Origin of the sequence: Plantibacter sp. H53 (assembly GCF_001650455.1) — a bacterium.
In the GTDB taxonomy this organism is placed as follows: domain Bacteria; phylum Actinomycetota; class Actinomycetes; order Actinomycetales; family Microbacteriaceae; genus Plantibacter; species Plantibacter flavus_A.
The window spans coordinates 1-44,950 of sequence record NZ_LWCT01000018.1; the positions used below are offsets into that span (position 1 = coordinate 1).

General features: G+C 68.8%; 55 protein-coding genes. 23 read left to right on the forward strand and 32 right to left on the reverse strand.

What is annotated here, in order from left to right:
* Positions 1–37: 37 nt before the first annotated feature.
* The 4 genes from A4X17_RS10440 (at position 38) to A4X17_RS10455 (ending at position 5,075) form a co-directional block, all read left to right on the forward strand.
* Positions 38–1,504 (forward strand): APC family permease, encoded by a 1,467-nt coding sequence (locus tag A4X17_RS10440; RefSeq protein ID WP_064295613.1) that lies wholly within the window; start codon positions 38–40, stop codon positions 1,502–1,504.
* 41 nt (positions 1,505–1,545) lie between these two features.
* On the forward strand, positions 1,546–2,286 hold the full coding sequence (locus A4X17_RS10445) for a FadR/GntR family transcriptional regulator (RefSeq protein WP_064295614.1): 741 nt from the start codon (positions 1,546–1,548) through the stop codon (positions 2,284–2,286).
* Positions 2,287–2,374: 88 nt separating this feature from the next.
* Entirely contained in the window at positions 2,375–3,319 is a 945-nt protein-coding gene (locus tag A4X17_RS10450) for a hypothetical protein (RefSeq protein WP_064295615.1), read from the forward strand.
* 124 nt (positions 3,320–3,443) lie between these two features.
* A complete protein-coding gene (locus A4X17_RS10455; protein WP_064295616.1) occupies positions 3,444–5,075 on the forward strand; it encodes a hypothetical protein in 1,632 nt (543 codons plus the stop codon).
* 36 nt (positions 5,076–5,111) lie between these two features.
* Here A4X17_RS10455 and A4X17_RS10460 read toward each other — a convergent pair whose 3' ends face one another.
* The 3 genes from A4X17_RS10460 to A4X17_RS10470 form a co-directional block, all read right to left on the reverse strand.
* Positions 5,112–5,438: a transcriptional regulator gene (locus A4X17_RS10460; protein WP_064295617.1), complete on the reverse strand. Its 327-nt coding sequence runs from the start codon at positions 5,436–5,438 to the stop codon at positions 5,112–5,114.
* Complete coding sequence (locus tag A4X17_RS10465) at positions 5,431–5,874, reverse strand: hypothetical protein (protein ID WP_064295618.1); 444 nt, start codon at positions 5,872–5,874, stop codon at positions 5,431–5,433. The genes A4X17_RS10460 and A4X17_RS10465 overlap by 8 nt, the downstream gene beginning before the upstream one ends.
* Before the next feature lie 109 nt (positions 5,875–5,983).
* Positions 5,984–6,298 (reverse strand): helix-turn-helix transcriptional regulator, encoded by a 315-nt coding sequence (locus tag A4X17_RS10470; RefSeq protein WP_064295619.1) that lies wholly within the window; start codon positions 6,296–6,298, stop codon positions 5,984–5,986.
* 85 nt (positions 6,299–6,383) lie between these two features.
* Here A4X17_RS10470 and A4X17_RS10475 point away from each other — a divergent pair, with 85 nt between their 5' ends.
* A complete protein-coding gene (locus A4X17_RS10475) occupies positions 6,384–7,433 on the forward strand; it encodes an SDR family oxidoreductase (RefSeq protein ID WP_064295620.1) in 1,050 nt (349 codons plus the stop codon).
* A 111-nt stretch (positions 7,434–7,544) separates the two neighbouring features.
* Here the strand turns inward: A4X17_RS10475 and A4X17_RS10480 are convergent, their stop codons facing one another.
* Positions 7,545–7,796, reverse strand: coding sequence for a hypothetical protein (locus tag A4X17_RS10480; protein WP_064295621.1), 252 nt, complete (start codon positions 7,794–7,796; stop codon positions 7,545–7,547).
* Between the two features lie 76 nt (positions 7,797–7,872).
* Positions 7,873–8,268, reverse strand: coding sequence for an SRPBCC family protein (locus A4X17_RS10485; RefSeq protein ID WP_197479055.1), 396 nt, complete (start codon positions 8,266–8,268; stop codon positions 7,873–7,875).
* A 123-nt stretch (positions 8,269–8,391) separates the two neighbouring features.
* On the opposite strand from A4X17_RS10485, the gene A4X17_RS10490 reads away from it, so the two are divergent.
* On the forward strand, positions 8,392–9,462 hold the full coding sequence (locus A4X17_RS10490) for a S41 family peptidase (protein ID WP_082916090.1): 1,071 nt from the start codon (positions 8,392–8,394) through the stop codon (positions 9,460–9,462).
* A gap of 81 nt (positions 9,463–9,543) precedes the next feature.
* On the opposite strand, the gene yidC is transcribed toward A4X17_RS10490, so the two are convergent.
* The 8 genes from yidC to A4X17_RS10530 form a co-directional block, all read right to left on the reverse strand.
* Positions 9,544–10,314 (reverse strand): membrane protein insertase YidC, encoded by a 771-nt coding sequence (gene yidC / locus A4X17_RS10495; RefSeq protein WP_064295624.1) that lies wholly within the window; start codon positions 10,312–10,314, stop codon positions 9,544–9,546.
* A gap of 62 nt (positions 10,315–10,376) precedes the next feature.
* A complete protein-coding gene (locus A4X17_RS10500) occupies positions 10,377–10,691 on the reverse strand; it encodes a DUF6412 domain-containing protein (protein ID WP_064295625.1) in 315 nt (104 codons plus the stop codon).
* A gap of 32 nt (positions 10,692–10,723) precedes the next feature.
* Positions 10,724–11,182 carry a hypothetical protein gene (locus A4X17_RS10505; protein ID WP_064295660.1) on the reverse strand — a complete coding sequence of 153 codons (459 nt, stop codon included), beginning with the start codon at positions 11,180–11,182 and terminating at the stop codon, positions 10,724–10,726.
* A gap of 59 nt (positions 11,183–11,241) precedes the next feature.
* Positions 11,242–11,820: an NUDIX hydrolase gene (locus A4X17_RS10510; RefSeq protein ID WP_064295626.1), complete on the reverse strand. Its 579-nt coding sequence runs from the start codon at positions 11,818–11,820 to the stop codon at positions 11,242–11,244.
* A 41-nt stretch (positions 11,821–11,861) separates the two neighbouring features.
* On the reverse strand, positions 11,862–12,245 hold the full coding sequence (locus A4X17_RS10515) for a cupin domain-containing protein (protein ID WP_064295627.1): 384 nt from the start codon (positions 12,243–12,245) through the stop codon (positions 11,862–11,864).
* A gap of 84 nt (positions 12,246–12,329) precedes the next feature.
* On the reverse strand, positions 12,330–12,887 hold the full coding sequence (locus A4X17_RS10520; RefSeq protein ID WP_064295628.1) for a dihydrofolate reductase family protein: 558 nt from the start codon (positions 12,885–12,887) through the stop codon (positions 12,330–12,332).
* 85 nt (positions 12,888–12,972) lie between these two features.
* Positions 12,973–13,677 carry a MerR family transcriptional regulator gene (locus tag A4X17_RS10525; protein ID WP_082916092.1) on the reverse strand — a complete coding sequence of 235 codons (705 nt, stop codon included), beginning with the start codon at positions 13,675–13,677 and terminating at the stop codon, positions 12,973–12,975.
* Complete coding sequence (locus tag A4X17_RS10530) at positions 13,674–14,579, reverse strand: CPBP family intramembrane glutamic endopeptidase (RefSeq protein WP_064295630.1); 906 nt, start codon at positions 14,577–14,579, stop codon at positions 13,674–13,676. The genes A4X17_RS10525 and A4X17_RS10530 overlap by 4 nt, the downstream gene beginning before the upstream one ends.
* A 125-nt stretch (positions 14,580–14,704) precedes the next feature.
* Here A4X17_RS10530 and A4X17_RS10535 point away from each other — a divergent pair, with 125 nt between their 5' ends.
* From A4X17_RS10535 to A4X17_RS10545, 3 genes are all read left to right on the forward strand, one after another.
* A complete protein-coding gene (locus A4X17_RS10535) occupies positions 14,705–14,908 on the forward strand; it encodes a hypothetical protein (protein WP_064295631.1) in 204 nt (67 codons plus the stop codon).
* Between the two features lie 87 nt (positions 14,909–14,995).
* Positions 14,996–15,469: a GNAT family N-acetyltransferase gene (locus A4X17_RS10540; protein WP_064295632.1), complete on the forward strand. Its 474-nt coding sequence runs from the start codon at positions 14,996–14,998 to the stop codon at positions 15,467–15,469.
* A gap of 143 nt (positions 15,470–15,612) precedes the next feature.
* The gene (locus tag A4X17_RS10545; protein ID WP_064295633.1) at positions 15,613–16,122 is read left to right on the forward strand and encodes a hypothetical protein; all 510 of its coding nucleotides are present in this window, start codon (positions 15,613–15,615) and stop codon (positions 16,120–16,122) included.
* Here A4X17_RS10545 and A4X17_RS10550 read toward each other — a convergent pair.
* Positions 16,077–16,481 carry a VOC family protein gene (locus A4X17_RS10550; RefSeq protein WP_064295634.1) on the reverse strand — a complete coding sequence of 135 codons (405 nt, stop codon included), beginning with the start codon at positions 16,479–16,481 and terminating at the stop codon, positions 16,077–16,079. The genes A4X17_RS10545 and A4X17_RS10550 overlap by 46 nt on opposite strands.
* Positions 16,482–16,534: 53 nt before the next feature.
* Positions 16,535–17,023, reverse strand: coding sequence for a MarR family winged helix-turn-helix transcriptional regulator (locus A4X17_RS10555; RefSeq protein WP_064295635.1), 489 nt, complete (start codon positions 17,021–17,023; stop codon positions 16,535–16,537).
* A 96-nt stretch (positions 17,024–17,119) separates the two neighbouring features.
* Between A4X17_RS10555 and A4X17_RS10560 the strand changes: the two genes are divergently transcribed.
* Positions 17,120–17,911, forward strand: a complete 792-nt coding sequence (locus tag A4X17_RS10560) for an SDR family NAD(P)-dependent oxidoreductase (protein WP_064295636.1) — start codon at positions 17,120–17,122, stop codon at positions 17,909–17,911.
* Between the two features lie 30 nt (positions 17,912–17,941).
* Here A4X17_RS10560 and A4X17_RS10565 read toward each other — a convergent pair whose 3' ends face one another.
* On the reverse strand, positions 17,942–18,571 hold the full coding sequence (locus A4X17_RS10565; RefSeq protein WP_082916094.1) for a stage II sporulation protein M: 630 nt from the start codon (positions 18,569–18,571) through the stop codon (positions 17,942–17,944).
* A gap of 44 nt (positions 18,572–18,615) precedes the next feature.
* The gene (locus tag A4X17_RS10570) at positions 18,616–19,272 is read right to left on the reverse strand and encodes a hypothetical protein (protein ID WP_064295638.1); all 657 of its coding nucleotides are present in this window, start codon (positions 19,270–19,272) and stop codon (positions 18,616–18,618) included.
* Between the two features lie 128 nt (positions 19,273–19,400).
* Here A4X17_RS10570 and A4X17_RS10575 point away from each other — a divergent pair, with 128 nt between their 5' ends.
* Positions 19,401–20,006 (forward strand): TetR/AcrR family transcriptional regulator, encoded by a 606-nt coding sequence (locus A4X17_RS10575; RefSeq protein WP_064295639.1) that lies wholly within the window; start codon positions 19,401–19,403, stop codon positions 20,004–20,006.
* Positions 20,007–20,075: 69 nt separating this feature from the next.
* Here A4X17_RS10575 and A4X17_RS10580 read toward each other — a convergent pair whose 3' ends face one another.
* The gene (locus A4X17_RS10580) at positions 20,076–20,966 is read right to left on the reverse strand and encodes a MurR/RpiR family transcriptional regulator (protein WP_064295640.1); all 891 of its coding nucleotides are present in this window, start codon (positions 20,964–20,966) and stop codon (positions 20,076–20,078) included.
* A gap of 202 nt (positions 20,967–21,168) precedes the next feature.
* On the opposite strand from A4X17_RS10580, the gene A4X17_RS10585 reads away from it, so the two are divergent.
* The 5 genes from A4X17_RS10585 to A4X17_RS10605 all read left to right on the forward strand — a co-directional run bounded on the left by A4X17_RS10585 (position 21,169) and on the right by A4X17_RS10605 (position 28,390).
* Positions 21,169–22,491 (forward strand): MFS transporter, encoded by a 1,323-nt coding sequence (locus A4X17_RS10585; protein WP_064295641.1) that lies wholly within the window; start codon positions 21,169–21,171, stop codon positions 22,489–22,491.
* Complete coding sequence (locus tag A4X17_RS10590) at positions 22,488–23,651, forward strand: anhydro-N-acetylmuramic acid kinase (RefSeq protein WP_231884357.1); 1,164 nt, start codon at positions 22,488–22,490, stop codon at positions 23,649–23,651. The genes A4X17_RS10585 and A4X17_RS10590 overlap by 4 nt, the downstream gene beginning before the upstream one ends.
* Positions 23,652–23,717: 66 nt before the next feature.
* Positions 23,718–24,635: an N-acetylmuramic acid 6-phosphate etherase gene (gene murQ, locus A4X17_RS10595; protein WP_079003675.1), complete on the forward strand. Its 918-nt coding sequence runs from the start codon at positions 23,718–23,720 to the stop codon at positions 24,633–24,635.
* Positions 24,636–24,654: 19 nt separating this feature from the next.
* Positions 24,655–25,440 carry a glucosamine-6-phosphate deaminase gene (nagB, locus tag A4X17_RS10600; protein ID WP_064295644.1) on the forward strand — a complete coding sequence of 262 codons (786 nt, stop codon included), beginning with the start codon at positions 24,655–24,657 and terminating at the stop codon, positions 25,438–25,440.
* Positions 25,441–25,558: 118 nt separating this feature from the next.
* Positions 25,559–28,390, forward strand: a complete 2,832-nt coding sequence (locus tag A4X17_RS10605) for an FAD-binding and (Fe-S)-binding domain-containing protein (RefSeq protein WP_082916095.1) — start codon at positions 25,559–25,561, stop codon at positions 28,388–28,390.
* Positions 28,391–28,448: 58 nt separating this feature from the next.
* Here A4X17_RS10605 and A4X17_RS10610 read toward each other — a convergent pair whose 3' ends face one another.
* Together A4X17_RS10610 and A4X17_RS10615 are read right to left on the reverse strand one after the other, a co-directional pair.
* A complete protein-coding gene (locus A4X17_RS10610; RefSeq protein WP_064295645.1) occupies positions 28,449–29,084 on the reverse strand; it encodes a LysE family translocator in 636 nt (211 codons plus the stop codon).
* A 90-nt stretch (positions 29,085–29,174) separates the two neighbouring features.
* Positions 29,175–30,041, reverse strand: a complete 867-nt coding sequence (locus A4X17_RS10615) for an oxidoreductase (protein ID WP_064295646.1) — start codon at positions 30,039–30,041, stop codon at positions 29,175–29,177.
* A gap of 110 nt (positions 30,042–30,151) precedes the next feature.
* Here A4X17_RS10615 and A4X17_RS10620 point away from each other — a divergent pair, with 110 nt between their 5' ends.
* Positions 30,152–30,580, forward strand: coding sequence for a helix-turn-helix domain-containing protein (locus A4X17_RS10620; protein ID WP_064295647.1), 429 nt, complete (start codon positions 30,152–30,154; stop codon positions 30,578–30,580).
* A 141-nt stretch (positions 30,581–30,721) separates the two neighbouring features.
* Here the strand turns inward: A4X17_RS10620 and A4X17_RS10625 are convergent, their stop codons facing one another.
* The 3 genes from A4X17_RS10625 to A4X17_RS10635 form a co-directional block, all read right to left on the reverse strand.
* Positions 30,722–31,450, reverse strand: a complete 729-nt coding sequence (locus tag A4X17_RS10625) for a hypothetical protein (protein ID WP_064295648.1) — start codon at positions 31,448–31,450, stop codon at positions 30,722–30,724.
* A 264-nt stretch (positions 31,451–31,714) separates the two neighbouring features.
* Positions 31,715–32,113, reverse strand: a complete 399-nt coding sequence (locus A4X17_RS10630; RefSeq protein ID WP_064295649.1) for a hypothetical protein — start codon at positions 32,111–32,113, stop codon at positions 31,715–31,717.
* A gap of 247 nt (positions 32,114–32,360) precedes the next feature.
* Complete coding sequence (locus tag A4X17_RS10635; protein ID WP_064295650.1) at positions 32,361–33,248, reverse strand: MerR family transcriptional regulator; 888 nt, start codon at positions 33,246–33,248, stop codon at positions 32,361–32,363.
* Positions 33,249–33,566: 318 nt separating this feature from the next.
* Here A4X17_RS10635 and A4X17_RS10640 point away from each other — a divergent pair, with 318 nt between their 5' ends.
* On the forward strand, positions 33,567–34,436 hold the full coding sequence (locus A4X17_RS10640; protein ID WP_064295651.1) for a hypothetical protein: 870 nt from the start codon (positions 33,567–33,569) through the stop codon (positions 34,434–34,436).
* A 156-nt stretch (positions 34,437–34,592) separates the two neighbouring features.
* On the opposite strand, the gene A4X17_RS10645 is transcribed toward A4X17_RS10640, so the two are convergent.
* The gene (locus tag A4X17_RS10645) at positions 34,593–35,078 is read right to left on the reverse strand and encodes an RES family NAD+ phosphorylase (RefSeq protein WP_231884358.1); all 486 of its coding nucleotides are present in this window, start codon (positions 35,076–35,078) and stop codon (positions 34,593–34,595) included.
* A gap of 4 nt (positions 35,079–35,082) precedes the next feature.
* Positions 35,083–35,304 carry a hypothetical protein gene (locus A4X17_RS10650; RefSeq protein WP_064295663.1) on the reverse strand — a complete coding sequence of 74 codons (222 nt, stop codon included), beginning with the start codon at positions 35,302–35,304 and terminating at the stop codon, positions 35,083–35,085.
* A 232-nt stretch (positions 35,305–35,536) separates the two neighbouring features.
* On the opposite strand from A4X17_RS10650, the gene A4X17_RS10655 reads away from it, so the two are divergent.
* The gene (locus A4X17_RS10655) at positions 35,537–35,989 is read left to right on the forward strand and encodes a hypothetical protein (RefSeq protein WP_064295652.1); all 453 of its coding nucleotides are present in this window, start codon (positions 35,537–35,539) and stop codon (positions 35,987–35,989) included.
* A 111-nt stretch (positions 35,990–36,100) separates the two neighbouring features.
* Here the strand turns inward: A4X17_RS10655 and A4X17_RS10660 are convergent, their stop codons facing one another.
* A complete protein-coding gene (locus A4X17_RS10660) occupies positions 36,101–36,346 on the reverse strand; it encodes a hypothetical protein (protein WP_064295653.1) in 246 nt (81 codons plus the stop codon).
* Positions 36,347–36,452: 106 nt separating this feature from the next.
* Here A4X17_RS10660 and A4X17_RS10665 point away from each other — a divergent pair, with 106 nt between their 5' ends.
* Both A4X17_RS10665 and A4X17_RS10670 read left to right on the forward strand, forming a co-directional pair.
* Positions 36,453–37,190 (forward strand): MerR family transcriptional regulator, encoded by a 738-nt coding sequence (locus A4X17_RS10665; RefSeq protein WP_064295654.1) that lies wholly within the window; start codon positions 36,453–36,455, stop codon positions 37,188–37,190.
* Between the two features lie 254 nt (positions 37,191–37,444).
* Entirely contained in the window at positions 37,445–38,116 is a 672-nt protein-coding gene (locus A4X17_RS10670) for a CPBP family intramembrane glutamic endopeptidase (protein ID WP_064295664.1), read from the forward strand.
* Between the two features lie 172 nt (positions 38,117–38,288).
* On the opposite strand, the gene dnaB is transcribed toward A4X17_RS10670, so the two are convergent.
* From dnaB to rpsF, 5 genes are all read right to left on the reverse strand, one after another.
* The gene (gene dnaB, locus A4X17_RS10675) at positions 38,289–39,662 is read right to left on the reverse strand and encodes a replicative DNA helicase (RefSeq protein ID WP_369808454.1); all 1,374 of its coding nucleotides are present in this window, start codon (positions 39,660–39,662) and stop codon (positions 38,289–38,291) included.
* Positions 39,663–40,237: 575 nt separating this feature from the next.
* Positions 40,238–40,690: a 50S ribosomal protein L9 gene (gene rplI / locus A4X17_RS10680; RefSeq protein ID WP_056780635.1), complete on the reverse strand. Its 453-nt coding sequence runs from the start codon at positions 40,688–40,690 to the stop codon at positions 40,238–40,240.
* A 12-nt stretch (positions 40,691–40,702) separates the two neighbouring features.
* The gene (gene rpsR / locus A4X17_RS10685) at positions 40,703–40,966 is read right to left on the reverse strand and encodes a 30S ribosomal protein S18 (protein ID WP_056010351.1); all 264 of its coding nucleotides are present in this window, start codon (positions 40,964–40,966) and stop codon (positions 40,703–40,705) included.
* Between the two features lie 65 nt (positions 40,967–41,031).
* Positions 41,032–41,553 (reverse strand): single-stranded DNA-binding protein, encoded by a 522-nt coding sequence (locus A4X17_RS10690; RefSeq protein WP_064295656.1) that lies wholly within the window; start codon positions 41,551–41,553, stop codon positions 41,032–41,034.
* 5 nt (positions 41,554–41,558) lie between these two features.
* The gene (rpsF, locus tag A4X17_RS10695) at positions 41,559–41,966 is read right to left on the reverse strand and encodes a 30S ribosomal protein S6 (protein WP_217485263.1); all 408 of its coding nucleotides are present in this window, start codon (positions 41,964–41,966) and stop codon (positions 41,559–41,561) included.
* Positions 41,967–42,170: 204 nt separating this feature from the next.
* Here rpsF and A4X17_RS10700 point away from each other — a divergent pair, with 204 nt between their 5' ends.
* The gene (locus A4X17_RS10700) at positions 42,171–43,478 is read left to right on the forward strand and encodes a heparan-alpha-glucosaminide N-acetyltransferase domain-containing protein (protein ID WP_197479056.1); all 1,308 of its coding nucleotides are present in this window, start codon (positions 42,171–42,173) and stop codon (positions 43,476–43,478) included.
* The gene (locus tag A4X17_RS10705) at positions 43,475–44,578 is read left to right on the forward strand and encodes a hypothetical protein (protein WP_064295659.1); all 1,104 of its coding nucleotides are present in this window, start codon (positions 43,475–43,477) and stop codon (positions 44,576–44,578) included. Before A4X17_RS10700 ends, A4X17_RS10705 begins: the two co-directional genes overlap by 4 nt.
* 80 nt (positions 44,579–44,658) lie before the next feature.
* Here A4X17_RS10705 and A4X17_RS19250 read toward each other — a convergent pair whose 3' ends face one another.
* The gene (locus A4X17_RS19250) at positions 44,659–44,835 is read right to left on the reverse strand and encodes a hypothetical protein (RefSeq protein WP_157583451.1); all 177 of its coding nucleotides are present in this window, start codon (positions 44,833–44,835) and stop codon (positions 44,659–44,661) included.
* Positions 44,836–44,950 lie beyond the last annotated feature (115 nt).

The window sequence follows — 44,950 nt, forward strand, 5'->3', positions numbered from 1 at the left end:
CCCTCCGAGTCCCCCGACTCCCCTGGAAAGTGACCTCATGACCGTGAACCCCATCGCCGAGCCGCGCCAGCGCCTCGACGGCCAACTCGGTACCGGCTCCATCGTCTTCATGGTGATCGCCGCAGCAGCACCACTCACCGTGATCGGCGGCAACGTCCCCATCGCGATCGGGACCGGCAACGGCGCCGGAGCGCCGGTCGGCTTCGCCCTCGCCGCCGTGATCCTCCTCGTCTTCTCCGTCGGCTTCGTCACCATGACGCCGTTCGTCCGCGAAGCCGGCGCGTTCTTCTCCTACGTGACGGCGGGACTCGGCTCGCGTCTCGGCCTCGGTTCCGCCTTCACCGCGCTCGTCGCCTACACGGCGATCCAAGTCGGCGTGTACGGCTACATGGGGTGGGCGCTCGACGACCTCGTCACGTACTTCGGCGGCCCGAGCCTGCCCTGGTGGCTGTACTCCTTCGCGACGATGGCGATCGTGGCGGTGCTCGGCTACCGACACATCGACCTGAGCGCGAAGGTGCTGGGCATCGCACTGACGCTCGAGATCCTCGTGGTCGTCGTGCTCGACGTCGTCATCTTCTCGACCGGCGGTGCGGACGGCATCGCGGTCGAGACCTTCGACCCCGCCAACATCTTCACCGGTGGGATCGGCGTCGCCGTGCTCTTCGCCCTCACCGGCTTCATCGGCTTCGAGGCGACCGCGGTCTTCCGGGACGAGGCGCGCAACCCGGAACGCACCATCCCGCGAGCCACGTACCTGGCCGTCGTCATCATCGGCGTGTTCTACGCCATCTCCTGCTGGGCGCTCGTGACGGGCGTCGGCGCAGGGAACGCCGTCGCGATCGCCCAGCAGACGCTCGCCGGCGAGGGCAACCTCCTACTCGACACGACGACGACCTACCTCGGCCCGATCATGCGTGATGTCGTCCAGGTGCTGCTCATTACGAGCCTGTTCGCGTGCGTGCTGTCCTTCCACAACGTCATCGCGCGTTACCAGTTCACGCTGGCGCAGAAGTCGGTGCTGCCCGCCCGCCTCGGCAGGCGTCACCCCGCACACCACTCCCCGTCGACCTCCTCCATCGTGCAGACGGTGACGGCGGCCATCGTCCTCGCCGCGCTCGCCCTCGCCGGCCTCGACCCGCTCGTCGGGGTCTTCGGATCCATGGCCGGGGTGGCGACCGTCGGGATGGTCCTGCTCATGCTGACGACCTCGATCGCCGTCCTCGTGTTCTTCGCGCGCCGACCCGAGCTCGTCGCCGGCCGCACCTGGGGTGCGCGGGTGTTCCCGATCCTCGCGGTGGTGGGACTCGCTTTCGCGCTGTGGCTGGTGCTGTCGAACTTCACGCTCGTCACCGGCGGAAGCGTCACCGTGAGTGTCGTGCTCGCCCTCATCCCCGTGGTCGCCATGCTGATCGGTATCGTGGCGGGGAAGCGGTTCCCGCTGGACGCCGAGCCGGACGGCGCGGTGAGCGAGGCGACCGCCGACCAGCCGACGGCCGGCTGAGCCAGGGTCGCGGAGTCGATCAGCGACGAGACGGGGGTGCCATGGATCTGGGTTCGCCCTCGCTCGGAGCCATTCGACGCACGACGGCCGTCGACACCGTCCGCGCGCGCATCTCGCTGGCGCTGGAGCTCGGGATGCTGGTGCCCGGCCAACGGCTCCCGGCACCAGAGGAAGCGGCCCGTGCGTTCGGGGTCAGCGAGATGTCGGTGCGGCGTGCCTATCGGGCGCTGAGCGACGAGGGCGTCGTCGTGCGGCGGCAGGGCAACACGGGTGGCACGTTCATCTCGGATGCACCCGCGGTGGGCACCGTTCCCGAGATCGCCGCCTACCGCGAGGACGCCGTCCACGTGCACGCGCTCATCGACCAGCGCGCGACGCTCGAAGCCGGGCTGGCGGCGCGGGCTGCGGCTGCACCGGTGGCGTCCTCCCTGCGTCGACTCGACGACCTCGTGGCGACCATGCGGACCGAGCCGGACTGGAGCCGGTTCCGCGAGGCGGATGCGGCGTTCCACGCCGAGCTGGCGATGTCGGCGGGCGTGCCGGGCGCGGCCGACCTCCATGACCGCGTGTCCCGTGAGCTGTACTCCTACTTCATCCCCTATCGGATCGAGTACCTGCGCGCGTCGAACGAGGAGCACGCTCAGCTCGTCGAGGCGCTCCGCGTCGGCGATGCGGCAGCCGCGAGCCGCCTGGCCTTCGACCACGTCGCAGAGCTCCACCGCTCGATGTACGTCGGCCTCGCGGGCGTCGGCTCTGCCGAGAGTGCGCAAAACGCTCCCTGAATCGCAATGAGCCGACGGAATGCGCACTCTCGGTGGAGGGTGTGGACAATGGGAGCAGAGATCCCCACGGGATCGGGAGGATGGGTCGGTGCCCCGCCATCGCCCGCTCCCGCCACGGCTCCACGGCACGGCGTTCGCGGTCGGTGACCGAGCGCTGCACGGCCAGACCAGCGGGAGACTGCGTGGCGTCGATCTCGACGCTCCGTTCTGGGGCGTGCGCTCGGTCGACGTCGATCTGGGGGACGTCTTCGGACGCTGCGCAGCGTTCTCCCCTCGGCTCCGACCAGGGTGGGTGTTCAGCCATCTCACTGCGGCGGAACTCCTGGGTGCCTCGCTGCCGAACTCTTGCACGCACGACGCGGACCTCCACATCGGCGCGCTTCACGGCGTACAGCCTGCGCGTGGCCGAGGGGTCGTCGGTCACCGGCTCGCCGAGACGACCCGCACGACCCAGATCCGAGGCTTCACCCTCACCGCGCCGGCCGACACCTTCGCGCTTCTCGCGACGATGCTCGAGCTTCCGGACCTCGTCGCGGTCGGTGATTTCCTCGTGTCGGGGTCGCGATCACGAGGTGGCTCGCGTGTCGACGTGCGCACAACGATCGACGAACTCACGGCCGCCGTGGCCGCTTACGGCTCTCGACGCTCGGCTCGGGTTCTCCGCGACGCCCTTCCGCTGGTCCGCGTCGGCGTCGACTCCCGACCTGAGACACACCTGCGGCTCGCGCTCATCGACGCGGGCATCCCCGAGCCGAGCGTCAATCCACCCGTGCAGGTGGACGGAGGCACTGCGGTACTCCATCCGGATCTCGCCGAACCGCGCCTCCGCATCGCGTATGAATACGAAGGCGACCTGCACCGAACCGACCAGCAGCGATTTCGAACCGACATCGTTCGCAGGGAGCGGTTCGAGGCGGCCGGGTGGCGGGTCGTCCGCGTCACTGCGCACGACCTCTTCGTCGACCGCGCATCATTCATCGCTCGGGTCCAGCGGCTTCGGGGGCTCGTCGAAAGTGCTCATTCCGCTCGCTGAGGCCGCCTGAGAGCGCAGAACGAGCACCCTCGGCGAGGCGTCAAGGCCGGGCCCGGAAATCCGACATGCGCCGTACTAAGGCATAGTGGGGACGGGTTCACCCCCGCCGCGAAGGAGTGAGAGCATGATCGACAAGGCCTCGATACAGGACTTCCCGCCGATGACGGCATCGCTGCTGGCGGACAATTCCGGCGTGTTCCGCGTCGGCACCGCCGAGCAGTACCTGACCGCCACCGACGCGGGAACGGCCCGCCGCCAGCTCGTCGAACTGATGCAGGCGGAGGCCCGGAAGGCGGGTCGACCGATCCGTGTGACGGTGACCGACCCGACGAGCGTCACCGTGCTCCTCATCGGTGTCGACGGCGAACTGCAGGAGGAACCGCAGTCAGCAGCGCCCGCGCGCACCGCGCAGCGGGCCACGCCACCGCCCGCAGCCGCGCAACGAGTGCCGCTCATCCAGGCGCCACCGCCCACGCCCTCCCAGCCGACACCCGCACGCCCGACCCCTGTTCAACCGCAGACACCGCCCCGCGCCGCACCCGCCCAGCCGTCGACACCTGCGCCGGTTTCGGCGCAGCCCGCGCCGCCGGTCTCCGGCAACCCGCAGTCGACCACGACGCCGCAGCCCGTCCCGCCACAGCGCCCGACCGTGCAGCAACCCGCGTTCGACCCACCGCCGTTCCAGCCGATCTCGAACCAGCCGAACGCGCAGCAGGCGCCCGTACCCGCGCAGCGCGCGGTCCCGGCACAGCAGTCGGTGCAGGCGCCGCCGTCCGCGCCCGCGCAGCAGCAGCCCCCGGTTCCGCAGCAGCAGGCTCCCGGCCAGCCGGCCGCCCCGGCTCGCCGCGATCTGCGCGATGCACCCTCGTTCCTCGCGCCGCCCACGATCGGCCCGGCGCAGCACGGGCTCGCCGGCCTGCTCAACAAGCTCGGCTTCTCGGTGCCGCCGTCGGCGACCGAGCGGGCCGAGCGTGACGACGTCCACGCCGTGTCACGCCACTTCCCGAGGCGTCGCACCATCTCCGTCGCGAATCAGAAGGGCGGCGCCAACAAGACGCCGACCGTCGTCAACCTGTCTTCCGTCTTCGCCCGGTACGGCGGTGGCGGTGTCGCAGCCTGGGACAACAACGAGACCATGGGCACGCTCGGCTGGCGGACCGAGCAGGGCGGCCACGATTCGACCGTCCTCGACCTGCTCGCCGCGGCGGGCGACCTCCTCTCCCCCGGCGCCGAGCGAGCCGACCTGTCGCGGTTCGTCCACCACCAGCCCGGCGACAAGTACGAGGTCCTGCGATCCGCGGCCGACGGCGAGCACGTGGTGACCGCCGACGAGGTCGACCTCGTCCATCGCGTCCTCGCGAAGTACTACCGCCTGATCGTCATGGACTCCGGTAACTCGGCCGGAGCACCCAACTGGCGGCGCATGGTGGAGCTGACCGATCAGCTCGTCATCCCGACCACGACCGTCGAGGACAAGAAGGAGGGCGCGCGACTCACCCTCACCGCCGTCAGCCGGGTGAGCGAGCGCGGTGCCGAACTCGCTCGCAACGCCGTCGTCATCGTCTCCGAGGCCGAGGCCAAGGACACCTCGATCGCAAACGCCTACGCCGAGGACTTCCGCCCCTACGTGCGCGACGTCGTCGTCGTGCCCTTCGATCCCGCGTTGAAGAACGGCGTCATCCGACACGACGCCCTCAGGTCGAGCACGCAGCGGGCGTGGCTCGCAGCGGCTGCCGCGGTGTCGCGCGGACTCTGACCGGCACGGGCGCTGGTCGTCGACCGTCCAGGTCAATCACCCTCGGGCGTGCTGCACGATCGCGGTCAGGGCGTCGAGGTAGGCCTCGAAGGCAGCTCGCCCTTGCGCCGTGAGGGCGATGCGGCGGCCACGGCGGTCCGTGTCACTCTTCCCGATCTCGATCACCCCGGCGTCTGCGAGCGCCGAGAGGTGCTTCGAGAGGGCCGACTTGCTGACACCGGTGATGCGCAGGAGCGAGGCGAAGTCGGCGTACTCGGCGGGAGCGAGCGCGGACAGTAGCGCGAGGCGCGCGGGCTCGTGGAAGAGCGGGTTCAGCGCGGGACGGGTGACGGCGGCTTCGGTCGCCGCATCGTCATCACGCATCGCCGGTCCGCGGCCGCCCGCCGACGGATGGACCGCCGGACGCGAGGCGGATGAGCGCCGGCAAGCAGGCTGCGAAGACCAACACGGCTGCGGCGAGCGCCGAGACGGTGTTCGGGGCCACGAGGTCTGCGGACCGCGCGGCCCACTGGACGAGGACGTACACGGCCGCGACGGCGACACCACTCATCGTGAGGAGCAGTGTGCCGACGCGATCCGACCAGTCGAGGCGCAGCTTGAGCGGTCGACTGACGGACAACGCCACGAATCCCAGGGCGACCAGGCCGAGGAGCCACAGCATGTCGAGGTCGACGACCACCCCGAGAGCGATGACGAGCACCGCGGTGATGACCGCCGTGCCGAGGGCTCCCTGCCGGGCAGCGCTGCGGGAGGCGTCTCGTGCGGCGTTCAAACGATCCTGCGCGTCGTCGTGGTTCATGATGGACCTCCAGTCGTTGCGTCTGAAGAAACTATCAGATCGTTGCCTGAAGCGAAACTATTTGGTCGACGTCCCTCAGTTCCTCCGGCGTCCAGCTCGCCGCGCAGGTCTAGACGGCGAGCGACACCTGCCGACCGAGCGCTTCGATCGCGGCCTCGTCGCGCTGGTAGTGCGACCACTGGCCGATCCGGGTGCACGTCACGAGGCCGGCGCGCTGGAGCGTGGCCATGAACTGCGAGGCGGTCGACTGCGACACTTCGGCCCTCGCCTGGATGTGCTTGAGACACACGCCGACCTCGGCCGTCGGCTGATCCTGCGGCGGGAACGACTCCGGATCCTTCAACCACCCCAGGATCGCAAGGCGAGTCGGATGCCCGAGCGCCTTGAAGATCGCCACCAGGTCCAACTCGTCAGCGTTCGTCATCCGTCAATCATATCGCAATATCGCGATTCCACGATGTTGTGCAACACTGTGGATCGGTAAATCGCGATCTAACGATGGAGATGTCATGACGCAGCACACAGCACTGGTGGTCGGCGCCCGCGGGGTGATCGGCGGGAACCTGATCACCCACCTCGAGGGGCTCGGCTGGGACGTGGTCGGGTTGTCCCGCCGCGGCGGCACCGACCGGGGATCCGTCAGGCACCTCGCGGTGGATCTGCTCGACCGCGACGCGACCATCCGCCGGTTGCGGGGCCTGTCCGAGATCACGCACATCTTCTACGCCGCGTACCAGGACCGCCCCAGCTGGGCAGAGCTCGTCGCGCCGAACCTCGCGATGCTCACGAACGTCGTCGACGCCGTCGAACCCGTCGCGCCGGGCCTCGAACACATCAGCCTGATGCAGGGCTACAAGGTCTACGGCGCACATCTGGGGCCCTTCGCGACACCCGCGAAGGAGTCCGACCCGCCGCACATGCCGCCGGAGTTCAACGTCGATCAGCAGCAGTTCCTCGAGCGCCGCCAAACCGGGGTCAGCTGGTCATGGTCGGCGTTGCGGCCGTCGGTCGTCGCCGGGATCGGCCTGGGCAACCCGATGAACCTGGCGATGGTCATCGCCGTCTACGCGTCCATGAGCAAGGAGCTCGGCATCCCGCTGCGGTTCCCCGGCAAGCCCGGCGCGTACACGAGCCTGATCGAGATGACGGACGCCGACCTCCTCGCGAAGGCCACGGTGTGGGCGGCGACCACGGAGCACGCCCGCAACGAGGCGTTCAACATCACGAACGGCGACCTGTTCCGGTGGTCGTCGATGTGGCCGAAGATCGCCGCTTTCTTCGACCTCGACGTCGCGCCGCCACTCGAGATGAGCCTCTCCGAGGTGATGGCCGACAAGGAAGCCCTGTGGAACGCGATGGTCGAGCGGCACGGCCTCGCGCCCACCAGCTACGCCGAGGTGTCGTCGTGGGCGTTCGGTGACTTCGTCTTCGCGTGGGACTACGACGTCATCGCCGACACGTCGAAGTCGCGCCGGGCCGGGTTCCACGAGTACGTCGAGACCGAGGCGATGTTCCTCGGCATCTTCCAGGACCTGCGAGAGCAGCGACTCATCCCGTAAGCGTCGGAGCCCGGCTACTGCTCGAAGGCGATGTCGAGGGATCGAGAGGAGGAGACGTCCCCTCGAGCCCGAACACCGGCCCACCGGTGAGCTGGACGGCGACGCCCTGCTTCATCGACGAATGCCGGCGGTAGCGCCGTGTTCCCGCTCGAACGCCTGCTGCGTCCGACGCGAAGCCACTACCCGCCGGATGCCGAAGCACGCCCAGACGGTCCAGAACACCGCCATCGCCCAGCTGAGCGGGGCGCCTGCGGCTGCGAACCAGACGGAGCCGACCACGAAGAGCAGACCGACCGTGATCATCACCCAGCCGACGGTGCGCTCACGTTCGAAGGCGAGCCGTTGCTGCACGAGCGAGTCCATGGGAGGACGCTATCGCGAGATCCGGAACGACGGCGCACCAACCGACGAGACCGCGGCCAGGTCAAACGGGTGCCGATCACTCATGCCCGGTGAGCCGACGATCGAGGCGCTCGAGGTCCGCCTCGACCATGGCGACGTCACGCGCGAACGCGTCGTCGTCCAGCTCGATCTGTCGGACCGTGAAGACCACCTCGGCACCCTCCGGATGGGCCAGCACGCGGACCGGGTTCGTCACGACGGTCCCCGACGGCAGGGTGACGTCGTGGTCGAGGACGCCGAAGCGGTTGCGCTCGACGAATCGGACCTCCACCCGACCCATCGGCGACTCGACGAACAGCGAGTCCCCCTCACGGACCACCTCGGCCTGCGCGAGACCGGCCGCCCACCGCGGAAGGTTGTCGATGTCGGACGCGTACTCGTAGACGGCTTCCGGCGAAGCGCCGATGACCCGGCTCACGTGGTGACTTCTCATGACCGCATCCTGCCACCTCGGTGCGGGGTCCATCGGCCACGTCCCGCCCGCGGATGATGCTCCGCGGGCGGGATCGTCCTGCGGGCTGACGACTCGACCGTTGACGATTCGTAGCCTGGAGTCATGCCCGGCAACACCCGCAGTCGCTCGTCCTCTCCATCACCGTCCCCCATGGACCGGCGACGTCGGCGGCGCCGGCGTCGCCTCATCGCGGCCGTCGTCGCGGCATCACTCCTCGCGCTAGTGGTCGGCGGCGCCGTCGTCGCCACGCCGCTCCTGCGGTCGTACGGGATCTACCTCGTCCCGCCGTCACCGCAGACCTATGCGGAGGTCGCGCTGGATGCGATGCGGCGGGGTGTCGACGCGACGCCGGACCGCTACAAGCAGGTGCGGGAGCGGGCTCTGGCCTCCGTCGCGGACGCCTCCGACTACGCCGACACCTACGGGCCGCTCACCAAGGCGGCGGCCGAGCTGGGCGGCCCCCACACCACCTTCAACGATCCTGCGTCCGCGGCCGAACTGTTCGGCCCGTCGTCGGGATCGAAGGCGGAGAACGAACTGCTCACCGTCACGAGCGCTGACGGCGTGACGACCATCCGCCTCCCAACGCTCATCGGTGGCGGCTCCGGAACGGACTCCTTCGGCCAGCGGTACATCGATACGGCCGTCGAGGCGATCACCGCCGCCGCACCCGACACGTCGGCGTGGGTGGTCGACCTGCGGGACAACCACGGCGGCAACGTGTGGCCCATGCTGGCCGCCATGGCACCGCTACTCGATGACGGGACCGTCGAGACCTTCGAGTCCGTCGACGGGTCGACGGTGGTATCCGTGGACGGCGGGACCGTCTCCTCTAACGGCACACGACAGGGTGCGGCGACGACACCGCAGCCGAAGGTGCACGGGCCGATCGCCGTGGTCATCGACGGGATGACCGGCAGCTCCGCCGAGGCGGTCGCCATCGCCTTCATCGGCCAGTCGGACGTGCACGTGTTCGGACAGCCGAGCTACGGCTTCAGCACGGCCAACCAGCCGGTCCGCCTCTACGACGGTGCGGTCGTCAATCTGACCGTGGCCGTCGACACCGACCGTACCGGCAAGCGCTACGGCGTCCCGATCGTGCCCGACACCGCCGTCGAGGACGCCACGCAGCTGCCGACAGCCATCAGCACATGGCTCGCGAACCGCGGCTGAACACCTCGTTCATCGAGAGTGCTCGTTCTCCTGTTCCGCGCCCGATCAGCGGGCAGAACGAGCACTCTCGATCGAATGCGCTCAGACCGCGGGTGCGAACGGGTCGCGGAGCGTGCGGCGGAGGACCGCCCGCTCAGCGACCGTCCACAGCGCGCTCGTCGCGAGGTAGACGGCGGCCGCGAACGGGACGATGGCCGCGAAGCCGACCGAGAGGAACGGGAGCCAGCGCATGATGGGTGCGATCGCGCCGGCGCCGGCGGGAGCGGGCGTCCGCAATGCGGCAGTTTCGTCGGGTACGGCCGTCCAACGCGCACTCGCGCGCCTCGTGAGTTCGATCGCGAGGGCGAGGAGCAGCAGGACGACGAGGAACGGCCAGATCGCCGTGACCGTGGTGCCGATCAGCTGGAACAGGTTCGAGCCGAGCGGGACACCCCCGACCACGGCAGAGAGCAGCGTGTTGGCGTGACCGGCGATGTCCTGGTGGACGAACAACGCGTACACCGCGGAGACGACCGGAGCCTGCGCGAGGAGCGGCAGGCAGCCCGCGACCGGCGAGGTGCCGTGCCGCTGGTAGAGCTCGACGAGCGCGCGGTTCAGTTCCTCGGGGCGTCCGGCGTAGCGCTTCCGCAGGGCTGCGAGTTCCGGGGCGAGGCGACGCCTGGTGCGTTCGGCGCGGACCTGCGAGACACCGACCGGCAGCAGGAGTAGCCGGACGAGCACGGTGAGGACGACGACGGCGAGGAGCGGTGCCCACGAGCCGACAAGCGGTTCGAGGACGGTGCCGGTCGCTGCGACGAACCCGGCGAGGCCGTCGAGGATGGTGGAGACGAACGGGATGGTGGAGAGGTCCATGGGTGGGTCCTTCGATCGAGAACGGGAGAGGATCGTTCGACCGCCGTGGACCACCGGGAGCGCTACTGCACGCTGAACCCGGTCGTTCTGACGGTCACGATGGCCCTTCCGGGTGCTCGGGACCGGACGTGCCCCGGTGCGTCGGGGTTGTTGTGCGTGACCAGCACGCGCAGGTTCTCGACCTCGCGCAGCTCGACCGGACCGGTGCGTGGCCGGAGCGTCACCCGCACCTGCAGAATGACGGCGATGAGGACCGCCGCCGCGGAAACGGCCCCAATGAACCCGAACACCATGAGGGCGGGGATCACGACGTTGCCGCTGCCCCCTGCTCCCAGCAGCGCGAACGTCCGCGCCACGAGTTCGAGCAGACCGACCATGCTCCGACGCTAGCAGCTCCCTCGAAGTCGACTCAGTTCACCAACGGGTACCAGTGTCGGTCGCGCAGCTGAAGCTCGTCGTCGTCGAGACGCACCCACGTGCCGTCAGTGATCGGGGCCGCGTCCGAAGCCCACACGCCGAAGTGGGCGAGCGGGGCCGACCACTCGTATCCGTCATTCGGCGCTTCGACGACGTTGCGCACGGCGCCGACGAACTGCATGGTCAGGTGCTCGCCGGTGATGCGCTTCGCCAGCTCACGGACGGTCGCGGTGCCGTCGGGGTCATCGCGTGCGGCCTCGAGCATCGGCAGATCGAGGCGAGCCGTGCCCTGCCTCGGCACGCAGAACACCCGGTCGGAGTCGCGCAGGAGCAGGCGCACGACCGACATCGGCCGGGGTGGCGTCGTCCGGCGGACCACCTCGGCCCGGCCTCCAGGAGGCAGCCACGGCGCGTCATGCGTCACGTGGACGAGCGTCTCGTCTTCGTTCACGCCGCGAGCGTACCTGAACCCAGGGAGCAGGCCATCCCCGGACGACGTGCGCAACGAGGTCATAACTCGCTTGCCGCTCCGAGCGGCGGGAGGACGCCCTGGGCGGCCGCCACGGCTCGGGCGACGATGAGCGGCGGGTCGACGATCGTTCCGGAGGCGATCAGCGCGTCGAGCTCGGGCACCGGGATCCGCACGGGCCGCACCTGCTCCGCGGGATCCGACAGGTCCACCAGGCCGGAACGGATGCCTCGAGTCGAGATGAACAGGTGTGTCGGCCAGGACGCCCGCCCCGGGTTCATGAAGAAGGTGTGCAGCGGTCGGAGATCGTCCGGAACGATGCCGAGCTCCTCTTGGAGCTCACGCCGGGCGGCCTCGAGCGGGGCTTCGTCCGTTCGACCGGCACCACCCGGCAGGTCGTGGATCCAGCGGTCTAGCGGGTATCGGTACTGCCGGGCGAGGAGCACGTCGCCGCCGTCGATGATCAGGGAGGCGACGGAGAAGGGAACGCTCTCGTCGACGAGGTACTCCGACCGCGACCCGTCCGGCAATCGGACCTCGTGATCGACCAAGGTGACCCGGCCTCGGTGGACCGTCGTCCTTCCGAGGGTGGTCCAATGCGATTCATCCGGAACAGGCATCCGCCCACCCTACGGTCGAGCGGCGTCCGGCGATCGTGTCCTCAGCGGAAGTCGCCCAGCTGGCGCTCGACGGGCACCGTGCCCTCGACGATCACGTCGCCGGTGTGCGCAGTCGTGACGGTCTCGATCAAGACGATCTCGACCTCCTCGTCGGCGATGGGATTGTGCTGCACGCCCCGCGGCACGACGAAGAACTGGCCCGGCGTAAGCACGACCTCCTCATCGTCGGGGAGCTGGATGCGGAGCGTGCCGGAGACGACGAGGAACATCTCGTCCTCGTTCGCGTGGTCGTGCCAGACCAACTGGCCGAGGAGCTTCGCGACCTTCACGTATTGATCGTTGACCCGCCCGACCACTCGAGGCGTCCAATGGGCCTCGACCTGGCGGAGTTCGGCGGCGATGTCGATTCCGTGGAGAGCGTTCATGTGTCCATCCTCTCCCGGCTGGAGTGCGTATGCGGACGTCCCTCTTCAGCAGGGGCATCGAGCATGGGCGATCTGGCGACGACGTCAGACGGGTCGGTATCGCATGGCGACCGCGCCCGAGCGGAGCTCCCGGCGGTCCACGAGTTCGAGCTCGATGCGCTCGCGCAGCCCGGCGAGCAGGGTCGGGCCGCGTCCGGTGAGCACCGGCTGCACGAGGAACTCGTACTCGTCGATCAGTCCCAGGTCCGCCAGCGCGAGCGGCAGCGTCACCCCACCCACCCACAGGCCCTCGCCCGGTTCCTGCTTGAGCCGCCGAACCTCCTCCTCGAGGTCGCCACGGACCAGCTCCGCCTTCCAGCCGGGATCACTCAACGTGCTCGAGACCACGTGCTTCTCCGCCCGGTCGATGGCCTCCGCGAAGGGGACCTGCCACGGCTCGACCCAGTCCGGCCAGGTGCCGGAGGCCGGTCTCCGCCAGGCCGACTCCATCATCTCGTAGGTCACCCTGCCGAACAGGAGGGCGTCCGCCCGCGCCAGCTGCGCGGTCCAGTACTGCATCGACTCCTCGTCGGGCGGGAGTCCCGCCTCGTGATGGCAGCACCCGTCGAGCGTCACGTTGATCGAGTATCGGAGTGGTCTCATCGCACTGCGCTCCCTCACGGATCGACGGTCTCCCGACGCTGGGAACCCGTCTTGCCAGCGAACCACGTCGCTGATCGGATGTCGATCACAGGTGTCTCGTCGCCCGCCGAACCACCGCCAGCTGCTTCGAGGTGAGCTGCCTGCTCACGTGGTCGTCGAGGGAGTCGGCGGCCCCGCGGCTGAGCCGGGGTGTGTCGGAGGTGCGCTGGAAGCGGCCGAACACCGCCGCCAGACCGTCCGCCACGGCGTCGACCACCTCCTCGGGGGCGTCGTCAGCGAGACCGAAGAGGGCCGCGGTGAGGTCGGTGAGCTGCACGAGTGTGGGCGCGTCGATCTTGTCGAGCTCGGCCAGCGTCTTCCGGTCGAGGAACAGCTCGACCAGGACGGAGGCGTCCCGCTCGGTTTGGACGGATCGCGGCGAGAGGTCCTGCCGTCGGCCGAGGGCGTCGAGGTAGCGCTGCGCGTACGCAGGGGTGTCCACGTGCGTCCCGTGTTCGCGCAGCGCGGCGATCATGTCCCGCCGCGCCTGGAGCTCCTCGATCTGCTGCGCGTACTGCTCGTCCAGCCGTGTGAGTTCGTCCTCGACGTCGGCCGTCGGATCGATGCGGGCGAGCGGCACGCCGAGATCCGCGAGTCGTCTCACGCGCAGCACTCGGACGAGGTCGGAGGCTGCGTAGTCCCGGTAGCCGTTCGCGGAGCGCTCAGGTTCGGGTAGCAGACCGATCTGGTGGTAGTGACGGAGCGTGCGCACCGAGACGCCGGCCAAACGGGCGAGGTCACTGCTCCTCACACTGCCACCTCCTCTCGCCGCCGCGCGGGTGCCGTCAGCCACGGCGCCAGCTTCCACAGTACGCAGGTCACCGTCGCCACGAGCAGCATCGGCACCAGCACGATCGGGCCGGTCGGCGTCGACACCGTCGCCAACTCCCCGGCGAGGACGACCGGCACGAGCAGCAGTGTGTTGTTCGCCGCGTGGATGAGGATCGGGACCTCGAGACCACCGGTGCGTTCGGCGAGGACCGCGAAGCCGATCCCCATCACGACGTAGTACGCGACACCCCACGGATCGGTCGCCCCGTGGATCAGCCCGAACTGCAGCGCGGTCACGGCGGTGGCGACCGCCAACGACACGACCGGGCGAGCGAATCGCGCCCCGATCGCCCGGAAGATCAGGCCCCGGAACAGGTACTCCTCGCCGGCCGACTGCAGCGGGATGGTCACGAGCGCGACCACGCAGAGCACGAGATTGACCGTCGTCCACTTCGGAAGTCCGGTGCCGAGCAACGGCTGCATGATCACCGCGTAGGCGACCCACACCGGCAGCACGACGACTGAGGCTCGCGCGAGAAGCATCCACCGGAAGCGGCCTGTCACCGAGGTCAACGCTCCGGGCGAGGCGCCGTACACGAGTTTGTGGAGCACCATGCTGACGGGGATGAGCAGCGCGACGAGGACGTTGCCCGCCGCCCAGAAGCCGACCGTGAAGGACGGGTTCGCCGGGTCGAACGGGGTGATGCCGATCAGTCGGTCCGCTGCTTGGCCGACCGGGATCGCGGCGACACCGAGCACCACCACGAGCGTGAGAATGCCACTCACGGCGGCCACGAGTGTGCGCCAGAGCTGTGGGCGATGCCGCAAGCCCTGTACGTAGCCGGAGAGGTGAGATGGAGTGTTCGACGATGAGTCGGTCATGGGAGTTCCTTCGCTGAGGGGACGGACACCCCTAGCGAAAACCATGACGTCACGTCGGAGTCAAGCGCCGTCCACATCAGAGCCGGGAGCCTTACCCGCTACGAGCACCCGGATACAGTGACGGTATGAAGAGCACCGGAGCCGCACCGTGGGTCCGACTCGGCTTCCTCGCCATCCTCGCGCTGATCTTGGGTTTCAACCCATCGATGCCACTGCCGCTGAAACTCGTCGCGCTGTCGCTGGTGGTCCTCAATCTCGTGTTGACGCTCCTCAAGTGGCGCGCCGCCCGGCAGCGTCGATCGCTGCCCGAGGACGGCGATCCCTCGTAGGCTGCAGGCCCTCCACCGATTCCACGGGAACCACCGCACCTGCGCACGGTGCGATCATCGTCGCGTGCCCCTGCCAGACTGGCGTCGATGATCATCCGCACTGAACGAACCACCCTCGAACCGATCTCACCGGCGCTCGCGCGACGCATCGTCGAACGCGACGAGCGTGACGGTGACGCCTGGCACCCGGAGTATCCCTTCGCCGATGAGCTCGGCCCGCTCCGCGGTCTCGCGGAATCGACCGACAGCGACCCGATCTTCACGATTTACCTCATCCGTGATGCCGACGGTTCGGCCGTCGGTGGACTCGGCTTCTTCGGGCCGCCCGACAGCGACGGTCGCGTCGAGTTCGGCTACGGTCTCGTTCCCGCCGCTCGCGGGGTCGGACTCGCGACGGAAGCGGTCGTCGGCGCGCTGTCGTTCGCCGCAGCGCACGGCGCCGAACGGGCGGCCGCTGAGACCGACGTTACGAACGTCGCATCACAGCGGGTCCTCCTGAAGGCGGGACTCGCGGAGACCGGACGCACGACCACGACGGTGTCGTTCGCGCGCGAGCTCTGACAGGAGATGCAAGCCATGGTCGAGGCCTGATGGCTCCACTCGCCCGAGCGGAACGTGAGGAGACCGTCGGGGTTCCGGGGATCGACGTATGGATCCCGTGAGGACCGGGGCTCGCGCGGGTGGCGAGGCGTAGACCGGAGGTCATGACCCTCACGACGATCCTGCCTTCACTCCGCCGGAGCATCCCGGACCCGTTCGTTCCCGACCGCTGGCCGGCACACACCCACCTCAGCACCACGGACGTGATCGTCGACGACGTTCCGATGCTGCGCCTGGCCGAACAGTGCGGAACCCCGTGCGTCCATTCGGCGGCAGCGGTGATCCCCGGCACGGGCGGGTGCCCGTCCCCCGCCGCACTCACCTCCGTGGTCGTCATGGCCGTCGTCGCTGCGAGGTCCGGCGAGGACGGCCATCACCTCACCCTCGACGCCTGCCTCTCAGACGTCGAACCGTGCTGGTGGGAACTCCGGCTCATCGGGCGAGCGTCGACGACGCACACGGTGTCGTTCCGCATCGGCAGCGAGGCCGGAATCGAGCAGCGCGTGCTGCTCCCCCGCGACCTCGCGCCCGGCGACCTGCTCGCCGTGCCGTGTCGCGGCGAGGTCGCTCAGTCGGTCGGCTCGGCGTCAGGCTTCATCCAGAACGGCGAGTAGTGGTACCCGTCGGGGTCGTCGAACTGGCGCTGGTACATGAACGGGTAGTCGTCGGTGTCGCCGATCCGTCCACCTGCGGCGCCGGCCCGCTCCACGAGCTCGTCGACCGCCTCGCGGCTCCCGAGGTCGAAGGAGACCGTGACCTTCGAGGGCGTGTCGGGTCCACCGATCAGCTCCTCAGTGCCGCCGACGCTCGCGTACATCTCCCGGCTGCCGAGCATGACGTACTGCTCGGGCGCGATCTCGAAGCAGGACACCTGGTCGGTGGACATCGCGGCGTTGCGGGTCCAGCCGAGGGCGTTGTAGAAGGCGGTAGCGCGGTCGACGCTCTCGACCGGACACGTGATGAAGAGGCTCATGCGGTCAAGCTACGCCCGGCGTGAGCGGGTCCACAAGGACGTTCTTCCGAGGTTCACTCGGACGGCGCCCATGGCACGGTCGGGTCGATCGCCGTCGCGATCTTCGCGCTGATGTCGGCCAGTTGCCGCACCTGCGCCTGGGTGAGCGAGCCGAAGACGAGCTCCTCGACCAGGGCGTGGTGCGCGGGCGTGGACCGCGCGACGTGGGCGTGCCCGTCGTCGGTGAGCACCGCGAGGGTGAACCGACCGTCGGTCGGATCGACCTCGCGTCGCACCCAGCCGTGCTTCTCCAGTCGCGAGATCGCGCGGGAGAGCCGGGAGAGTGTGCTGCTCGCGTACCCGGCGAGGGTGCTCATCCGGAGCATGCGGTCCGGGGCGGTGTCGAGCGCGAAGAGCAGCCCGTGCTCGTAGTGGCTCAGCCCGCTGTCGCGCTGCAGCTGGGCGTCGAGGGCGGCGGGGAGTCGCTCGAGCAGGGTGGCGACGGAGGCCCAGGCCGCAAGCCGATCACCGCTGAGGCCGGGACGTTCGGCGGGATCGGTCATGGGGCAAGCCTATTCGACTTGCTTGAGCAAGTGAACCAGCCTAGGGTAACTTGCCTGAGCAAGTGAATCGGCGCATCGCCGACAGAGGGAGATGACATGGACCTACAACTCCGAGGCAAGACGGCCTTCATCAGCGGATCGACCGGTGGCATCGGCGCAGCCATCGCCCGGACGCTCGCCGCGGAGGGCACACGGGTCATCGTGAACGGGCGCTCCGAGCAGGCGGTGCAGAATGCGGTCGCCGCACTTCGGCGCATGCACCCCGACGTCGGCCACGACGGGATCGTCGCGGACTTCGCCGATCCGGCCTCCGTCGAGCGACTGCTCGGCGACCTCGGCGCCGTCGACATCCTGGTGAACAACGTGGGCCAGTTCGGTCTCGCGCAGTTCGAGTCCGTCTCGGACGACGACTGGGCCCACATCCTCGAGGTCAACCTGATGAGCGGCGTCCGGCTGTCCCGGCACATCCTGCCAGGCATGTTGGATCGCGGCTGGGGGCGCATCCTGTTCGTCAGCAGCGAGTCCGGCGTGAACATCCCCGCCGACATGATCCACTACGGCGTCACGAAGGCGGCGATGATCGCCCTCGGCAACGGACTCGCGAAGCGGACCCGTGGCACCGCCGTGACGGTGAACACGATCCTCGGCGGCCCGACCTACTCCGACAGCGTCGCCGCGACGATCGAATCCATCGCCGCCACCCAGTCCGCTCCCGTCGAGGCGGTGAAGGCCTCGATCATCGGTCGCAACCACACCACGCTGCTGGAACGCTTCATCGAGCCCGAGGAGATCGCCTCGCTGGCGACCTACCTCGCGAGCCCATTGGCGTCGGCGACGAATGGTGCGGCCCTGCGTGCGGACGGCGGAGTGCTGACCGGGATGCTCTAGCGATAGGGCGCGCCGGGCGCTCTGCGACGATCACGCCAACCACTGGCCGAGCGGATGGACCAGGTAGCGCAACGAGTAGGCCTCCCAGATCGCCCCGATGACCAGGAGGGCCAGCGCCGGCGGGGCGAGCACACCGATCCGCCGCAGCCCCTGCAGGTACCCCTGACGGTGGCGCACCACTCCGGCGAGCGCCGTCGGCCGGAGCCAGAACATGCCGTGCAGGTACACACCGAGCAGCAGAAGGATGTACGCCTGGAGCTCGATGACGAGCGTGAGCGAGTGCGGGATGAGCGCCACCCATCCGTCGGCGGTCAGGGGCACGAGCGTGATCCCGGTCTGGACCGCCCAGAACCCGAAGGCTACGAGCCCTGCGAACGGGACGACGACGGACGGCAGCACGATGGTGAGCAGACTCAGTCGGAGGACGTTGACCGCGAGGATCATCAGCGCGAACAGCGGCGGCGTGTCCACGAGCTGCGTGACGAGCGCGGCGGTGCCGTCCTCGACCATGGCCGACTCCCGAGCACGCGTGAGGTCGGGGAAGGCGAGACCGATGAGGAAACCGGCGAGCGTCAGCCCATACGCGAGGGCGTTGAGGACGAGGTAGGCACGTCGATTCTCGCTGATGACCAGGAACGGTCGGAGTACTGGTGCGCGCATGCTGCTCCTCGGTCGGTTCGATCGGCTGGACGGGCGCGGCGACATCAGGTCCCCGCTCCGCTGTCGAGCAGCCAGTGGTAACGGAGGCGGGAGGCTCGCTCGATCGCGCCGAGCGCCGCCCCCACCCCGAGGGCGATGTTCAGCCACGGGTCGAGGTGCAGCGGTGACTCGAAGGTGCCGAGAGTGTCGGCGATCGGCGGGATCTGCGAGATCGGTTCCGCGATCTGTAGTGCGTTCAAACCGACGCCGACGAGCAGGAGGACGATCGACAGCGCGCCGAGGACGGAGCTCGCGACGGGGTGTCGCCGAGCGAGTTGCAGGCGTCGCCCTTCCGCTGACCGCGGGTCCGGCGCGAGCTGCTGTTCGGAGCCGTCGTCGGCGAGGAAATGGCAACGACGGAGACCGGATTCGCTCACCCGGACTTCGATGTGCCCACCGTGCACGGCGAATCGCGCCGGCACCCGGGAGACCAGATGGAGGGCGCCATCCCGGTAGAGCCTCGCCCTGACGACACCGTCCGACGCATCACCTCCGTGACGGACATCGACCGTGTGCGCAACGGCTCGGCCGTCGGGTTCGTGCAGGGTGATGGACATCACCGACCGGGTGGTCATCTGCCACCAGCGCAACGGCTTCAACGCGCTGCCATCACCGGCCTTCGCTCGGCGCGTCCACCGACGCTCCCGCCAGCTCTGTTCCATCCGTCACGCTCCTCTCCACACCGACCGGCGCCCGTCGGGTCACCTCGACACAGCCATCTCTAGTACAGTGTGATAATCGAGGGACACGCTAGCACGCTGTACTAGAACTGGGAAGAGGGCCCCTGCGCATGACCGAACCGGCAGGCTCCGATACGCGATCCAAGATCCTCATCGCTGCGGCGACGATGCTCGGCGAAGACCCGACCGCGCGGCTGAGCGTCCGTGCCGTGGCGACCAAGGCAGGTGTCAGCACCGGGTCTCTCCGGCACTTCTTCCCGACGCAGCAGGTCCTGCTCGACACCGTCATCGAGGGGCTCCAGACGCTCGACATCCCCGACGACCCCATGGCCGACGCGACGAAGGCGCCGGCCGAACGCTTGCAGGCATGCCTCCAACTCCTGCTCTCCGCGGTCGGCACCGGCGCCAGTGCGCGACAGAACTGGACCGCGCTCCACGACGCCTACGTCGCGTCACCCACACCCGAGGAGTCCGCCCAGACCTTCCTCGCGATGGAGCGGCTCGCCGTCAGCCGCGTGGACCGGTGGCTCGCCCAGCTCCACGAGGAGGACGCCCTCATCGACGGCGATCGAGAGCAGCAGTCGCGTTTCCTGCTCTCGGTCGTGAACGGCCTGTCGCTCGAGCGCGCCTTCCCCGGCGCGCGCGCACGACTCGGGTTCGAGAGCTCGTCCCTCCGCCTCGCGGTCACCGCCGTCCTGCGCGCGGACGCCTCGTAGCGGCCGGGAGCCTCTCCGACGACAACGGCCGAGCCGTTCCACGAGCGCCGAGCAGGGTCGGCGGGGGCATCACTCGGAGGAGCGACGCTCCCGTACCGCGTCGAAGGTCCGCTGCAACGCACCGATGGACGCTTCGGAGTCGACCTGGGCGACACCGATGAAGAGACAGTCGACGACCATCAGCTGTGCGATCCGACTGCCGAGCGCTCCCGAGCGGAATGCCGTCTCCCGTGCGGACGTCTGGAGGACGATGTCCGCACTGGTCGCCAGGGTGGACTCCGCGTGGTTCGTGATCGCGATGGTCGTCGCGCCGGAGCGGGCCGCGAGCCGGAGATAGTCGACGGTGTCCGCGGTCGCGCCGGAGTGCGAGATCGCGACGGCGACCGCCTGCTCGTCGAGGATCGCCGCGGCGGTCCAGGCGGCATGCGGGTCGGGCCATTCGAGCGCCACCCGTCCGATCCGCGAGAGTTTCCGCTGCAGGTCGACGGCGACGATGGAGCTCGCCCCGACACCGAAGATGTCGACCCGGCGAGCGCCGGCGACCGCGGCCACGGCGCGCGTGAGGGCTGCCGTGTCGAGCGCCTGTGCGGTGTCGGCGATCGAGAGCGACTCGTTCGCGGCGACCTTCGCGACGATGTCGTCGAGGCTGTCGCCGGCGACGATGTCGGGCGACTGCACATTGGTCCCGGCGAGCGCGAGCCGTTCGCGGAGGTTCTCCTCGGTCAGGTCGTGGCGGAAATCCTTGAAGCGGTCGTAGCCGATCTTGCGCGTGAAGCGCACGACCGTCGTCGTCGAGGTCGAGGCCTCCTCCGCGATCTCGGCGACCGACCGCGTCGCGAAGGCGCCCGGGTCGGCGAGCAGCGATTCGGCGATCCGCCGCTCGGAGGGACGGAGTTCGTCGAGGCGGGCGCGCACCTCGGTGGACACCGCCCGTGATGTCCGGTGGACGTCGGCTCCCATCGGTGCTCCTCTCGACCGTGAACACTGTACCGTCGGCACCCACCGGCGGGATGTATGGAAATTACCATCCATCGTCAAACTGTGTATGTTTGTTGCAACGACTCGCGACCGGTGCCCTCCTCAGGTGCGGACTGGCCGACACGTATAGCGGAGTACCGCGGGTACTGCCGGCATGCACGATCCAGGAACCAAGGGAGGTCCCGTGACCAGCTCCACACCACGCAGCGACGTGATCAGCAGCACTGCCCGACGCCGGGCCATCGTCGCCGGCAGCGTCGGCAACTTCATCGAGTGGTATGAGTTCGGGATCTACGGGTTCCTCGCCACGATCCTCGCCGCACAGTTCTTCAGCGACGGCCAACAGACCGGTATCGAGTCGCTCATCGCGACCTACGCGTCCTTCGCGATCGCCTTCTTCTTCCGCCCGGTCGGGGCTGCGCTCTTCGGCCGCATCGGCGACCGGATCGGCCGCAAACCGACGCTCATCCTCGTCCTGGTCATGATGTCCGGGGCGACCGCCCTCATCGGCATCCTCCCGACGTACGCCTCGATCGGCGTCGCGGCGCCCATCCTGCTCACGATCGTGCGCATCCTGCAGGGCCTCTCCGCCGGCGGTGAGTTCGGCGGCGCCGTCTCGGTCATGACCGAGTTCGCCCCGGCCGGGAAGCGTGGCTTCTACGGATCGTGGCAGTCGTTCACGGTCGCACTCGGACTCCTCGGCGGCGCCGGCACCGTCGCGCTGCTGGCATCCCTGCTGTCCGAAGCCGACCTGGCGGCGTGGGGCTGGCGGATCGCCTTCCTGCTCGCCATCCCCCTCGGCGCGGTCGCCCTGTTCCTCCGCTTGAAGCTCGAGGAGACGCCGGAGTTCCAGAAGGTCGCCACCGCCGACACCACCAAGGTCGCCGAGCCGGTCGTCCGCGCGGGTGCCGCAGAGACCGCAAAGGCGATCCTCCTGGGGATCGGACGCCTGATGGGCTGGTCCGCCGCCGGGTACACCTTCCTCGTCGTCATGCCCTCCTACCTCCAGAGCAGCCTCAACGCCTCGTTCCAGGAAGCACTGATCTCCACGGTGCTCGCGAACGCCGGCTTCGCCGCGACGATCCTCCCGGCCGGCTGGCTGTCCGACAGGATCGGTCGGCGTTGGGTGATGCTCACCGGCACCGGTCTCATCGTGATCCTGGCGCTGCCCCTGCTCAACGTGCTGCAGAACCCGGACCTCGGCGTCGGTGTCCACGGCCTCGCCGTGTTCGTCGCCGGAGCGGTCGTCGGCCTGATCGCAGGCCCGGGCCCCGCCATGCTCGCCGAGATGTTCCCCACCTCCGTGCGATACACCGGTCTCGGACTGTCCTACTCGATCTCGAACGCCGTCTTCTCGGGCAGCGCCGGCCTCATCATCACGTCGCTGATCGCCTCGACCGGCAACGTCGACGTCCCGGCCTACTACGTGATGGCGACCTGCCTGGTGAGCGCGATCGCCATCGGCACGCTCCGCGGGAACGCCCACCGGGCGGAGCTGCGCAAGTGAGCCGCCCGATGCGCGTCATCGGCCTCATGTCCGGCACCTCGCACGACGCGATCGACGCCGCCGCAGCCGAGATCGGCGTGGACGGCGACACGCTCGTCGTCCGCCCGCTCGGGATGATCACCGCCGGGTACGACCCGGAACTGCGAACCGCGATCACCGCAGCCCTGCCGCCGGCGACCACCAGTGTCGACGACGTCTGCCGGCTGGACACGCGGATCGGGCAGGCCTTCGCCGATCTCGCGGTCCGAGCTGTCGCGGAACTCTGCGACGGGGAGGCCGACCTGATCGTCTCCCACGGCCAGACGATGTACCACTGGGTCGAGGACGACCGGGTCGAGGGCACGCTCCAGCTCGGCCAGCCGGCCTGGATCGCCGAACGCACGGGCTGCACCGTCGTCGCCGACCTGCGTTCGCGTGATGTCGCGGCCGGCGGGCAGGGTGCTCCGCTCGTGAGCATGATCGACGCGCTCTGGCTGGGTGGCGAGACCACTGCGGCCGTCAACCTCGGCGGCATCGCCAACGCCACCATCGTGCGGCCGGGCCACGACCCGATCGCCTTCGACAGCGGACCGGCGAACGCGCTCATCGACGCCGTCGTCGCCGAGCACACCGGCGGCGCCCGGCAGTTCGACGCCGACGGCGAGCTCGCCGCGCGTGGCACCGTCGACGAGGAGACGCTCGACCTCCTCCTGCGCGAGCCGTACTACCAGCGCCCCGCGCCGAAGTCGACGGGCAAGGAACTGTTCCACCTCGACTACCTCCGCGAGCAGCTCGCCGGCCGTCCGACGCTTCCGATCGAGGACCTCGTCGCGACCCTCACCGAGCTGACCGCACGGACCGTCGCCGACGCCGTCCGTGGGGTGGAGCGCGTCATCCTCGCCGGCGGAGGGGTGCGCAATCCTCAGCTCGTCGCGCGCATCCGGGCCGCACTCCCCGAGGCCGACGTCGTCAGCAGCGACGACGCGGGCCTCCCCTCCGACGCGAAGGAGGCGCTCGCCTTCGCCGTCCTCGGCTTCCTGACGGTGAACGGCCAGGCCGGATCCCTCCCCTCGGCCACCGGCGCCTCGCACGGCAGCGTTCTGGGCGCGATCGTCCCGGGACGCTCGCTCCCCGCGCGGACGCTCGACGGGCCGCCTCGCTCGCTGCGGTTCGAAGCATGACCGTCGACAGCCCCACGGACCACCACGACGGCGTCAGCCCGTCCGACCCAGAACGGAGGGCCGTTCGTGCCTGAAGCATCGAGTACTTTGGCAGCGCTCTCCACCGAGGGACGCAACCCGCGCACGGTCGACCTCGACACGCTGGACACGCTCCGGCTGCTCGAGGTGATCAACGACGAGGACCGACTCGTCGCCGACGCGGTCCGAGCGGAACTGCCGAGCATCGCGCGCGCCGTGGAACGCATCACGGAAGCTCGCCGGCAGGGTGGGCGACTCGTCTACCTCGGTGCGGGGACGAGCGGCCGGATCGGACTGCTCGACGCGGTCGAGTGCCCGCCGACCTTCGGCACCGACCCCTCCGAGGTGCTGGGGCTCATCGCCGGGGGCGAGCACGCCTTCGTCGTCGCCGTCGAGGGTGCCGAGGACGACCTCGAGCTCGGCGCATCGGAACTCATCGCGGCCGACCTCCGCCCCACGGACGTCGTCGTCGGTCTCGCGGCCAGTGGTCGCACCCCGTACGTCATCGGCGGCCTGCGCTACGCACGCCATCTGGGCGCGGGGACGATCGCGGTGTCCTGCAACCGGAACGCCCGGATCAGCGCCGAGGCGGACATCGCCATCGAGGTGATGACCGGCCCCGAGGCGCTCACCGGTTCGACCCGGCTGAAGGCCGGCACCGCGCAGAAGCTCGTCTGCAACATGCTGTCCACCGCGTCCATGGTGCGCTCGGGCAAGGTCTTCTCCAATCTCATGGTCGACGTGAAGCCGACCAACGAGAAGCTCGTCGACCGCGCACAGCGCATCGTCGCGGACGCCACCGGTGTCGAGCGGTCGCTCGCCGACGCCGCCCTGGAGCAGGCCGGCGCACACGCCAAGACCGCCGTCGTCATGCTCCTCGCCGACGTGGACGCGGCGACGGCCGCCCGGCTGCTCGAGTCGCACGACGGCGACGTCCGCTCGGCCGTTGCTGCGGCGAGCGCCTGAGTAGGAACGAAAGGACACCGTGGAGATCATCATCCTTCCCGACGCCGCCGAGGTCGGTCGCGTCGCCGGCGCGAAGATCGCGTCGATCGTCGCCGGGCGGCCCCAGGCCGTCATCGGCCTGGCGACCGGGTCCAGCCCGCAGGGCATCTACAAGGAGCTGGCCCGTCGCGTGCAGGCGGGCTCGCTGTCGTTCGCCGAGGCCCGCGGCTTCGCGCTGGACGAGTACGTGGGCATCCCGGCCGACCACCCCGAGTCGTACGCCAGCGTGATCACGCGCGAGGTCGTCGCCCCGCTCGGCTTCGAACCCTCGCGCGTCCGTGTCCCGGACGGTCGCGCCGCAGACCTCGCGGCCGCCGCGAAGGAGTACGACCGGGCCATCGCCGAGGCCGGCGGCATCGACGTGCAGATCCTCGGCATCGGATCGAACGGGCACATCGGGTTCAACGAGCCCACGTCGTCGTTCGCGTCACGCACGCGCATCAAGACCCTCGCGCCGAAGACCCGCCAGGACAACGCCCGCTTCTTCGACTCGCCCGACCAGGTGCCGACCCACTGCATGACGCAGGGGCTCGGCACCATCCTCGAGGCGCGCGAGCTCGTGCTGGTCGCCCAGGGCGCTGGGAAGGCCGATGCCGTCGCGGCCGCCGTCGAAGGACCGCTCAGCGCGTTCGTCCCCGGGTCGGCGCTCCAGTTGCACGAGCACGCGACCGTCGTCATCGACGAAGCGGCGGCATCAGGGCTGCGGTTGTCGGACTACTATCGCTACACCTACGACAACCGGCCGGACTGGCAACGCTTCGAATGAATCGGCCGGGCGATGGCCGACGACGCCCCATCCTCTGAGGCGTCCGGCCACCGCAGCCGCACCCGAGCACCCCGCGCCCCTGCACCCCGCTGACGCCCGCATTCGAGAAGGAAGCCTCGTGGCACACCCGACCACCGCCCCATCCCGCATCACCGAAGCCATCGGCGGAGCCGTGGGCGACCCCTCCCGGATCCGCACCCGAGCGATCGACCTGGCTGCCTACGCCGGGGATGCATCGCACTACCTGCTGACGCCCGAGGCGGTCGTCATCGCGGAGAGCGCTGCCGAGGTCGCAGCGATCCTCCGGGCGGCGACGCGGTCCGCCGCACCCGTCACGTTCCGGTCGGGTGGCACGAGCCTGTCCGGCCAGGCGTCCGGTTCCGGCATCATCCTCGACACCAGGCAGCGGTTCAAGACCATCGAGGTGCTCGACGACGGTAAGCGCGTGCGGGTGCAGCCAGGGGCGACGGTGGTGCAGGTCAACGCGCGACTCACCCGACTCGGCTACCGGCTCGGCCCGGACCCGGCGAGCGAGGTGGCGTGCACGATCGGCGGTGTGATCGCGAACAACTCCAGCGGTATGGCCTGCGGGATCGACGAGAACACCTACCGGACGCTGGAGTCGATGGTGTTCGTCCTCCCGTCCGGCACGACGATCGACACGGCCGATCCGACGGCCGACCGGCAGCTCCACGAAGCGGAACCGGAGCTCGCCGAGGGCATCGAGCGCCTGCAGCGCCGCGTGCGATCAAATCCGGCGTCGGTCGCATCCATCGAGCGCCAGTTCTCCCTGAAGAACACCATGGGGTACGGCATCAACGCGTTCCTCGACTTCGAGTCGCCCGTGGACGTCCTGCAGCACCTCATCATCGGCTCGGAGGGCACGCTGGCCTTCGTCGCCGAGGCGACCTTCCGCACCGTCCCCGTCCTCCCGCTGGTGTCGACGGCACTGGCCGTGTTCCCTTCCCTCGACGCGGCGACGCGTGCGCTGCCCGAGTTGGTCGCGTCCGGAGCCGCCACGCTCGAGCTCATGGACGCCACGTCCCTGACGGTCGGGCAGCGGCTCCCCGGCAGCCCGGCGGAGATCCAGGGGTTCACGCCGCAGGATCACGCGGCCCTCCTCGTCGAGTACCGCTCGGAGGACGCCGTCGAGCTCAGGGACCGCGCGACGGCGGGCGGCGTGCTCCTGAACGGTCTGGACGTGCACGCGCCGGTGGTGTTCTCGAGCGACGCGTCCCAGCGGTCACGCGCCTGGGCGCTCCGCAAGGGTCTCTACGCCTCGGTCGCGGGAGCGCGCCCCTCCGGCACCACGGCCCTCCTCGAGGACATCGTCGTCCCGACCGCGGCTCTCGCAGACACCTGCGCGAGCCTGCAGGAGCTCTTCGAGCAGCACGCCTATCGCGACTCGGTCATCTTCGGCCACGCGAAGGACGGCAACATCCACTTCATGCTGACCGACCGGTTCGAGGGCGACGCCGCGCTCGGCCGGTTCAACGGCTTCACCGAGCAGATGGTCGACCTCGTCCTCGACGCGGGCGGCAATCTGAAGGCCGAGCACGGCACGGGTCGCGCCATGGCACCGTACGTCCGCCGGCAGTACGGCGATGAGCTGTACGGGGTGATGCTCGAGCTGAAGCGGTTGGTCGACCCGGCCGGGGTGATGAACCCCGGCGTGCTGATCGACGAGGATCCCGAAGCGCACCTCCAGGGGATCAAGCTCCAGCCGACGGTCGAGGAGGAGGTCGATCGCTGCGTCGAGTGCGGGTACTGCGAACCCGTCTGCCCGAGTCGCGACCTGACGCTGACGCCGCGGCAGCGCATCGTCGTCCGCCGTGCCGAGGAGTCCGCTCGCGCCCGCGGGGACATCGCCCTCGCCGAGGAGCTCGCGGACGACTACGACTACGCCGGCGTGCAGACCTGCGCCGTCGACGGGATGTGCCAGACCGCGTGCCCGGTCCAGATCAACACGGGCGCGCTGGTCAAGCGCATCCGGCGCACGGAGGCGGCTCCGGTCGCCGCCGCGGGCTGGAAGGCGGCCGCCACCGGTTGGGGGCCGGTCACGCGGATCGGTTCGGTCGCACTCTCCGGCGCGAAGCTCCTGCCGGCTCCGGTGGTCGGTGCGGTGACCGACGTGGCCAGGGCCGTACTCGGTACCGACACCGTGCCGAAGTACTCAGGAGATCTGCCGGGCGGCGGACGCTCGCGGAAGGCACTCGGTCGGACGGTGGGTGCCGCTGACGGCCCGACCGTCGGCATCTACGTCCCGGCATGCGTGAACAGCATGTTCGGCGCGGCGGACGGCGGGGACGGCGTCATGGGCGCGTTCACCCGACTGCTCGAACGGGCGGGCCTGAGCATGGTCGTGCCCGACGGCGTCGAGTCGATCTGTTGCGGCACCCCGTGGTCGTCGAAGGGCTTCGCGTCCGGCGCTGCGGTGAACGAGCAGCGCACGGTCGAACGCATTCGAGCGGCCGTGGCCGACAGCGGCCTGGTGGTCGTCAGCGACGCGTCGAGCTGCACCGAGGGCTTCGCGAAGCTCCTCAGCGAGAGCGGCGTGGTCGTCGAGGACGCGGTGGCCTTCGCCGCCCGGGAGATCCTGCCTCGGGTCGACGTCTCAGCGCAGATCGAGCAACTCGTCCTGCACCCGACCTGCTCCTCACGGCAGATGGGCCTCGACCCGGATCTCGTGCGGATCGGCGAAGCCGTGGCCGAGCGCGTACACGTCCCGGACGACTGGGGCTGCTGCGCCTTCGCCGGCGACCGCGGCATGCTGCACCCCGAGCTGACGGCGTCCGCGACGAAAGCCGAGGCCGCCGAGGTCGCCGCCCTCGGTGCCGATGCGCACGCGTCGTGCAACCGCACCTGCGAACTCGGGATGACGCGTGCGACGGGCGAGGACTACCGCCACGTGCTCGAGCTGCTCGACGCCGCGTCGTCCGGCCCGGCCTAGGAGACACCGCGCCCCGCTGCCGTTCTGATCCCGAGTCGACGCCCTCGACCGCCCGTGCTCAGCGCGCCACGGCGAGACGGATGCCGAACCCGGTGATGGCGGTGCCGGCGACGACGTCGAGGGTCGTGGCGACCGCTCGTCGATTGAGCCACTGGCGGAATACCTGGGCGGTCAGGACGAGCGTCGTGAGCCACACCGATCCGAGGATGACGTGGACGCTGGTGAGCGCCATGCCCCAAGCGAGTTGCGGTGCATGCGACGGAATGAACTGGGGCAGCAGGGCGAGGTAGAACGCGCCCATCTTCGGGTTCAACAGATTGGTCGTCAGCCCCTGGACGAAGCCCGACACCACGCCGCCCGACGATTCGGTGTCCCGAGCGTCAGGCGCGATCGACCGCTTGCTCCGCAGCGCCGTCCACACCATGCGCCCACCGATCCAGACCAGGTAGGCGGCACCCGCGAGGCGAAGTGCGTCGTACGCGACCTCGGACGCGGTCAACAGCGCTGTCACCCCGATCGCGGTGAGGGCGCCCCAGACGAGCGTGCCGACTTGGATACCGGCGATCACGCCCCAGGCGCGCCGCTTGCCGGTGAAGGCGGCGGTGCGCAGGACGAGGGCCGTGTCCAGCCCAGGGGTGATCGTCAACAGACCGACGACCAGGGCGAACGACCAGAGGGTTTCCGCGGGAGGCATCACGGACTCCCACTCTATCGACGCGTTCCTCCTGATCTGACGAAGCGGGGGCGAGAACCGGCACCGGTCGGTCGCCACTCATCCACTCGATCAGGGCGCGACGATCCGGTCCAGCTCGGCGAGGTCCGCTTCGGCGAGCGTGAGCGCGGCGCCCGCGATGTTCTCGCGGAGATGGGCCACGGATGACGTGCCCGGGATCAGCAAGATGTTGGGTGAGCGCTGCAGCAGCCACGCCAACGCGACGGACATCGGCGAAGCGTTGAGTCGAGCTGCGACCGCGGTGAGCGCGTCGGACTGCAGCGGGCTGAACCCTCCGAGGGGGAAGAACGGGATGTAAGCGATCCCTTCGCCGGCGAGTCGGTCGATGAGCGCGTCGTCCCCTCGGTTGGCCAGGTTGTACGAGTTCTGCACCGACACGATCGGCGCGATCGCCTGCGCTTCCTCCACCTGCTCGGCGGTGGCGTTGCTCACGCCGAGGTGACGGATGAGTCCCTGTCGCTGCAGGTCGACCAGGGTCTCGAAGGCTTCCGTGACCGGCTCGGGAACTGGTCCGTTCGCATCACCCAGGCGGAGATGGACGAGGTCGAGGACGTCGACACCGAGCGTCTCGAGATTGTCGTCGATCTGCGCTTTGAGCTCATCGGGCTTCCGCGCTGCAGGCCAGCCGCCCTGCGCGTCACGGCGTCCGCCCGCCTTCGTCGCGATGAGCAGTTCTGCGGGATACGGGTGCAGGGCCTCGCGGATGAGTTCGTTGACGACGCGGGGCCCATAGGTCTCAGCGGTGTCGATGTGGGTGATGCCGACGCCGGCCGCTTCGCGGAGGACGGCGAGAGCCGCGTCATGGTCCTTCGGCGGGCCGACCACCGCGAGTTGCATGGCGCCGTAGCCGAAGCGGGAGACCGTGCGGTCGCCCAGGGTCCAGGTGCCGCCGGGGAGTTCCAGGGTGGTCGGGTTCATCGATGTGCCTTCCGGTAGGTGTCGGACGAAGTGTCGGCATCCACTCTGGGCGAGGCGCTACCCTTTCGGAAGGAGTTACCTGAAAGTGCGTTGATACCGAAAGCGAGACCATGGCCACCATCACCGCGGCAGATCAGCGGGCCGCGGCGAAGACGCAGTACAACGCGTTCCTCGCCGCCTGTCCGAGCCAGCAGCTCCTCGCGCAGGTGTCCGGGAAGTGGGTGGCTCTCGTGCTGTCGGCGCTCGGGAGCGGTCCGGACTGCGACGGCGAGCCGCGACCGATGCGGTATTCCGAGCTGGCGCGGACGCTCGCGGGTGTGAGCCCGAAGATGCTGTCGCAGACCCTGAAGTCGTTGGAACGCGACGGGCTCATCAGCCGGACGGCGACCGCGACGGTTCCCGTGACCGTGACGTACGACCTGACCGACCTCGGGCTCTCACTCCATGAAACCGTCCGGCAGCTCAAGGTGTGGTCCGAGCTGCACCGCGACGAGGTCTCGGCGCACCAAGCGCGGTTCGACGCCGGCCGGGTCCGCTGAATCGCGAGCCTCGGCACGGTTCGATCGGAACCTGAGACACCTCGTCCTCGACGCGCTCCCCGTCGCCCGGGCGCGTGAGCATGCCCCGCGCCCTGGCTCCGGAGAAACGGAACCAGGAACGCGGGGCTCATGCGGAACCGATCAGTGGCCGGGCCCACCGTAGGCGGCGTCGGCGACGAACCCGCAGGACGCCTCCCAGGTGCTCTGCTCCGACTCGGGGAAGGAGGAATCGTAGCCGGTGGCATCCAACTTCCACTGGTGGCTCTCCTCGGGAGACAGGCCGTCGGGCATCCCGGTCGCCTGCTGACCTTCGGGATACGGGTAGGCCTGGAGCGTCATGTCGACGGCGCCCACGAACTCGTGGCCGCGATCGGCCATGCACGAGCGCATCGCATCGATCCAGCCCTGGTACTGCGTCGCGAACGCCAGTGCCGTGGCACGCTCATCCTCGGTCGGCACGTAGGCCGCCTCGGCAGCAGCGGTCGCCGCGTCACGCTCCTCACGGCAAGGGACCGCGGCCGCCTGCCAGGCATCCTGGTCGGCCTCGCTCAGACCTGGCGGCATCCCGTCGAAGCTGGTGTCGTCGAACCCGAACCCCGCTTCGGTCATGCAGGACGCCATCGCGGCTTTACCAACCTCGAAGAATCGCTGCCAGAGGCCCTGCAGGTAGAACTCGTTGATGTGCGTGGACTCGGTGGGCGGCGTGGTCGCGGTCGGCGTCGCGGCCGGCGTCGCACTCTCGGTCGGCGTCGCGGTCGCCTCCGCCGGCGCCTCCGCGGAACTCGCCACGGCCTGCGCTGCCACGCCGCCGAGTCCACCGGCGACCACCAGTCCGGACGTGAGCAATACCAGCATCTTCTTGCGAATCATCGTCTCCCCAATGTTCGTTGAACGTGTTTATAGGAAGATAGCTTCCCCAAGCTGAAGTTGCAACCAGTCTGTGAGGCGGAACACGTCTCCCGGCCACTCGTCGAGCAGTGCAGCGGTGCCTCTACCCCGGGGTTCTGTGAGCATTCCTCGGAACGACAGTGGGCCGGTGCGCGGATGGCTCGGCCCGGATTGGGAAGCGATCCGGGCCTGACCGCGGACGGGCCCCGAGAGGTCTCCCGGGGCCCGTCATCGCACCGTGTGCGCTTACGCGACGCAGGACTTCAGTCCGTAAACGGAAGCAGCCAGGCCCACGTAGGCGACGACGCCGGTACCGGCCGTCTGGACGATGCCGTACGCCGACGCGCCGGTGCCGACGACGGCGACCAGGCAATCCATGTTGATGGCGTTCGGATCGGCGATGGTCCCGTGTCCGGTCAGCGCGATGGTTTCGATCTGCTTGCCGTTGATGTACTTCTGCAGGTACGAGCCCTTGCAGGTGCTCAGCGCCGCGCCCTTGGTCATGCTGTAGGTCGAGCCGTCGGTGCCGACGCAGACGTATTCGTACTGCCCAGCGGGTTCGGCGTTCGCGGCGCCCGCCGCGCCGACGGTCAGCCCCATCGCTGCGACCGCGGTGATCAGGATCCGAGAGAACTTCGTACGCATCAGAGATACTCCTTTGTCTCGTTTGTTTCCGAAGCCGACACCGTACCCACCCGTCGTCGCTTGAAGTCAAGGACGAAGGCGTGTTACTCGCGGGCGCGCGTCCCACTTCGACGATCCGCACGCCAGCCCGGCCCGATTGTGGCCACGGGACCGGTCGCTGGATCGGAGGCCGCACCATCGGCACCCACGTGAAGAACCTCTAGGCCGGTGACGACCAGTCCCGACACGGACGTTCGCGGTCGACGGCTCAGTGTTCGGCCGGTGGCGTGAGGTCGAGCGCATCGAGTTCGAGGACGAGTTCCATGCACCGCAGGCGTGCGCGGGAGAAGTCGTAAGGCATCATCCGGACGGCCTCGGTGAGGCTCGTCGAGCCGCAGGTCGAGCCTGCGCCGTCCTCGTCGTCGGGAAGGGGGTGCGACTCGTCCCACGCGTCGAAGCGGTCGTCGTCGGCCTGCGCCAGGCCGGAGTCCTCGATGACCGTGCGGAGGGCCGCCTCGAAGGCATGCCGTTCGGCGGCGACCTCCGCGACGCGGGGGTCGTCGACCGCGACCGTGTCGTCGAGCGCTGCTTCGGCGGCGTCGACCCGGTCGGACTCCTCCCGCAGCTCCGGGTGGGTGGCCAAGGCGATGAACCGCGACGCCTGGACGGAGGCGCCGAGCCCACCGAAGATCCGCTCGGTCACGAGCAGGGTGTCCAGGTCGTCCTGCCGCAGGGCGCCCACGGGCAGGTCTGTGAGGCGGTCGCTCACGACGTCGGAGAGCAGCCCCAACCTGCTGCCCTGCGCACGCATGCGCTGCACGGCGGTCCGCTGCTGCTCGAGTTCCGCCTGCCGAGCGACGAGGGAGCCCTCCAGGCGGTCCAGGATCCGCGCGACATCATCGTCGGTATCGGTGATGCCTTCCGCAAAGGCGTCGCGGATGTCGTCGAGGGCGATGCCGGCGTCCGCCATCCGACGGATCCAGAGCAGCCGGATCATCTCGTCGTAGCCGTAGCGGCGGCGACCGTCGCTCCCCCGCTCGGGCTCAGGGAGCAGACCGATCTGGTGGTAGTGACGGATCGCCCGTGGGGTGATGCCGACGAACGCGGCGGCGCCTCCGATGGTGACCTGGCGCGGCGGGGTGAAAGTCGAGAACATGTGGGGGCCTTCCTCGGTGGGCGGAATACGTCCACTGCACCACATGACGCTACGGCAGGTGCAAGTCGACCCACAGTCGTCCCCCGGGAGACGGATGTGCCTCAGTTGTGGTTCTCCTACGTTCGAGTGCACGAACAGGATGAAGCCGACCATGACCAGAGCAACGAGCCTGAACCTCTCCCAGGACCACATCGCCCGCCACTCGCGTCGAAGGTCCGTCGAGAGCGCGCATTCCGCTCGCCAAGGCGTGACGAACGAACCGAAGGCGCACGCTCGGCACAGGGCTGCACCCTGGGGCGCCGTGGTTACGCTGGCGATATGACCGATCGCGTCCTGCGGAACAGTGACCCGGGTGATCTTGACGCCGACGTGCGTGCCGAGCTGACGACCCGTCTCTCCGAGCTGCGAGGTCGGCAGCGCCTCGATGCCGTGGTCGAGGCCTCCCGCGCGGCGGTACTGGCGGCAGTGCCGAGGCTGCGTAGCGCACAGGCGCGTCTTGCTCGGGACAGCGGTGGCGACGTACGAAGAGCGTCCCGCACCCGCTGGGGCGCTCGCGACACGGCGACGGTGGTCGCGCTCCTGCTCGGGTTGCTTGCGGCCGGTCTCGTCCTACCGTCTCCCCGCAACGGCCGGCCGGCTCTCGGTGTCGACGAAGCGGCGATGTGGGTGGGGCTGTGCGCGATCCTCTCAGCGGTGATCTTCGGCCTCCTCGAACGGGGAAGACTCACGTCGTTCCTGCTCGGCGCACACACGCGCGGCGCGGCGCGGCTGTACGTGGTGGTCGGCGTCGTGTGGACGGTGGTCTTCGCCTACGTGGTGGTCAGCTGGGATGAGGTCGATCGGTACGAGCCCGCCCGGGCGATGACGGGCCTCGTGCTCCTCGGCACAGCTGTGGCCGGGATCGCTGCGCTGGCGGTGGTCGCTCGCCGCCGGGATCGCGTCGCGCTCGCTGATCCGATCACGGCGGCGAAGGACGAGTGGGGCAGGAGCCCGGGAGACGTCGATCCACTTCGGCAGTGGTGGGCTGCGCTCCCCAGCACGCTCACGCCGGCTGAGCGGCGTGCAGCGGATCGCGCCTACGGTGTGACGCTCGAGGTCTTGGACGGGGAGAGGATCCTCCGGGCTCGCGAAACACGGCGCCTCCGACGCAAGAATCCTGCCGCTGTCTGGCGCGGTGACGCAGGCTGATCGGGCGGCGCCGCGACCTCAACACGGGCGACGCGAGCCGAGGTCGTCGCACCACCCGGCCGTGCGCCGCGCAAATCGAGCGGACAGGCTCCGCTCCCCTCTGCAGATCAGGACCGGCCCCGCCTCCCCTCGTCGGTCCAGAGAGGGGAGGGCGCCTCACCTGACAGTGACGACCGGCGCATCAGGCTCGTTCCAGCGGAAAAGCACCAGATGCCAGAGCCCCGGCCGCTTGCGCGAGGGATCGATCAATCCGTTCGCGCCGCCGGCAAGGAGGCGGTCGCGGATGCTCCACGACGTCGGCGTGCCTCCGCCGGCGGCGATGTCCTGCCACGGGGCAGTCGCGTCAGCGAGGTCGATGCCTGCCGACTCCAGAGCCCGCGCGTCGCGCAGGTCAACGATGCCGGACGCCTCGACGTCGATCTCAACGATCTCGCGCACCCCCGCCCGAGCATCCTGGTGGGCGATCATCGCGGCCTCGACACCGTCGACGGACGAGCTCAGGTACAGCGTCGGCTCGTTCGCCCGCGAGTAGCGCCCAGCGGTGCGCGATCCGGCGATCGCGAACTCGCGGAAGCTCGGGTCGATCGCGCGATAGAACGTGCCGCGTACCGTTGGAGCGAAGGTCAGGTCGATACCGGTCACGGTGTCAGAGCGCAAACGGCCGGTAGGCGAGCGCGCGATCGATGATCTCGTCGGGCGAGAGCGCGGACGGCGGCCAGTAGATCAGGTCGGACACGCGCGGATCAGGCACGTTCGCACGAAGGACGTCGAGGAGCTGGTCCTGCTCGCCGTCGGTCCCTGTCGCGGCCTGGAGTCGGCGGACGATGTCGACGAGCTCCGCCCGTCTAGGTCCATTGAGATCGGCCATGACCACCATGGTAGATCGGCGGTGGCCGACGGGTCGGTGGCCGCCGGCAGTGCGCGTTCTACTTGCTGGAAGGCGCTGAGCCACGGAGACGCTCCTCGGGCCCGTCGTCGCAGTGCGACGAGCCAGTCGTCGAGAGTGCGCTTTCTGCTGCCTCGGGGGCGATGAGGGAACGGAACGGACGCTCTCGGTAAGGGGCTGCAGGGCCGCTATGGTCGTTCGAGGGAGGCGACGGATGAAGGCGTATGCGGCATTGTGGGGTTCGCTGCTCGGAGTCTTCCTCGCCTCGACGTTGGTCTCGGCGGCGATGATGGGACCCCCGGGCCGCCGGAACCAGTACCTCGACGCGATGACGGCGGTGGCGGTCGCCGGGCCGGCCACGATGGTCGCCTTGCTGGCTGGCGTCACGGTGGCGCTGCTCCCCGTGCCGACTCGACGGGCGTTCGCTCCGACCGCGGAGACGTTCTCCATCACCCTGCTCGTCATCGTCACCGCGGTCGCCCTCTATCGCGGAGCCGTGGGCGCTGACGACGATCGCCAACTCGACGCCGGAGCGGTCGGCGGATGGCTGTTCGGCGCCGTCGGGATCATGGTTCTGCTGACCGCGGTCGCGATCCGCGCCGACCGCAGGCGACGAGCCGACCGTCGTGCCACGTCGACGACCGCACGGCGGTCGTCGCGCCGCTGACCGCAGCGGCGCGCGCACCGGGACGAGTGGGGCCGGAGCTCGCATGCGGTGCTTGCGCTCAATCGTCGTCTCGATCTCACTGGGGTTCCTCTGCCGAACGGGGCAAGCACGCTACTGAGCGGAACGACGCGATTGCGCCTTCTCGACTCGACCTGCGACATACAGCCGAGACAGAATCGCGATCGCGCCCACCGCGGTCCCGATCCAGGACACCCAACCGTGGTCCGTCATGAAGTTCGTGATCGGGTCGGGGAGGAACCGCAGCACGTTCGGGTTGCTGTTGTGCATAGTGAAGGAGACGGCGATCAGGATTCCGAGACCCGCGAGGACGGCGAGGGCGGCACTCAATTTCTTCATGGAATGAGAGGACACCGTGCCCTTGGGGCCGAGTCAAGTCATCCGTTCGCTTGACTCTGCCCCTGGGGCATCTGCTGGTATTGAGATCGAAGACGGGGAGAAATGTATGGCGTGGAGCACGCAACAGCTGGCCGACCTCGCCGGCACGACGGTGAAAACGGTCCGGCACTACCATCAGGTCGGGCTCCTCGATGAGCCGGAGCGCGCGCGCAATGGCTACAAGCAGTATCAGACCTCCCACCTGGTGCGACTCCTGCAGGTCAAGAGGATGAGCGATCTCGGCATCTCCCTCGCGCAGATCCGCGCGCTGGCCACGAGCACGCTCGACACGGACGCCTCCATCGCCGTCCTCGATGCCGAACTCGAGGCGAGCATCGAACGACTGCAGCGCGTGCGCGCGGAACTCGCCCTCCTCCTGCGATACCGCGCGCCTCTCGACACGCCCACACCGTTCGCGCACTCCGCCGACGGCCTCCCGGAGAAGTACCGCGGGCTGCTCACCGTGTACTCCCGCGTTCTGAACGAACCGGCGCTCCACGACACGAGCGATCTCCTGAACGAGCCGGATGAGGCGAGCGAACCGTTCGAATCCCTCACCGACGAATCGGACGACAGGGCCATCGATGATGTCGCACAGCTCCTCGCGGTGTCGATGGCGGCCCACCGCGAACGGTTCCCGTGGGCTTCCGATCTGCGATCGGCTCAGCGGACGAAGGGGAATCTCGCGCAGGAGGCACTCTCCTCCGCGGTCGTCGATGCCTTTAATCACGGCCAGCTGCGTGCTCTCGCGCGCGCGAACGAGATCGTCCGCAAGGCTGACACGGTGAACGATGAAACGCTGTGAACGATCCGCGTCACGGGCGCCACGGAGTTGACCCTGTCGTCAGGGCACAGTGTCCGATGACACCCATGAAGAACAACACATTCTCGGTGGCCTGACGGCTGTATCCGCGCTCAAGCGATCACCCGATTCGCCGAGAGGGCGCGTGATCATTCGAATCGGCGAGGCTTGACTCGGCCCCAAGGGCAGGCTGTCGACTGTCCGTGTCGTGAAGTGCGCGACACCGACAGGAGGGCTTTTCTGTGAACACCGACACCATGCCGACAGATCGTTCTCGCAGCGTCGGCTGGCCCGAACTCGCCGTCGCGGCGATCACCGCTGTCGTGCTGTACATCGGCGGCGGGCTTGGCCTCTACCTGCTCGAGCTCCCAGCCGCAGCATCGGGAGTCGCGCAGTTCGCACTCTCTGCCGCCGTCCCCGTGCTCGCGTTCGTCGCCGCGGTCCTCACTCGTCGGCGATCGCTGAGTGCATTCGGGTTCCGCCGGGTCGCCCCGAGGTGGTTGCTCCTCGCGGCGTTGCTGGGCCTCGTCGCGATGGGCCTCGCGTCGCTGCTGTCGATCTTCGTCCTCGATCCGCTCTTCCCTGACGACAACACGCAAGCGGACTACGACACCGCCGCGACCGCAGGCATCGCATTCTTCCTCGGAACGCTCGCCATGGGCGGAGTCATCGAACCGTTCGGCGAGGAGCTCCTCTTCCGCGGTGTCCTCGCGAGCTTTCTGAAGCGTTGGGGGCCATGGGTGATGATCATCGGATCGACCCTGGTGTTCGCACTCGCCCACGGCATCAACGTCGTCTTCTTCTCAGCCGTCTTCATGTCGGTCGTGAGCACCTACCTCTATTGGCGGACCGGATCGATCTGGACGAGTGTGATCGTCCACATCACCTACAACTCCGCCGCCCTCATCGCCAAAGGCTTCGGACTGTAAAACGGAGACAAATAGGAAGGCACCATCGCGCGATTTCCCCCGGCGTGGAATACCAGAGCGTCCTGACCGGCGATACACGCCGAATCGGTCGCGGGCTCATCATCTCCCGCTCGCCTTCCGCTTCCTGGGAGGCGCAGAGAGAGCCGGTTGCCACTCCGAGTGAGCCAGAGGGCTACATCCCCGGCGCCATGTCGGCGAAGCGGCTGAAGTGCCCGTGGAAGCCGACGGTGATCGTGCGCGTCGGGCCGTTCCGGTGCTTGGCGATGATCAGGTCGGCCTCGCCGGCTCGCGGGCTGTCCTTCTCGTAGGCGGACTCACGGTGCAGGAGCACCACCATGTCGGCGTCCTGCTCGATCGAGCCCGACTCACGGAGGTCGGACAGTGCCGGCATCTTGTCGGCCCGCTGCTCAGCACCACGGTTCAGCTGTGACAGCGCGATGACGGGGACCTGGAGCTCCTTCGCCATGAGCTTCAGCGCACGGGAGAACTCCGAGACCTCCTGCTGACGGCTCTCGACACGCTTACCGGACGTGAGCAGCTGCAGGTAGTCGATGACGACCATCTTGAGGCCCACACGCTGCTTGAGTCGACGGCACTTCGCCCGGATCTCCACGAGCGTCATGTTCGGGCTGTCGTCGATGTAGAGCGGAGCGTCGTTGATGCGCCCACGCACCTGCGCGATCTTCGTCCAGTCCTGTGAGTCGACGGTGCCCTTACGCATGAGCTGCAGCGGCACGGACGCCTCAGCACTCATGAGACGCATCGCGATCTCGCTACGACCCATCTCGAGCGAGAAGAAGATCGACGGCTGGTTGTAGTGCACGGACGCAGCGCGGGCGAAGTCGAGCGCGAGCGTGGACTTACCGATAGCGGGTCGGGCGGCGACGATGATGAGCTGACCCGGGTGCAGCCCGTTCGTCAGTTCGTCGAGCTCGCGGAAGCCCGTCGGCACGCCGGTCATGGAACCGTCGGTGTGCTTGGCGGCCTCGATCTCGTCGATCGCCGCACTCACCGCGTCGGTCAGCGGGACGTAGTCCTCGACCTCCTGGTTGCCGGAGACGGCGTAGATCTCGGCCTGAGCGGAGTTGACGAGCTCCACGGCCTCTCCCTCGGCCGCATACCCCATCTGCACGATGCGGGTGCCGGCCTCGACGAGACGACGCAGCAGTGCGCGCTCCGCGACGATGCGGGCGTAGTAGCCGGCGTTCGCCGCGGTCGGCACGAGACTCGTCAGCGTGTGGAGGTAGTCCGCGCCACCGGCACGGGACAGCTCGCCCGTCTTGACGAGCTCGTCGGTCACGGTGATGACGTCGGTGGGCTCACCGTGCGAGTACAGCGTCAGCAGGGCGTCGTAGATGACCTCGTGCTTGGGGATGTAGAAGTCCACACCACGGAGCGTCTCGACCACATCGGCGACCGCGTCCTTCGACAGCAGCATGCCGCCGAGCGCACTCTGCTCCGCGAGGAGGTCGTGCGGAGGGACCCGCTCGTTGCCGCGCGGCTCGTCGTATGAACCGCCGCCTTCGGAGCGGTTGAGGTGAGCGATCGACAAGTGGACATCCCTTCTCGATGTTGACTCGGGTGGTGCGGGTGGAGACGACTCAGGTGTAGCAGGAACGTGCGACACGCACGGGCCCTGCGGGGCGCCCGCAGGCTACGGACGAGGGCTGCTCAGCCTGCTCGCCCGGCTGTTCCGAGACGCCGATGACTCACGATAGGGCCACTCGTCTCCACAACCAACTCTGCCTGTGGATAACTCTGTGGAGAGATCGGGGGAAACGCCGCGTGTCGTGTGCACAAGCTGTGGGAAACCCTGTGGAGAGAGAAGTTTTTCCACCAGTCAATACTGTCCTGACCAGGAGATTCTGATTCCACAGGCTGTGTGTGGAAAGTTCTTTCGATCCTGTGTCGAACGTTGAGGAGAACGGGGGTCACCTGTGTACAACTTGCTTGACTCCGAGGGCGAAACGGGTGTAACACGCAGACGCCGAGACGACACTCCACCCCCGTTCTGGGCACAGAAAAACGCGATGGCGGCAGACCTCTCGGTCCACCGCCATCGCGCTCATCACGACGTGCATGAGGCGCCGGACCCGAGGGCCCGACACCGCACGGCGGGTACTACTTGGCCGCGACCACCTGAAGGGTGATCGTGGCGACGATCTCGTCGCGGAGGCTGATGGTGGCCTCGTGCTCGCCGACGTACTTGATCGGGGTGTGGATCTCGATCTTGCGCTTGTCGACCTCGCCCAGCCCAGCTTCCGCCACGGCCTTCGCGATGTCGGCAGGCTTCACGGAACCGAACAGACGGCCTTCGCCACCCGTCTTGACCGTGAGCTTGACCTTGGTGGCCTGGAGGCGAGCCTTCAGGTCCTGGGCCTCTTCGATCGTGGCGTGCTCGCGCGCAGCGCGGGCCGACTTGATCTGCTCGACCTGCTTCTCGCCACCGCGGGTCCACGGGGTCGCGAAACCCTGGGGCACGAGGAAGTTGCGGGCGTAGCCGTTCTTGACGTCGATGACGTCACCAGCGGAGCCGAGGCCGGAGACCTCGTGCGTCAGAATAACTTTCGACATGTGCGGCGCCTCCTAGCGGCCAGAGCCGGCGTAGGGCAGGAGCGCCATCTCGCGTGCGTTCTTGACCGCACGTGCGATGAGTCGCTGCTCCTGGACGTTGACACCGGTGATACGACGAGCACGGATCTTTCCCCGCTCGGAGATGAACTTGCGAAGCGTGGCGACATCCTTGTAATCGATGACACCGACGCGGATCGCCTTCGCGGGAGCGACGTTCTTGCCGCCCTTAGCACCGCGGGCAGGCTTGCGGCGGTCGCCGCTCGACTTTCCAGCCATGGTTGTTCCTTTGCGTGTGAATGGAGTGATCGGCTAACCGGCAGAACCGGACCGATCGAATCTGTTTAGAAGGGGGTCTCGTCGCTGTAGCTACCCGGAGTGTTCCAGGCATCTGCACCGCCGTTGCCGCCGGAAGCTGCGGGTGCGCTCTGAGCCCAGGGCTCGTTCTGCTGCACCTGCGGAGCTCCGCCGCCGCGCTGCTGACCACCGCCGCCGCCACCCGAGGGTGCACGGCTGATGGTCGCGGTCGCGTACCGGAGCGAAGGGCCGATCTCGTCGACTTCGAGTTCCATCGAAGTCCGCTTCTCGCCTTCCTTCGTCTCGTAGGAACGCTGCTTGAGACGCCCGGTCGCGATGACGCGGCTTCCCTTGGTGAGCGATCCGGCCACGTGCTCGGCGAATTCACGCCAAACGCTCGCGCGCAGGAACAGCGCTTCGCCATCCTTCCATTCGTTCGTCGCGCGATCGAAGTTGCGCGGCGTGGAAGCGATGGTGAAGTTGGCGACAGCCAGGCCGTTCTGCGTGAAACGCAGTTCCGGATCGCTGGTCAGGTTGCCCACCACGGTGATGACGGTCTCGCCGGCCATGAGCCCTAGGCTTCCTTGGTCTCAGCCGCAGCCGGAGCCGCGTCTGCCTTGGGAGCCGCGGCGACAGCAGCAGCGGGCTTGGCGGCAGCCTTGCGGGCGGCCTTCTCTTCGCTGCGCTTCGTCTCGGTGGCGACCTGAGCGATGGCCTCTTCGGCACGCAGCACCTTGGTGCGCATGACGGCCTCGGAGAGCTTCAGCTGACGGTCGAGCTCCTGCGTGGCAGTGCTCGTCGCAGTGAAGTCCACGACGGCGTAGATGCCTTCGGTCTTCTTGTTGATCTCGTAAGCGAGACGACGACGGCCCCAGATGTCGACCTTGTCGATGGTTCCACCATCGTTGCGGATGACGTTGAGGAACTTGTCGAGGCTCGGTGCAACCGTGCGCTCGTCAATCTCGGGGTCGAGGATGACCATGAGTTCGTACTGATGCGTCACTAACCCACCTCCTTCGGACTCGAACGGCCACAGACTTTCTGTGGCAGGAGGGTGTAAGCATCGTTGCGATCGGGCGAGAACAGAGCGGACGCACCCGGGCAACCTTCACAGCGTACCGGACGGGAGCCCGTACCGCCACCGCGGGCCTGTCGCGGAGCCGCCACGCATGGGATGCTGGACCCGATGAGCAGCCCAGCCAGCCGACAGCGCGCCGACCGACTGATCGGTCTCGACCTCGCGCGCTTCCTCGCCCTCATCGGCATGATGGCCACGCACGTGTGGGCGTTCGACATCGCCACCGGCGGGCACACGCCGATCACGGAGGTGTTGTCGGGCAAGGCCGCGGCCCTGTTCGCCGTGCTGGCCGGCATCGGGATCGTCCTCACGAGCCGCCGAGACCTCGCCGCCGGATCCCCCGCCGCGGCGCGCCTCAACCTCTTCGGCCGCGGCTTCGCCCTGCTCGTCCTCGGCCTCACCCTCGGCGTCCTGCCAGGCGGTATCTACGTGATCATCGCCTACTACGGCGTGACCTTCTGGCTCGCGATCCCGGCCGTCACGTGGCGTCCGCGCACGCTGTTGATCGTCGCGGCCGCCTGGGCGGTGGTCTGGCCGATCTGCTCGCAGGCGCTCCGCATGCCGCTCAGCGGCGTCGACTCCCCCGAGATCGGCAGTGCGTCCTGGTTCGACGTCTCGGGCGGTGGGTTCGCCCGAGGGTTGCTCCTCACCGGGGTGTACCCGGCGCTCACGTGGATCGTCTACGTCCTCGTCGGGATGGCGGTCGGTCGGCTGCTCATGGTCGCTCGGGCGAACGGGACCCTGCGACGGTTCGCACTGCAGCTCGCGGCGATCGGACTGGTCGTCGCGATCGCCGCGGACCGCCTCGCCGCCCTCCTGCTCGGTCCGGTCGGCGGTGTCCAGGGCATCGCGCGCGCCTGGACCGGCGGTCTCGAACCCGATCCGACGACGATCACCGCCGTCGAGGACGCCCTCGCCGAGGGGATGTACGGCACGAGCCCCACGGAGTCCTTCTGGTGGCTCGTCGCCCGCGCCCCGCACTCGGGTACCACGCTCGACCTCGTCTTCACGATCGGGATCGCGGCGGTCGTCATCGGCCTGTGCCTGGCACTCGGCACCGCCCTGAACCGCGGCTGGTCGCTCGCACTCCTGCCGGCGACCGGCGCCGGGGCCGCTCCGCTCACCGTCTACTCGGCGCACGTCTTCATGGCGTCGGTAGGCGCCTTGATCGCCGCGATCGCCGGGACGTACGCGGACACGGCGTGGCTCATCTCGAGCCCGCAGCTCTGGCTCATCCACGTCGCCGGCGCGCTCCTCCTCGGCTGGATCATCGCCCTCACCAAGCGTCGCGGTCCGCTCGAGACACTGGTCCACGCGGCCGGCCGGGCACTCACGGTCGCCGCGAACCGCCCTGGCCGGATGCCCGCGACGATGACGCCTGCGCCCGAGCCGCACGGAACACCCCACGTGCGATGACCGCACCGACGACACGAACCACGACGCTGGACACGCGACCACTCATCGAACGGATCGACCGACGCGCGCTTCGCGAGTACCGCACGGGCCTCCCGGGCGAGGTCCGTCCACCACTCATGGCGGCGATCTGGCCCGCCGTCGTGCTGGCGGTTCTGCCGACCTTCTTCCTCTCCGCCTGGTGGTTCGTACTCGAAGACGGCTCGATGCCGGATGAGCCATGGGACTGGTCGGCCCTGATCCTCCTGCCCTACCTCGCGCTGCCCGTCGGCATGCTCGTCCTGCTGGTGCGCACGGTCCGACGACGCAGCGGCGTGCATCAGTACCGGCTGGACCGATTCGCTCGGGCGAACGGCCTGGGCTACCGACCGTTCGCCATACCGGTGGCGTTGCCCGGCCTGATCTTCACGATGGGCGGGACGAGCGTGGTGAGGGACCTGCTGTGGCGGGACGGCAGGTCGCCGCTGTCCGTCGGGAACCTGCGCACGACCATCGGTTCGGGACGGAACCGCAAGGAGCATCGGTGGGGCTACGTGGCGCTCCGGCTGCCGGTGGCGCTCCCCCACATCGTCCTGGACGCCGTCGGTAACAACTCGCTCCTGCACCCCCGCCTGCCCGTCACCTACGCTAAGGACCAGCGGCTCTCACTCGAAGGCGACTTCGACCGCCACTTCGAGCTGTACTGCCCGCGTGGGTACGAGACCGACGCCCTCTACCTCTTCACACCCGACATCATGGCGCGGTTCATCGACACCGTCGCCGAACTCGATGTCGAGATCGTCGACGACCACCTCTTCCTGTACTCGCCCAAGGACCTTTCGACCCTCGACCCCGAGGTGTGGACGTGGCTGCTGTCGGTCGTCGACATCCTGGCGGAACGCATCGCGCAATGGGAGCGCTGGCGGGATCGCCGACTGGAACCGGTCGACGCGGCGACGATGGCGGCTTCGTTCCCACTGATCCGTCCGCCACGAGGAGTGGCACGGCAGGGAAGACGCCTGTCCCGTCGGACAGGATGGTGGTGGCTCATCGGTCTGGCCCTCGCCGTCTACGGCTGGTACCTCATCATCACCGACGCCGTCCGGGCGATCACCGGCGGCTGAGCCCACCCATCCCAGCTCGCGAACTGTCTCTTCGGAACAGTGCGGGCCACGCGCACCCGCATCAAGTGACAGTTCGCGGGCTAGGGGGCGAGGAAGGCCGCGGCGAGCATCGCCGCCGTCCCGCCGATGCAGATCGTGCCAATCGCGACGGCCCCGATGAAGATGCCGACGACGACGACCCAACCGGTGAGACAGCCGATCACCGCGCCGCCGGACTCGAGCAGGCTCGCGAGCGGTCGCTGGTCGTCCGGGGCCACCGCGTCACCGTCGGTCGGGCGGGTTCCGGTCGCCCAGGCGGGTCGGGTCGGGCGGTGGGATGGAGTGCATCAGCCCTCGAAAGGATGCGCCATGACCGTCGAACACGTCCAGACC

Coding starts and splice junctions, on each gene's coding strand:
- A4X17_RS10555 (WP_064295635.1), bottom strand. CDS start 17,023: ATGACCGATCCCGCCGAACGTCCCGGCCTCAGCGGTGATCGGCTTGCG.
- A4X17_RS10520 (WP_064295628.1), bottom strand. CDS start 12,887: ATGAGACCACTCCGATACTCGATCAACGTGACGCTCGACGGGTGCTGC.
- A4X17_RS10455 (WP_064295616.1), top strand. CDS start 3,444: ATGATCGACAAGGCCTCGATACAGGACTTCCCGCCGATGACGGCATCG.
- rpsF (WP_217485263.1), bottom strand. CDS start 41,966: ATGGTCATCCTCGACCCCGAGATTGACGAGCGCACGGTTGCACCGAGC.
- A4X17_RS10575 (WP_064295639.1), top strand. CDS start 19,401: ATGACCGAACCGGCAGGCTCCGATACGCGATCCAAGATCCTCATCGCT.
- A4X17_RS10665 (WP_064295654.1), top strand. CDS start 36,453: ATGGCGTGGAGCACGCAACAGCTGGCCGACCTCGCCGGCACGACGGTG.
- yidC (WP_064295624.1), bottom strand. CDS start 10,314: ATGGACCTCTCCACCATCCCGTTCGTCTCCACCATCCTCGACGGCCTC.
- A4X17_RS10700 (WP_197479056.1), top strand. CDS start 42,171: ATGAGCAGCCCAGCCAGCCGACAGCGCGCCGACCGACTGATCGGTCTC.
- A4X17_RS10470 (WP_064295619.1), bottom strand. CDS start 6,298: ATGACGAACGCTGACGAGTTGGACCTGGTGGCGATCTTCAAGGCGCTC.
- A4X17_RS10635 (WP_064295650.1), bottom strand. CDS start 33,248: ATGTTCTCGACTTTCACCCCGCCGCGCCAGGTCACCATCGGAGGCGCC.
- A4X17_RS10535 (WP_064295631.1), top strand. CDS start 14,705: ATGAAGAGCACCGGAGCCGCACCGTGGGTCCGACTCGGCTTCCTCGCC.
- A4X17_RS10620 (WP_064295647.1), top strand. CDS start 30,152: ATGGCCACCATCACCGCGGCAGATCAGCGGGCCGCGGCGAAGACGCAG.
- A4X17_RS10690 (WP_064295656.1), bottom strand. CDS start 41,553: ATGGCCGGCGAGACCGTCATCACCGTGGTGGGCAACCTGACCAGCGAT.
- A4X17_RS10580 (WP_064295640.1), bottom strand. CDS start 20,966: ATGGGAGCCGACGTCCACCGGACATCACGGGCGGTGTCCACCGAGGTG.
- A4X17_RS10445 (WP_064295614.1), top strand. CDS start 1,546: ATGGATCTGGGTTCGCCCTCGCTCGGAGCCATTCGACGCACGACGGCC.
- A4X17_RS10485 (WP_197479055.1), bottom strand. CDS start 8,268: ATGAGAAGTCACCACGTGAGCCGGGTCATCGGCGCTTCGCCGGAAGCC.
- A4X17_RS10475 (WP_064295620.1), top strand. CDS start 6,384: ATGACGCAGCACACAGCACTGGTGGTCGGCGCCCGCGGGGTGATCGGC.
- A4X17_RS10655 (WP_064295652.1), top strand. CDS start 35,537: ATGAAGGCGTATGCGGCATTGTGGGGTTCGCTGCTCGGAGTCTTCCTC.
- A4X17_RS10545 (WP_064295633.1), top strand. CDS start 15,613: ATGACCCTCACGACGATCCTGCCTTCACTCCGCCGGAGCATCCCGGAC.
- A4X17_RS10500 (WP_064295625.1), bottom strand. CDS start 10,691: ATGGTCGGTCTGCTCGAACTCGTGGCGCGGACGTTCGCGCTGCTGGGA.
- A4X17_RS10565 (WP_082916094.1), bottom strand. CDS start 18,571: ATGCGCGCACCAGTACTCCGACCGTTCCTGGTCATCAGCGAGAATCGA.
- A4X17_RS10610 (WP_064295645.1), bottom strand. CDS start 29,084: ATGCCTCCCGCGGAAACCCTCTGGTCGTTCGCCCTGGTCGTCGGTCTG.
- A4X17_RS10515 (WP_064295627.1), bottom strand. CDS start 12,245: ATGAACGCTCTCCACGGAATCGACATCGCCGCCGAACTCCGCCAGGTC.
- A4X17_RS10560 (WP_064295636.1), top strand. CDS start 17,120: ATGGACCTACAACTCCGAGGCAAGACGGCCTTCATCAGCGGATCGACC.
- rpsR (WP_056010351.1), bottom strand. CDS start 40,966: ATGGCTGGAAAGTCGAGCGGCGACCGCCGCAAGCCTGCCCGCGGTGCT.
- A4X17_RS10510 (WP_064295626.1), bottom strand. CDS start 11,820: ATGCCTGTTCCGGATGAATCGCATTGGACCACCCTCGGAAGGACGACG.
- A4X17_RS10705 (WP_064295659.1), top strand. CDS start 43,475: ATGACCGCACCGACGACACGAACCACGACGCTGGACACGCGACCACTC.
- rplI (WP_056780635.1), bottom strand. CDS start 40,690: ATGTCGAAAGTTATTCTGACGCACGAGGTCTCCGGCCTCGGCTCCGCT.
- A4X17_RS10660 (WP_064295653.1), bottom strand. CDS start 36,346: ATGAAGAAATTGAGTGCCGCCCTCGCCGTCCTCGCGGGTCTCGGAATC.
- A4X17_RS10550 (WP_064295634.1), bottom strand. CDS start 16,481: ATGAGCCTCTTCATCACGTGTCCGGTCGAGAGCGTCGACCGCGCTACC.
- A4X17_RS10490 (WP_082916090.1), top strand. CDS start 8,392: ATGCCCGGCAACACCCGCAGTCGCTCGTCCTCTCCATCACCGTCCCCC.
- A4X17_RS10615 (WP_064295646.1), bottom strand. CDS start 30,041: ATGAACCCGACCACCCTGGAACTCCCCGGCGGCACCTGGACCCTGGGC.
- A4X17_RS10625 (WP_064295648.1), bottom strand. CDS start 31,450: ATGATTCGCAAGAAGATGCTGGTATTGCTCACGTCCGGACTGGTGGTC.
- A4X17_RS10465 (WP_064295618.1), bottom strand. CDS start 5,874: ATGAACCACGACGACGCGCAGGATCGTTTGAACGCCGCACGAGACGCC.
- A4X17_RS10670 (WP_064295664.1), top strand. CDS start 37,445: ATGCCGACAGATCGTTCTCGCAGCGTCGGCTGGCCCGAACTCGCCGTC.
- A4X17_RS10570 (WP_064295638.1), bottom strand. CDS start 19,272: ATGGAACAGAGCTGGCGGGAGCGTCGGTGGACGCGCCGAGCGAAGGCC.
- A4X17_RS10440 (WP_064295613.1), top strand. CDS start 38: ATGACCGTGAACCCCATCGCCGAGCCGCGCCAGCGCCTCGACGGCCAA.
- A4X17_RS10540 (WP_064295632.1), top strand. CDS start 14,996: ATGATCATCCGCACTGAACGAACCACCCTCGAACCGATCTCACCGGCG.
- A4X17_RS10630 (WP_064295649.1), bottom strand. CDS start 32,113: ATGCGTACGAAGTTCTCTCGGATCCTGATCACCGCGGTCGCAGCGATG.
- A4X17_RS10480 (WP_064295621.1), bottom strand. CDS start 7,796: ATGGACTCGCTCGTGCAGCAACGGCTCGCCTTCGAACGTGAGCGCACC.
- A4X17_RS10460 (WP_064295617.1), bottom strand. CDS start 5,438: ATGCGTGATGACGATGCGGCGACCGAAGCCGCCGTCACCCGTCCCGCG.
- A4X17_RS10640 (WP_064295651.1), top strand. CDS start 33,567: ATGACCGATCGCGTCCTGCGGAACAGTGACCCGGGTGATCTTGACGCC.
- A4X17_RS10530 (WP_064295630.1), bottom strand. CDS start 14,579: ATGACCGACTCATCGTCGAACACTCCATCTCACCTCTCCGGCTACGTA.
- A4X17_RS10650 (WP_064295663.1), bottom strand. CDS start 35,304: ATGGCCGATCTCAATGGACCTAGACGGGCGGAGCTCGTCGACATCGTC.